General features: G+C 63.0%; 54 protein-coding genes (1 of these 54 only partly in view). 18 read left to right on the top strand and 36 right to left on the bottom strand.

Going from position 1 to position 56,007, the window contains the following annotated elements:
- The 5 genes from ACTHNE_RS00270 to ACTHNE_RS00250 form a co-directional block, all read right to left on the bottom strand.
- A protein-coding gene (locus tag ACTHNE_RS00270; RefSeq protein WP_324941908.1) for a polyphosphate kinase 2 family protein crosses the window boundary here: on the bottom strand, positions 1-316 show its 5' end (the start). Its footprint begins 518 nt before the window's first position; 316 of the gene's 834 nt are visible here — the first part of the coding sequence; its start codon is at positions 314-316; its stop codon lies off the left edge, out of view.
- Between the two features lie 343 nt (positions 317-659).
- Entirely contained in the window at positions 660-1,313 is a 654-nt protein-coding gene (locus ACTHNE_RS00265; RefSeq protein ID WP_324941905.1) for a BON domain-containing protein, read from the bottom strand.
- A gap of 72 nt (positions 1,314-1,385) precedes the next feature.
- Entirely contained in the window at positions 1,386-2,516 is a 1,131-nt protein-coding gene (locus ACTHNE_RS00260) for an alkene reductase (protein WP_324941902.1), read from the bottom strand.
- 96 nt (positions 2,517-2,612) lie between these two features.
- Positions 2,613-3,908, bottom strand: coding sequence for an erythromycin esterase family protein (locus tag ACTHNE_RS00255; RefSeq protein WP_324941899.1), 1,296 nt, complete (start codon positions 3,906-3,908; stop codon positions 2,613-2,615).
- A 61-nt stretch (positions 3,909-3,969) separates the two neighbouring features.
- Positions 3,970-4,413, bottom strand: a complete 444-nt coding sequence (locus ACTHNE_RS00250) for an Hsp20/alpha crystallin family protein (RefSeq protein WP_324941896.1) — start codon at positions 4,411-4,413, stop codon at positions 3,970-3,972.
- Positions 4,414-4,620: 207 nt separating this feature from the next.
- On the opposite strand from ACTHNE_RS00250, the gene ACTHNE_RS00245 reads away from it, so the two are divergent.
- From ACTHNE_RS00245 to ACTHNE_RS00235, 3 genes are read left to right on the top strand one after another with little or no spacing between them, the layout of a single operon-like run.
- Positions 4,621-5,094: a host attachment protein gene (locus ACTHNE_RS00245; protein ID WP_324941893.1), complete on the top strand. Its 474-nt coding sequence runs from the start codon at positions 4,621-4,623 to the stop codon at positions 5,092-5,094.
- Entirely contained in the window at positions 5,091-5,570 is a 480-nt protein-coding gene (locus ACTHNE_RS00240; protein WP_324941890.1) for a DUF3775 domain-containing protein, read from the top strand. Before ACTHNE_RS00245 ends, ACTHNE_RS00240 begins: the two co-directional genes overlap by 4 nt.
- Positions 5,567-6,391, top strand: a complete 825-nt coding sequence (locus tag ACTHNE_RS00235) for a universal stress protein (protein ID WP_440268269.1) — start codon at positions 5,567-5,569, stop codon at positions 6,389-6,391. Before ACTHNE_RS00240 ends, ACTHNE_RS00235 begins: the two co-directional genes overlap by 4 nt.
- A gap of 36 nt (positions 6,392-6,427) precedes the next feature.
- Here ACTHNE_RS00235 and ACTHNE_RS00230 read toward each other — a convergent pair whose 3' ends face one another.
- Positions 6,428-7,237, bottom strand: a complete 810-nt coding sequence (locus tag ACTHNE_RS00230) for a DUF2238 domain-containing protein (RefSeq protein WP_324941884.1) — start codon at positions 7,235-7,237, stop codon at positions 6,428-6,430.
- A gap of 111 nt (positions 7,238-7,348) precedes the next feature.
- On the opposite strand from ACTHNE_RS00230, the gene ACTHNE_RS00225 reads away from it, so the two are divergent.
- The 3 genes from ACTHNE_RS00225 to ACTHNE_RS00215 are packed head-to-tail and all read left to right on the top strand — an operon-like array spanning position 7,349 to position 11,646.
- Complete coding sequence (locus tag ACTHNE_RS00225) at positions 7,349-8,056, top strand: ABC transporter ATP-binding protein (protein ID WP_324941882.1); 708 nt, start codon at positions 7,349-7,351, stop codon at positions 8,054-8,056.
- Between the two features lies 1 nt (position 8,057).
- Entirely contained in the window at positions 8,058-10,418 is a 2,361-nt protein-coding gene (locus ACTHNE_RS00220) for an ABC transporter permease (protein WP_440268268.1), read from the top strand.
- A 25-nt stretch (positions 10,419-10,443) separates the two neighbouring features.
- Entirely contained in the window at positions 10,444-11,646 is a 1,203-nt protein-coding gene (locus ACTHNE_RS00215; protein ID WP_440268267.1) for an efflux RND transporter periplasmic adaptor subunit, read from the top strand.
- 37 nt (positions 11,647-11,683) lie between these two features.
- Here the strand turns inward: ACTHNE_RS00215 and ACTHNE_RS00210 are convergent, their stop codons facing one another.
- From ACTHNE_RS00210 to ACTHNE_RS00180, 7 genes are all read right to left on the bottom strand, one after another.
- Positions 11,684-12,379, bottom strand: coding sequence for a VIT1/CCC1 transporter family protein (locus tag ACTHNE_RS00210; RefSeq protein ID WP_324941874.1), 696 nt, complete (start codon positions 12,377-12,379; stop codon positions 11,684-11,686).
- Between the two features lie 69 nt (positions 12,380-12,448).
- Entirely contained in the window at positions 12,449-13,489 is a 1,041-nt protein-coding gene (locus ACTHNE_RS00205) for a cytochrome-c peroxidase (RefSeq protein ID WP_440268266.1), read from the bottom strand.
- A 210-nt stretch (positions 13,490-13,699) separates the two neighbouring features.
- Positions 13,700-14,548 carry a cytochrome c3 family protein gene (locus ACTHNE_RS00200; RefSeq protein WP_440268265.1) on the bottom strand — a complete coding sequence of 283 codons (849 nt, stop codon included), beginning with the start codon at positions 14,546-14,548 and terminating at the stop codon, positions 13,700-13,702.
- On the bottom strand, positions 14,548-15,126 hold the full coding sequence (locus ACTHNE_RS00195; RefSeq protein WP_324941865.1) for a hypothetical protein: 579 nt from the start codon (positions 15,124-15,126) through the stop codon (positions 14,548-14,550). Before ACTHNE_RS00195 ends, ACTHNE_RS00200 begins: the two co-directional genes overlap by 1 nt.
- A gap of 4 nt (positions 15,127-15,130) precedes the next feature.
- Complete coding sequence (locus ACTHNE_RS00190; protein WP_440268264.1) at positions 15,131-16,345, bottom strand: 2Fe-2S iron-sulfur cluster-binding protein; 1,215 nt, start codon at positions 16,343-16,345, stop codon at positions 15,131-15,133.
- A gap of 146 nt (positions 16,346-16,491) precedes the next feature.
- Positions 16,492-17,808, bottom strand: a complete 1,317-nt coding sequence (locus ACTHNE_RS00185; protein WP_440268263.1) for an alpha/beta family hydrolase — start codon at positions 17,806-17,808, stop codon at positions 16,492-16,494.
- A 6-nt stretch (positions 17,809-17,814) separates the two neighbouring features.
- On the bottom strand, positions 17,815-18,414 hold the full coding sequence (locus tag ACTHNE_RS00180; RefSeq protein WP_440268262.1) for an OmpA family protein: 600 nt from the start codon (positions 18,412-18,414) through the stop codon (positions 17,815-17,817).
- Between the two features lie 194 nt (positions 18,415-18,608).
- On the opposite strand from ACTHNE_RS00180, the gene ACTHNE_RS00175 reads away from it, so the two are divergent.
- Both ACTHNE_RS00175 and ftsH read left to right on the top strand, forming a co-directional pair.
- A complete protein-coding gene (locus ACTHNE_RS00175) occupies positions 18,609-19,142 on the top strand; it encodes a flavodoxin family protein (RefSeq protein WP_324941851.1) in 534 nt (177 codons plus the stop codon).
- A 3-nt stretch (positions 19,143-19,145) separates the two neighbouring features.
- Positions 19,146-21,008: an ATP-dependent zinc metalloprotease FtsH gene (ftsH, locus tag ACTHNE_RS00170; RefSeq protein WP_324941847.1), complete on the top strand. Its 1,863-nt coding sequence runs from the start codon at positions 19,146-19,148 to the stop codon at positions 21,006-21,008.
- A gap of 45 nt (positions 21,009-21,053) precedes the next feature.
- On the opposite strand, the gene ACTHNE_RS00165 is transcribed toward ftsH, so the two are convergent.
- Genes ACTHNE_RS00165 through hyfB form a run of 6 tightly spaced genes read right to left on the bottom strand, consistent with a single transcriptional unit; the run spans position 21,054 to position 28,216 of the window.
- Positions 21,054-21,569 carry an NADH-quinone oxidoreductase subunit B family protein gene (locus ACTHNE_RS00165; protein WP_440268261.1) on the bottom strand — a complete coding sequence of 172 codons (516 nt, stop codon included), beginning with the start codon at positions 21,567-21,569 and terminating at the stop codon, positions 21,054-21,056.
- Between the two features lie 7 nt (positions 21,570-21,576).
- Positions 21,577-23,121 (bottom strand): hydrogenase large subunit, encoded by a 1,545-nt coding sequence (locus ACTHNE_RS00160; protein WP_324945199.1) that lies wholly within the window; start codon positions 23,119-23,121, stop codon positions 21,577-21,579.
- A 4-nt stretch (positions 23,122-23,125) separates the two neighbouring features.
- On the bottom strand, positions 23,126-24,580 hold the full coding sequence (locus ACTHNE_RS00155; protein ID WP_324945196.1) for a hydrogenase 4 subunit F: 1,455 nt from the start codon (positions 24,578-24,580) through the stop codon (positions 23,126-23,128).
- Between the two features lies 1 nt (position 24,581).
- Positions 24,582-25,247, bottom strand: a complete 666-nt coding sequence (locus ACTHNE_RS00150) for a formate hydrogenlyase (protein WP_324945192.1) — start codon at positions 25,245-25,247, stop codon at positions 24,582-24,584.
- A gap of 3 nt (positions 25,248-25,250) precedes the next feature.
- Positions 25,251-26,204 (bottom strand): respiratory chain complex I subunit 1 family protein, encoded by a 954-nt coding sequence (locus ACTHNE_RS00145; protein ID WP_440268260.1) that lies wholly within the window; start codon positions 26,202-26,204, stop codon positions 25,251-25,253.
- Positions 26,201-28,216 (bottom strand): hydrogenase 4 subunit B, encoded by a 2,016-nt coding sequence (gene hyfB, locus ACTHNE_RS00140; RefSeq protein WP_324945187.1) that lies wholly within the window; start codon positions 28,214-28,216, stop codon positions 26,201-26,203. Before hyfB ends, ACTHNE_RS00145 begins: the two co-directional genes overlap by 4 nt.
- Positions 28,217-28,329: 113 nt before the next feature.
- Here hyfB and ACTHNE_RS00135 point away from each other — a divergent pair, with 113 nt between their 5' ends.
- Both ACTHNE_RS00135 and ACTHNE_RS00130 read left to right on the top strand, forming a co-directional pair.
- Positions 28,330-28,545, top strand: coding sequence for a ribbon-helix-helix protein, CopG family (locus ACTHNE_RS00135; protein WP_324945184.1), 216 nt, complete (start codon positions 28,330-28,332; stop codon positions 28,543-28,545).
- Positions 28,523-29,326 carry a hypothetical protein gene (locus ACTHNE_RS00130; RefSeq protein WP_440268259.1) on the top strand — a complete coding sequence of 268 codons (804 nt, stop codon included), beginning with the start codon at positions 28,523-28,525 and terminating at the stop codon, positions 29,324-29,326. Before ACTHNE_RS00135 ends, ACTHNE_RS00130 begins: the two co-directional genes overlap by 23 nt.
- A 55-nt stretch (positions 29,327-29,381) precedes the next feature.
- Here the strand turns inward: ACTHNE_RS00130 and ACTHNE_RS00125 are convergent, their stop codons facing one another.
- From ACTHNE_RS00125 to ACTHNE_RS00110, 4 genes are read right to left on the bottom strand one after another with little or no spacing between them, the layout of a single operon-like run.
- A complete protein-coding gene (locus ACTHNE_RS00125) occupies positions 29,382-30,524 on the bottom strand; it encodes an ABC transporter permease (RefSeq protein ID WP_440268258.1) in 1,143 nt (380 codons plus the stop codon).
- On the bottom strand, positions 30,521-31,984 hold the full coding sequence (locus ACTHNE_RS00120) for an efflux transporter outer membrane subunit (protein WP_440268257.1): 1,464 nt from the start codon (positions 31,982-31,984) through the stop codon (positions 30,521-30,523). The genes ACTHNE_RS00125 and ACTHNE_RS00120 overlap by 4 nt, the downstream gene beginning before the upstream one ends.
- A 55-nt stretch (positions 31,985-32,039) precedes the next feature.
- On the bottom strand, positions 32,040-33,125 hold the full coding sequence (locus tag ACTHNE_RS00115; RefSeq protein WP_440268256.1) for an HlyD family secretion protein: 1,086 nt from the start codon (positions 33,123-33,125) through the stop codon (positions 32,040-32,042).
- Positions 33,122-33,817 carry an ABC transporter ATP-binding protein gene (locus ACTHNE_RS00110; RefSeq protein WP_440268255.1) on the bottom strand — a complete coding sequence of 232 codons (696 nt, stop codon included), beginning with the start codon at positions 33,815-33,817 and terminating at the stop codon, positions 33,122-33,124. The genes ACTHNE_RS00115 and ACTHNE_RS00110 overlap by 4 nt, the downstream gene beginning before the upstream one ends.
- Before the next feature lie 130 nt (positions 33,818-33,947).
- Between ACTHNE_RS00110 and ACTHNE_RS00105 the strand changes: the two genes are divergently transcribed.
- Positions 33,948-34,697 (top strand): response regulator, encoded by a 750-nt coding sequence (locus ACTHNE_RS00105; protein ID WP_440268254.1) that lies wholly within the window; start codon positions 33,948-33,950, stop codon positions 34,695-34,697.
- Positions 34,694-36,712 (top strand): PAS domain S-box protein, encoded by a 2,019-nt coding sequence (locus ACTHNE_RS00100; RefSeq protein WP_440268253.1) that lies wholly within the window; start codon positions 34,694-34,696, stop codon positions 36,710-36,712. Before ACTHNE_RS00105 ends, ACTHNE_RS00100 begins: the two co-directional genes overlap by 4 nt.
- Positions 36,713-36,722: 10 nt before the next feature.
- Here ACTHNE_RS00100 and ACTHNE_RS00095 read toward each other — a convergent pair whose 3' ends face one another.
- Positions 36,723-37,445 carry a Crp/Fnr family transcriptional regulator gene (locus ACTHNE_RS00095; protein ID WP_440268252.1) on the bottom strand — a complete coding sequence of 241 codons (723 nt, stop codon included), beginning with the start codon at positions 37,443-37,445 and terminating at the stop codon, positions 36,723-36,725.
- Positions 37,446-37,630: 185 nt separating this feature from the next.
- Between ACTHNE_RS00095 and ACTHNE_RS00090 the strand changes: the two genes are divergently transcribed.
- Positions 37,631-38,134 carry a CBS domain-containing protein gene (locus tag ACTHNE_RS00090; RefSeq protein WP_440268251.1) on the top strand — a complete coding sequence of 168 codons (504 nt, stop codon included), beginning with the start codon at positions 37,631-37,633 and terminating at the stop codon, positions 38,132-38,134.
- A 205-nt stretch (positions 38,135-38,339) separates the two neighbouring features.
- Here ACTHNE_RS00090 and ACTHNE_RS00085 read toward each other — a convergent pair whose 3' ends face one another.
- Positions 38,340-39,143, bottom strand: a complete 804-nt coding sequence (locus ACTHNE_RS00085) for a universal stress protein (protein ID WP_324946484.1) — start codon at positions 39,141-39,143, stop codon at positions 38,340-38,342.
- A gap of 62 nt (positions 39,144-39,205) precedes the next feature.
- Here ACTHNE_RS00085 and ACTHNE_RS00080 point away from each other — a divergent pair, with 62 nt between their 5' ends.
- The gene (locus tag ACTHNE_RS00080; RefSeq protein ID WP_324946482.1) at positions 39,206-39,895 is read left to right on the top strand and encodes a GNAT family N-acetyltransferase; all 690 of its coding nucleotides are present in this window, start codon (positions 39,206-39,208) and stop codon (positions 39,893-39,895) included.
- 19 nt (positions 39,896-39,914) lie between these two features.
- Positions 39,915-40,796 (top strand): universal stress protein, encoded by an 882-nt coding sequence (locus ACTHNE_RS00075; RefSeq protein WP_440268250.1) that lies wholly within the window; start codon positions 39,915-39,917, stop codon positions 40,794-40,796.
- A 261-nt stretch (positions 40,797-41,057) separates the two neighbouring features.
- Here the strand turns inward: ACTHNE_RS00075 and ACTHNE_RS00070 are convergent, their stop codons facing one another.
- Together ACTHNE_RS00070 and ACTHNE_RS00065 are read right to left on the bottom strand one after the other, a co-directional pair.
- Complete coding sequence (locus tag ACTHNE_RS00070) at positions 41,058-41,495, bottom strand: universal stress protein (RefSeq protein ID WP_324946477.1); 438 nt, start codon at positions 41,493-41,495, stop codon at positions 41,058-41,060.
- Positions 41,496-41,506: 11 nt separating this feature from the next.
- Positions 41,507-41,692 carry a hypothetical protein gene (locus ACTHNE_RS00065; protein ID WP_324946475.1) on the bottom strand — a complete coding sequence of 62 codons (186 nt, stop codon included), beginning with the start codon at positions 41,690-41,692 and terminating at the stop codon, positions 41,507-41,509.
- A 198-nt stretch (positions 41,693-41,890) separates the two neighbouring features.
- On the opposite strand from ACTHNE_RS00065, the gene ACTHNE_RS00060 reads away from it, so the two are divergent.
- Both ACTHNE_RS00060 and ACTHNE_RS00055 read left to right on the top strand, forming a co-directional pair.
- Positions 41,891-42,382: a universal stress protein gene (locus tag ACTHNE_RS00060; RefSeq protein ID WP_324946473.1), complete on the top strand. Its 492-nt coding sequence runs from the start codon at positions 41,891-41,893 to the stop codon at positions 42,380-42,382.
- Between the two features lie 6 nt (positions 42,383-42,388).
- Positions 42,389-43,747, top strand: a complete 1,359-nt coding sequence (locus ACTHNE_RS00055; protein ID WP_440268249.1) for an NRAMP family divalent metal transporter — start codon at positions 42,389-42,391, stop codon at positions 43,745-43,747.
- Here ACTHNE_RS00055 and ACTHNE_RS00050 read toward each other — a convergent pair.
- The 8 genes from ACTHNE_RS00050 to ACTHNE_RS00015 all read right to left on the bottom strand — a co-directional run bounded on the left by ACTHNE_RS00050 (position 43,736) and on the right by ACTHNE_RS00015 (position 53,938).
- On the bottom strand, positions 43,736-44,452 hold the full coding sequence (locus tag ACTHNE_RS00050) for a peptidylprolyl isomerase (RefSeq protein WP_440268248.1): 717 nt from the start codon (positions 44,450-44,452) through the stop codon (positions 43,736-43,738). The two genes, ACTHNE_RS00055 and ACTHNE_RS00050, sit on opposite strands and share 12 nt — an antisense overlap.
- Positions 44,449-45,156 carry a respiratory nitrate reductase subunit gamma gene (gene narI, locus ACTHNE_RS00045; RefSeq protein ID WP_440268246.1) on the bottom strand — a complete coding sequence of 236 codons (708 nt, stop codon included), beginning with the start codon at positions 45,154-45,156 and terminating at the stop codon, positions 44,449-44,451. The genes ACTHNE_RS00050 and narI overlap by 4 nt, the downstream gene beginning before the upstream one ends.
- A gap of 24 nt (positions 45,157-45,180) precedes the next feature.
- Positions 45,181-45,819: a nitrate reductase molybdenum cofactor assembly chaperone gene (gene narJ, locus ACTHNE_RS00040; protein WP_440268245.1), complete on the bottom strand. Its 639-nt coding sequence runs from the start codon at positions 45,817-45,819 to the stop codon at positions 45,181-45,183.
- Position 45,820: 1 nt separating this feature from the next.
- Positions 45,821-47,356, bottom strand: a complete 1,536-nt coding sequence (gene narH, locus ACTHNE_RS00035) for a nitrate reductase subunit beta (protein ID WP_440268244.1) — start codon at positions 47,354-47,356, stop codon at positions 45,821-45,823.
- Positions 47,353-51,099: a nitrate reductase subunit alpha gene (locus ACTHNE_RS00030; protein ID WP_440268243.1), complete on the bottom strand. Its 3,747-nt coding sequence runs from the start codon at positions 51,097-51,099 to the stop codon at positions 47,353-47,355. The genes narH and ACTHNE_RS00030 overlap by 4 nt, the downstream gene beginning before the upstream one ends.
- 17 nt (positions 51,100-51,116) lie before the next feature.
- Positions 51,117-52,355 (bottom strand): MFS transporter, encoded by a 1,239-nt coding sequence (locus ACTHNE_RS00025; RefSeq protein ID WP_324946458.1) that lies wholly within the window; start codon positions 52,353-52,355, stop codon positions 51,117-51,119.
- Between the two features lie 236 nt (positions 52,356-52,591).
- Complete coding sequence (locus ACTHNE_RS00020) at positions 52,592-52,774, bottom strand: hypothetical protein (protein ID WP_440268242.1); 183 nt, start codon at positions 52,772-52,774, stop codon at positions 52,592-52,594.
- 18 nt (positions 52,775-52,792) lie between these two features.
- Positions 52,793-53,938 (bottom strand): zinc-dependent alcohol dehydrogenase, encoded by a 1,146-nt coding sequence (locus ACTHNE_RS00015; RefSeq protein ID WP_440268241.1) that lies wholly within the window; start codon positions 53,936-53,938, stop codon positions 52,793-52,795.
- A 313-nt stretch (positions 53,939-54,251) separates the two neighbouring features.
- On the opposite strand from ACTHNE_RS00015, the gene ACTHNE_RS00010 reads away from it, so the two are divergent.
- The gene (locus tag ACTHNE_RS00010) at positions 54,252-55,055 is read left to right on the top strand and encodes a TolB family protein (RefSeq protein ID WP_440268240.1); all 804 of its coding nucleotides are present in this window, start codon (positions 54,252-54,254) and stop codon (positions 55,053-55,055) included.
- Between the two features lie 38 nt (positions 55,056-55,093).
- Here the strand turns inward: ACTHNE_RS00010 and ACTHNE_RS00005 are convergent.
- Positions 55,094-56,007: POT-type proton-dependent oligopeptide transporter (locus ACTHNE_RS00005; protein WP_440268239.1), on the bottom strand; the 914-nt coding region annotated here is incomplete at its 5' end.

Genomic DNA, 56,007 nt, shown 5'->3' with positions numbered 1-56,007 from the left:
GAAAATCGTGGGCGCGGTCTTCCGCACTCGGTTCCTTGAAGCTGAAGACGCGTGTTCCCTGCGGATTCATGCCGCTGAACAGGTGCCGGACCACACCGTCCTTGCCGGCGGCGTCGAGCCCTTGCAGCACGATCAGCAGCGAGCGGCTCGCGTTGGCATAGAGCAGGTATTGCAAGCGCGCCATGTTGGCGAGCGATTCGGCAATCAACGGCCCGGCCTTTTCATGCGACTCGTGCCGGCCCTTGTAGGCCGGATCGATATGGGAAAGGTGCAGCCTGGCGCCGGGATGCACGATGAATTCTTCGCGATAGCTCATACCCATCCGCTCCGTTCGATCAGTCTCAGCGCTGCCAGGCTATCAATGCCGACTCCCCAGGCTCCACGCTTATCCGTTCCAACCGCAGGTTGGCCATTAGATGGGCACGCTAATGCGCCAGTGCGGGTCGCCGCAAGCGTCCCGGATGCCGCCGCATGGCCCCTTCCCATCACCACCTGACCGCAAAACCGGCCGTATGGGGATTGGTCAGCAGATAGCGGCGACCGAGATGCCGGCGAACACGCAGCCCAGCATCGAATTCAAGTCAGGAGTAGCGCCATGCGCGCGACGAAAACCACGGCCACCGCGAGGACGGGGCCGTGGCAGAAAAGACCGCCGGTGTTTACGGCGAAACAACCAACTGGTCGACCACATTCTGCACACCGGGCGCGCTCCAGGCAGCCTGCTCGACGGCATCGCGCTCGGCCAGCGAATCGACTGCGCCCTTCAGCGTTACCGTGCCCTTGCTGACGTTCACCTTGATGGATTTGGTATCCAGATGGGCGCGGCGATACAGCGCCGCTTCGATCTTGGTCTTGATATCCCGCGGCTGCGCATGCGGCGTGATACTGATGCGATCGACCACGCCCTTCACCCCGAGCAGTCCGCGCACTGCGTCTTCGGCGGCGTTGCGGATGAAATCCCATTCCACGTGGCCGGAAAGCGTTACCCAGCCGTTTTCCACCACCACCTTGATCGCATCGGTCGGAATGCAGGCATGCCAGTCGATGGCATTCTTGGCGGCCATGGCGATATCCGTATCGCTACGCGCGAAATCGCCCGGCAACGCCACTTCCAGTTCGATGGCCAGCCCACGAACGCCGGGTACGCGCTTGGCGGCGCGTTCGGCGGCCCATTTCTGCGGATAGCTGTCGACCTTGCCGGACAAGGTGACCACGCCCTCGCGCACTTCCACGCCGATGCGGCTGGCGTCGACGGAAGGTTCCCAATCCAGTTCATCCAGAACGATCTGCTGCAGTTCACGATCGGTTTTCATAAGTCACTCCTCGCAGGTTCAACTGCTTTCACGACCAGGCTGACGCGCCTATCGATCCGCCATTCGATCGCCTCATGCACCGGCGAAGTGCAAGCCTTCCTGCGACAGGCAGGGGTAATCGGTGTAGCCCTTGGCATCGCCGCCGAAGAACGTGCTGCGGTCCGGCTCGCTCAGCGGCGCACCGCGCTTGAAGCGTTCCACCAGGTCGGGATTGGCGATGTAGGCGCGCCCGAAAGAAACCATGTCGGCGCGATGCCGGTTGCAGGCATCCAGCGCCATCGGAAGGTCGTAGCCGTTGTTGGCGATGTATCTGCCCTGGAAGCGCCTGCGCAGGATCTGCCAGTCGAAGCCCGCCTCGCGCGGCCCTTGCGGCGATCCTTCGATCATGTGCAGGTAGCTCACGCCAAACGCATTGAGCTTGTCCACGACGTAGCCGCATGTGCCGGGCGGATCACTGTCGAGCGCGGCGTCGTTGACCAGGCCGAACGGCGAAAGCCGGATGCCCACGCGCGCACTGCCGGCTGCGTCGATGACCGCCTCGAGCACTTCCAGCAGGAATCGCGCGCGGTTTTCCCGCGGGCCGCCGAAATGATCGGTGCGCTGGTTGACGCTGTCGCGCAGGAATTGCTCCAGCAGATAACCGTTGGCGGCATGGATTTCGACGCCGTCGAAGCCTGCCTGCAAGGCATGCCGCGCCGCTTCGCGGTATTGCTCGACGATGCCGTAGATCTCGTCGCTGGTGAGCATGTGCGGTTTTACGCACGGCTTGTAGCCGTCCTGGGTGAAGACGGATGCTTCGGGACGAACCGGCGAAGGACCGACCGGCAAGGCACCGTAGGGCTGCAAGGAAGGATGCGAGATGCGCCCCACGTGCCACAGCTGCGCGTAGATCCGCCCGCCTTGCGCATGCACCGCGTCGGTGACTTTGCGCCAGCCTGCCACCTGCGCCCGGTCGTAAAGGCCTGGCGTACGCATGTAGCCCCGCCCCTGCGGGGAAATGTTCACGCCTTCGCTGATGATGAGGCCGGCCGATGCGCGCTGTGCGTAATATTCGGCCATCAGCGCCGTCGGCACACCCTGCTCCGTGGCCCGGCTGCGCGTGAGCGGCGCCATCACGATGCGGTTGGCAAGTTGATAGGGACCGAGCTGGATGGGCTGGAACAAGGCTTCCAGCTGTACGGCATGGGTGGTCGCTTGCGACATGGCCTTCTCGTGCGAACGCTTCCTCGGACAAGATCCCAGGCTAGGCAACCTGGATATCTCCGTGTTGATGGAGATCAAGTGCGCGAGCCTGCCGCGTCACGCCGCTTGCGCAGCCACCGTATCCATCGGCTGCACCGCACTGGTTTCGTCCAGATGGAATACCGCATCGAACTGCGCCGGCAGCGAGGCGACGAAGTAATGGCTTTCGTATTCCGTCTCCGGGCGATACAGCACGCCGATAGCGCGTTCGAGCATGGGTGCGCCCAACGCGCGGGCGGCGTCGCCTTGCATCGGCAGATAGAAGCGATCCAACCGGCTGCTGTGGAACAGGTGCTCGTAGCTGTCTGCCAGTGCCATCCGCACCGGGCGGCATTCGGGTTCGCCGTCCCATTCGTAGGCGGCGGTGACCGTGCCGGTGGCGGTAGTGAAACCTACGGAAAACGCCGCATCGCTGCCTGCCTGCTGCCGCACGAGCTGGCCCACATTCCACTCGCCCCGCTGCGACATCTCGGTGGCCCGCGCATCGCCAAGATGCGAATTGTGCGCCCACACCACGATCTTGCCCGTGCCGCCCATGGCGCGCAGATGGCCCTGCAGCGCGAACAGGGTATGCACCATGTGTTCGTCGCGCACGTTCCAGCTTTCGGCGCGCGAACCGAACATGGCGCGATAGTAGGTCTCGGCGCTCGCCACCACTTGCGCGTTGCGTTCGGCGAAGAAAAACGCGTCGGCGGCATCGCGCCCGTCCTTGTCCAGGTATTCGGGTGCGCGTTTCCACAGCGCCATCAGGCGTTCGCGCACCGCTCGCCGGCAATCCGGACGAAGCCCGTGCACAGCCTCGTAACCGTAGCGTTGCGGATCGCGCACGTGGTCCATCGCCGCGTACTGGCGCTTGGCAATGGCGGCCTGTTCCTCGTCCACGCCGGCGAGATAATCCACCACCGCCTGAGCCGATCGGTACAGGCTGTACATGTCCAGCCCAAAGAAACCGGCATGTGCGGTGGGTTTTCGTGCGTCATTGAGCGCGCGCAACGTCTTGATGAAGCGCAGCACTTCTTCGTTGCACCACATCCAGCGCGGAAAACGCTGGAAATCGCCGAACGCCAGGCGGATGTCGGCATCGCCCCCTTCCCCGCGCACGTAGCGGTTGAGCCGATAGGCGTCGGGCCAATCCGCCTCCACTGCCACGGCATCGAAGCCACGCTCCTCGATGAGCCGCATGCTGATGTCGGCGCGCATGCGATAAAACTCCTGCGTGCCGTGGGTGGCCTCGCCCAGCAAAACCAGGCTTCGTTCGCCGACACTTTCAAGCAAGGCGTCGTAATCACGCATGCCATTGCCCAGCCGAAGGGCTTCGCCGCGAATCGCTTCCAGCGCCGAATGGCTTGGCATGGTTCCAGACCTCGTAATTGCCGTGCCGGCATCGAGCCGGCACGGCGAGTACCCGCAATGCTCAGCTGATCGTTACTTTGCGCGCGTTGCCGTTTCCCTTCTTCGGCAGGTCGAGCGTGAGCACGCCATTTTCGTAATGCGCGCTTGCCTTCGTATTGTCCACTTCGCCCGGAAGGCCGAAGGAACGATAGACCTGCCCGTAGTACCGCTCCGTGCAGATCTCCCGCTCATCGTCCTTTTTCTTGGTTTCGCGCTTGACCTCGGCGCTGATCGACACCTGGTTGCCGTCGATCGAGACGTCGATGTCGTCTTTGCCGACGCCCGGAATTTCCGCCTTGACGGCGTAGGACCGCTCGTTCTCCGTCACGTCGATGCGCATTTCGGGCATCTCCAGTTCCGACCAGCGCGGGCGCAGCCCGAAGCCGTTGAAAAGCTCTTCGAAAGGCGTCTGCTGTTCGAAACGCGCAAGGGTTTTGAAGGGACTCCAGCGTGTAAGGTTGGCCATGGCAAATCATCCTCCGCAATATTCCAGGGTGGCCCGGGCTCCCGTGTCCCGGGTCCTTGCTTAGCCTAGCCGTCGGCGCAGCATTGGCTGTTGATCCAGGTCAATCGTTGCGGCCCGTTTTTCCCGTCGGCTTTTGTTGACGGCCATCAAGTTGCAGCCATACCGCCCGCCTAAGCTGACAAGCGCCAACATATGGGAAGCGCCATCATGTCGAAGAAAACCTGGGTACTGGTTGCCGACGCCGCCAAGGCTCGCCTGTTCGAATTGCCGCAAAAAGAAGCGAATCTGATCGAGATTGCTTGCTACGCGCATCCCGACAGCCGGACGCCCGGGCAACATCCTGCCCATGGCCGCCTGCCGCGTGCGCAGGAAAGCAACGGTCCGGCGCGCCATGCGATCGAGCCGAGGACCACGCTGCGCGTCAAGCATCAGGACCAGTTCGCGGCCATCCTGAGCGACGTCATGCGCCGTGGCCGCCTGGAACGCCGTTACGACCAACTGGTGCTGATCGCGCCACCACGTTTTCTCGGTGTATTGCACAAACACCTGGACGAGCAAACCCTGGCGTGCGTGGTCGACGAGGTCGGCAACGACTTCCTGAAACTGTCCACGACCGACCTGCGCACCCGCATTTGGCAGGACGGCGTGGCCGCGCCCAACGCTGCGAGTGTCGCTTCATGATCTCGAGCAGATCCACCATCCCCGAGCAGCCGTTTGCCATTCCGGTAGATACCGTGCACTTCATCGTGGACAAGCTCCACGAATACGAGAATACCGACCTGCTTGTGGATGCCTCGGAGACAAATGAAACCGAGCCTACGCCGCTGGACTGCGAAAACGTCGACGTGTACGCCGAACACGAGAACGATTACCGCAACGAGCCGATCCGGCAGGAGCTTGTATCGTTCATCGACGACTTGCCCGACGATTATCAGATCGACCTGGTCGCCCTGATGTGGCTTGGCCGCGACAACAGCTCCGCCGAAGATTGGCAAGCGATCCGCGAAGCGGCCGAGCAGGCGCACAACGGGCGCACCGCGCTCTATCTGCTCGGCTCGCCCTTGGCCAGCGATTTTCTGGAAGAAGGGTTGTCGATCCTGCATGTTCCCGATGAGCGGACTTCTTCGATGTCGCCTGATGCATGGAGCAAGCCATGAAGGACATCGCCGTCTACACCGAATCGTTTCATGCCTGGCCCAGGCACATGGACTACGCCGCCGCGTTCGCCGCTGCCTTCGACGCGCAGCTGACCGGCATCTGCATCTGCCCGTCGCCCCAAATGGGCCTGCCCGCCTACGAGGTACCCGGCTTCGTGGAGGAATGGGCCGACCAGGTACGCCAGCTCGTCGAAGAAGCCTGCAAGGCCGAAGCCGGCTTTCTGGCCGAGGCGCGCCAACGCCATCTCGAAAAAGCCGCGTGGCAGGTCGCCCAGGGCTACGTGCCCGAATGCCTGGCGGTGGCCAGCAACTGGCACGATCTGCTGGTGCTTGGCAGCGACGTGGCCAGCGTATGGGGATCGCCTTCGGCGATGGGCGACATCATGCTCAGTTGCGACATCCCATGCCTCATCGTGCCGGCCGCTTACGAAAAACCCTTCGCGCTCGATTGCGTGGCCATCGCATGGAACGGTTCGATGACCTCGCTGCGCGCGATCCATGCGGCACTGCCGATCCTCACGCGCGCACGGCATATCGCCGTGCTCGAAAGTACCGATCCAGCCTCGCCCACCGCTGCATGGCAGCCCCGGTTCGACCTGACCCGCTACCTGCGGCGGCACGGACTGGCCCCGCAATCGTCCACTGTCGGAAGACATGGCAAAAGCATCGGCAACGACTTGCTGCAGGCGGCCAACCGCACCGGCGCAGACCTGCTTGTGATGGGTGGCTACGGTCACACGCGATTGCGCGAACGCGTGCTCGGCGGCGCTACCAAGGAAGTACTCGAACAGGCGAGCCTGCCAGTATGGATGCGTCACTGAAGCTGCAGCGCGCATGATGCGGCGACGGGTGTTTCCCTACCGCAGCGACGGATCTCTTGTGGCCATGCGCCTACCCTGCGCATGGCCGGCCATGATGATGATGCTCATGGACAAAATGCTACCTATGCTCGCCATCAGCATGTCCCGTTGTGCATCCCAGGGATCGCCCTGGCTCCCCAGGTATGCAGCGCCCAGGTTGCCGCCGAAACGGACGGCCGCAAACCATTCCACCAGTTCGTAGATCAGCGAATGCGACATGATGAAGGTGACCGGAAAGATCCATCGCCAGAGGCCGCGTGGCGGAGCGCGGTTGGCGAACAGCTCGTTGGCGACGGGCGTCATCAGCAGGCCATACATGGCGTGCACGAATCGGTCGTAGTCGTTGCGCGGCAGTGCGAAATAATGATTGGGCGAAAAGCCGAGATAGGCCGTCAACCACTCGTCGTAAGGCACTTCCGAATAGGTATAGTGCGCCCCGATCTCGTGGAGCACGAAGAAAAGAAACAGTGACAGATAGCTGGCATTGGTGAAGCGAAGGCTTCGATAGGTGAGCACGAACAGGGGCACCGCGACAAACACCAGCACGTTCTCCAGCAGCCAATCCTGGCGATACCTGGGAGCGATAGCCAGCATTACCCAGATGGCAATAAACGCCAGTAGCAAGGTCGACGGAAACCAGGCGCCGGATCTTCGAGTACGCGTCCGGATGTTCGTTCCACTTGGGAAGGTTTCGCTTCGCATTTCGTATCCGGCAGACCCATGACGCTCCGGCTCCGCGGAGCGGTTTGCACCAACGAGCGATGCCATGGTTTGCCGTTGGCGAAAGAGCGACTTGATCCAGGTCAAGAAACCCAGCGAAGGCTGAGATTTGCCGGGCGTTGAGCTGGATCAATGGGTCCGGCCCACCCGGCACTACCCTGGCTTGCACGCATGTATGCAGAGCGAGCATCCCCAGTTATGGCTTCCGTGGCGTTCCATGTATCCGGGCTCACCAAGGTCTACCGTTCAGGCGAGGTGGACGTACATGCCTTGCGCGGCATCGAGCTGGAGATCCTCGAATCGGAAATGCTGGTGCTGCTGGGCCCATCCGGCTCGGGCAAATCCACTTTCTTGAACATCCTGGGCGGGCTCGACCGCCCCACGCATGGATCGATCATCTTTCGCGATCATGACCTGGGCGCCATGAACGACCGGGATTTGACGCTCTACCGACGCGACCACGTCGGCTTCGTGTTTCAGTTCTATAACCTGATTCCCGGCCTTACCGCGCTCGAGAACGTGGCGCTGGTCACCGAGATCGCCGCCAGGCCGATGCGGCCGGAAGATGCGCTCGCGGTCGTGGGGCTCAAGGACCGGATGCATCATTTCCCTGCGCAACTGTCGGGCGGCGAACAACAACGCGTTGCCGTTGCACGCGCGGTGGCCAAGCGTCCGGACATTTTGCTGTGCGACGAGCCCACCGGCGCCCTGGACTCGCCCACCGGCATCACCGTGCTTGAGGCCATCGAACAGATCAACGCAGAGCTCAAAACCACCGCAGTGATCATCACGCACAACGCGTCGATCGCGAACATGGGGGATCGCGTGGTTTCATTTGCCGATGGCGGTATCGCGCAAATCGCCGGGCACGACAAGCGCCTGCCCGCCTCATCGTTGCACTGGTGACATGGCTACCTTGAACCGAAAATTGCTTCGCGATCTATGGCGGTTGAAAAGCCAGGTACTGGCCATTGCGTCGGTGATTGCCTGCGGCTTCGCCATCGTGGCGATGACGTTCGGCGCCATGGAATCGCTGCGCACGACGCGCGATGCGTACTACGAGGAGTATCGGTTTGCGCATGTCTTTTCACATCTCAAGCGTGCCCCCTTGCTGGTTGCCACGGAGGTTGGCCGCATTCCCGGAGTGGCCGCGTGGGATGCGCGCATTACCCATTACGCCGCACTGGATTTGCCAGGCAGGCCGGAACCTTCCGCAGCAGAGCTCATTTCGATTCCCGATACCGGCCAGCCGCGACTGAACCGGCTTGTGCTTCGCGCGGGACGATTACCGTTGCGGGGACGCAACGAGCTTGTCATGAGCGAAAACATGGCCAGCGCGCTTGGTTACAAACCAGGACAGAAGCTTGGCGTGATATTGGGAGGAAAGAAGCAGCCGTTCACCCTCGTCGGCACCGCGTTGTCGCCTGAATTCGTCTACGTGCTGGCGCCCGGACAACTGATGCCCGACGACAAGGCCTTCGGCGTTATGTGGATGGATCGATCTGTTTTAGAGGCCGGCTATGACCTCATGGGCGCCTTCAACGACCTGAACGTGCTGCTTGCACCAGGTGTTTCGGAGCAGGACGTGATCAGCCGGCTCGACCGCATGCTCGCGCGCTACGGCGGCAACGCGTCCTATGGAAGAGTCGACCAGACCAGTCACGCGTTTATCGACCAGGAACTTGCCCAGCTCAACACGATCGCGCTGGTGATCCCACCCATCTTCCTCGCGGTGGCGGCGTTCCTTATCCATATGGTTCTGTCCAGACTCATCGACATCGAACGACCGTACATCGGCCTGCTCAAGTCGTTTGGCTACACCAACTGGGAGGTTGGCGGCCATTACCTGAAAGCCTCATTGCTCATCACTCTGGTCGGAGTGCTCGGAGGGGCCTGCATCGGGCTGGCGCTGGGCCAGTGGATGACCACCATGTATCAGCGTTATTTCCACTTTCCGTTCCTGCATTATCAAATCGACTACGCGGTCTTTGCCCTGGCCGCCATCGGTTCGTTCGTGGCGGCCATCACGGGCGCGCAACGGCCGGTGTCGCGGGCGATGAAAACGTCCCCCGCCTCGGCCATGGCGCCTCCCACGCCACCGGTCTACCACGCAACGTTGTTCGACCGGATAGGTGTGGTCAGGCATGCCACGATGCCGACGCAAATGATTTTCCGCCACATGGTGCGGTGGCCGTGGCGAACCGGCTTTACCTCGCTGGGCGTGGCGATGGCGGCCATGCTTCTGGTTTGCCTGTTCTTTTTTTTCGATGCGGTGGATGCGTTGGTGGAAGACTTCTATTTCCAGTCCAACCGGCAAGACATCGTCATCAGCCTGTCGGAACAGGGCAGCGATCGAGCCCGTTACGAGGTGGCAAACTTGCCGGGCATGCGCCGCGTCGAACCGGTACTGACGGTGGCGGCACGGGTTTCTCGGGAGCAGTTGGAGCAGCGGCTTGGCCTGCAGGGCATCGAACCCGGCACGCAACTGCGCGTGTTCCGCGAAAAGGCAGGCAACCCGTTCACCCTCCCCGCCCAAGGCATTGTCATATCCGACCAGTTGGCCCGGCTCATTCAGGCGCATGTCGGGGATCGCCTGTACGTGGAATTCCTGGAGGGTTCGCGTCGAACCGTACCGCTGACCGTGGCAGGTATCACCGCGGAGCAAGTCGGCGTGTCGGCGTACATGGATCGAAAGGAACTGGCTGGCCTGGTTGGTGCGCCGGGAAGCGCCGCATCTTTCGATGGCCTGGTCGATCACCGTGCATTGCCGTCCCTGCTGCGGCATTTGAAGGATATCCCTGCCGTGGTGGCAGTATCGACCCGTGAGCAAGCCATTACCTCGTTGCGCGAAGTGATGGCCAAAAGCATGACGATCGTGATCGATTTCTACATCGGCCTCGGTGCGGTGATCGCGCTCGGCGTGGTGTACAACGCCGCACGCGTGGCGCTGTCGGAGCGCTCGCACGAACTGGCCACCTTGCGCGTGCTCGGTTTTACGCGAGGCGAGGTCAGTTACGTACTGCTCGGCGAAATAGCGCTGCTGGTGATCGCCGCGCTGCCGCTTGGATGTGTCATGGGAACCGGGCTGGCGTGGGGCATGAGCCAGGCGATGCAGACCAAACTGTTCAGGGTGCCCTTCGTGGTGACGCCGGCCACCTTCGGTATTGGCATGTCGGTGGTGTTGCTATCGGCCGTCGTATCGCTGCTGATCGTCGCCTGGCGCATCGGCCGGCTCGATCTGATCGCTGTACTGAAGACACGGGAGTGACGGCATGAAACCCATCTGGCGACGCATGCTTGCTTCCACCGTGGTCGGGGCATTGGTGGCGGGCGGATTGGCGTGGAGCTTCTGGCCGCGCCCGGTGCCGGTGGACGTCGCTCAGGCCACGCGAGGCCCCATGAGCGTGCAAGTGTCCGACGAAGGGCGGACGCGGGTGCGCGAGATTTACCAGATCTCCGCACCGGTCCTGGGGCAACTTCTGCGGGTCGATGTGCACGCGGGAGATGAAGTGAAAGCAGGCGTTTCGAAGGTGGCCGAACTGCTGCCCATCTCGCCCGGCTTCAATGACGTGCGCACGCGTGCCCAGGTCGAATCCACCATCGAATCCGCCACCGCCGCGCGCAGCCTGGCTGCCGCCGGTGTTGCCCGGGCCGAAGCGGGATTGGCTTATGCGACATCCGACCTGAAGCGCGCCCAGGCACTGATCAAAACCAACGTCATTTCGCGTGCCGACTTTGAGCGCACGCAGCTGGCCCATGCGACCGCCGTGGCAGAGCTGGCTACGGCGAAAGCGAACCTGCAGGCCAAGCAATCGGATCTCGATACGGCGCAGGCGCTATTGATCGATCCTGCGGCATTGTCGGCGCACCCAATTCACCGTGCCGGCATCCCGATCATGGCGCCCACGTCCGGACGAGTTCTGCGCGTGTTGCGTGAAAGCGAGTCGGTGGTAGCTGCCGGATCGCCGATCCTCGAAGTGGGCGATGCCTCCGACATCGAAATCGTGGCCGATTTCATCTCCGAGGATGCCGTGAAGATCCATCCTGGCGATGCCGCCTTCATTACCGATTGGGGCGGCCCCCGCACGCTCGACGCTCGTGTTCGGCGAGTCGAGCCTTCCGGCTTCACCAAGATTTCCGCGCTGGGCGTCGAAGAGCAGCGCGTGAACGTAGTGCTGGATTTCACGGAACGAAATGGCGACACCGCGGCGATAGCGGACGGCTTTCGGGTCATCGTGCACGTGGTTGTGTGGCAGCACGCCGATGTGCTTCGCATTCCGATCACGGCAATGTTCCGCCGCGGCGATGGATGGGCGGTGTTCGTCGTACGTAGCGGACGCGCGCGGATGACGTCCATCGATGTCGGAATGGCTAACGACGACGTCGCACAAGTAGTGAAGGGATTGAGCCCTGCGGATCTCGTTATCCTTCATCCCAGTGACCGCGTGGCCGACGGCACACCCGTCACTGCGTCGCGCAACGCTGCGGAACCTTGAAGCGTCTCGATGCCTGCAAAAACTCTCGTTTCACGCCCTAGCCAGCGCCGCCAAAAAGCATTCCCACCGCAGTCGTCAGCGCCATGGCCAGCGCGCCCCACAAGGTGATCCGGGACGCACCGACGCGAACGTTGGCGCCTCCGACCCGCGCAGCTATGCCGCCAAGCACGGCCAGGAAAACCAGCGCGGTGATGAAGATCCACCACAAGAGACCGGTTGCGGGAGCCAGCACAACGACGAGTAGCGGCAATGCGGCGCCGGCAGCGAAACTGGCTGCAGAAGCCGCCGCCGCCTGAAGCGGGCGTGCCTTGAGTGTCTCGGTAATACCTAGTTCGTCGCGCGTATGGGCATCCAGTGCGTTATGTGCCATCAACTGCTCGGCAACCTGGCGAGCCAGCAGGGGATCAAGCCCACGTCCGGCATAGATGGCAGCCAACTCCTTGCGTTCGCTTTCCACGTCGGTTTCCAGTTCTTTCCTTTCGCGCGCCAGGTCTGCCTGCTCGCTATCGGCCTGTGAATGGACCGATACGTATTCGCCCGCCGCCATCGACATCGCGCCGGCCACCAGCCCTGCCGTGCCCGCGACCAGGATGGCCGATGGCGTGGCGTGCGCCGCCGCCACGCCCATCACCAGGCTGGCCGTGGATACGATGCCGTCGTTGGCGCCGAGCACGGCCGCCCGCAGCCATCCCATGCGCTCGGTGACGTGGCGCTCTTTGTGACGATAGGCCATTCGAAGGCTCCTGATCCTGGTCGGTCAAAGCATGCATTGCGGCGCGTCGTCCCGGTGGCAAAACGGGCACTAAGGCTTTGGCTGCGGCGTCGTCGCCACGCTTGGCGGCAGCGTCGGCAACGTAACGACCGGCTGCGGGCCGGTGAGCACGTTCAAGAAAGCCTCGATCTTTCCGACCTCGTCGTCCGATAGCGTCGCGCCAAGCTGGCTGCTGCCCATCACCGCGATGGCTTGGCGCAGATCCCATACCTTGCCCGAATGAAAATAAGGTGCTGTCAGCGCAATGTTCCGCAGTGGCGGCACGCGGAACACATATTCGTCGCTGGCCGTCTTGGTCACCGCAAAACGCCCCTTGTCGCCGGGCGGCAGGATATCCGACCCGGGCCGCTCGACGACACCAAACGGCGCGTACTTGTTGCCACCCACGTTGATGCCGTTGTGGCATCCGGCGCAGCCCTTGGTGATGAAAAGGGACAACCCCTCCTTTTGCAGCGGGGCCAACGCTTTCTCATCGCCTTGCAGATAACGGTCGAAGGGGGCGCCAGGGGTGATGAGCGTGGCTTCGAATACGGCGATGGCCTTGCGTACATTGTCGAACGTGATCGGATCCTGCTGTGCGGGAAAGGCCCGGGAAAAAAAAACCCTGTAGCCGGGAATGCCCTTCAGCTGCTCGACCACATGGGCCTCGGTCGCATCCATCTCCAGCGGATTCACCAGCGGACCGCCCGCCTGCTGTTCGAGATCCTTGGCGCGGCCGTCCCAGAACTGGGCGGTGTCGAATACCGCGTTGTACACGGTAGGTGCGTTGCGCCCGCCACGCTGCCAGCGATGGCCCAGCGAGGTCTCCTGCAGATCGACACCGCCCATGCCCACCATGTGGCAGGAATTGCAACTTATGGCGTGGCTTTCGGACAGGCGAGGATCGAAATAGAGCGCCTTGCCCAGCGCCAGCCTGGCTGGCGATGAGGGATTGCCGGGCAGCGTTGGAGGCGTGGCGAGAATCGGCTTGAACAAACCCTGGGCCTGCTTCATCAATGCCGTCTGAGGCCATGCCTCGCCGGCCAGCAAAAGGCCGAGCAGTACGAGAGAAGCGGTTGGCATGAAGCGCATAGTCCTTCTCCTTCGTCAGAAGTGCATGTAGGGGCCTGCCAGCTTCTTCCTTGCCCTTCCCCATGGCTGGTCCTGCTTTTGCCCGGTCCGCGGCAGGTCCAAGAAGAACAGTGAGGCACCAATGGGCCGCTGGCATGTTGATGTAGATCAACTGCCGGAACGTTGCCGCAATGGCTGCCATGGCCTGCCGATTTCCGCACCGCTACCGGATCAATCGCGCTCTCGCTCCGCGCCGGCCTCGCCGTGTGCGCTGCGATGGCAACGTACGCAGTTCTTGGTATCCGTGATGCCTTCCTCACGATGCTCCTGAGCTACGCGTGCGGGGTCGTGCGCGTGGCATCCGTAACAGGTATAGGTGTCGTAACGATGGTTCACATGGCACGTTGCGCAGGGTGCGTCATGCACCCCCTCGAGCGCGAAGAAACGGCCATGATCGAAAGAAGCCGGCTTCCATGCCGCGGTCTGATGGCAACTGCCGCATGTATCGCCGACGCCTTTATGCAGATCGTTCGTGGGTGGCATGTGGCAGGCTGCGCAGTGCTTAAGATCAGCCTGGGCAAGCAGGCGATGATCGAACAACGAGGGCCGCCAATTGCTGGTGCCGTGACATTGGCTGCAGGCCAGCGCGGTGTTGGCGTGTACCGCCGTCTCGGGTGGTTGGTGGCATGCCTTGCACTCGGACCGCACCGAATCGTCGAGAAGCTCATGCGAGAAAGTCGGTTTTGCAACGACCTGCCCAAGCGTGGTGTTTTGATGTTCGGCGTGACAATCCATACAGCGGGCAGACGCCAGTTGTTGATGGAACGCTGGCCACTCCCTGGTGGCAAGCGGAATACCTGCCGTCGTGCGCAAACCGATGTCCTTCAACGCATGGCAAGACAGGCAGCGTTCGGCACTCGCGCCGGCAAAGGGTGAATGGCATGCGAAGCAATCCGTCGTCAGCTTCGCATGGGCCGGACGCAACGGCCCAGGACTCACCATCAACTGCGGATACACAAATACCAGCGCAATCAGAATCGACAGATTCAGAAGCACCACGGTAAGGATCCAGCGCCGCATCACTTCCATCCCCACAACAACAGGATGCTCACGATGTGCGCCAGCGCCAAAGTCATGAAGGCCAGCGTTATCGGCCGATGCACCGCGCGCCACTGGCTTACGGCATCGAAGGTGAAGCTATCCCAGTAGAGCTCGTCTTCGATCTCCTTGAGCTCCGCACCGTTGGCCTGCATCTGCATTCTTGCGGTTTCGAGTCGCACGCGTGCGCGGCGCAACAGGATCTTGCCGGTCAGCCCGCTGACGATATTCACCATCATGGCCCCGACCGCGAGCCAACCGAGCAGCGTATTGAAGTGGATACCGGCGTGCACCAGCACCAGCAAAGCGCCGGACCAGGCCAGCCGTTGATGCCAGCGCAACAGCACTGCCGGACTGCTGACGGTAATCACCTGGTGTTTCCGTAGCGAGTACACGAACGAGGCGAGAATGAGCATGAACCCAGGGATGCCGAGGTAACGGCCCACCCAGGTGATACCAAGCCAATGCAAGGCGGCATCACAGCCCAGGGCGGCCAGCACCAGGAGTGAAATCGCCCCGAGGAATGGCGCCACTTCGTGACTTAGAAGGCGCGCTTTCATGGCGTCATGCTTCCAGCGCGAGATCCGAACCGGGGCGGCCGACACACAACAGGCAGTAGCCGGGGCTAATGGGATGATCAGGCTCGTCCGAATACAGCACCGTTCCGGAAACGACTTTCGTCTCGCAGCTGCCACAGCTTCCCGACCGGCAACCGGATTCGACATAAATGTTGTGCCGCTCCGCAAAGCTCAGCAGATTGGCGTCCTCCCCTGTCCAGACCAGCGTTTGCCCCGAGCGGCTCCAGCGCACCTGGAACGGTTGCGAGGCCGCCGCAGCGCCGCCGGTCTCGGCCGACTCCTGCGCCGATGCCGGCCCGAATGCCTCGTAACGTATGTCCTTATCCGGAACGCCCCATGTGCGAAGGGCGGGAATCATGCATGCCATGAGTGCCGGCGGACCGCATACGTAGAACTGGGCGCCGCCGTAGGGAAGCTCTTTGCGAAGCAGCGCGATGTCGACGTGGCCCCGGTGATGGTAGTCCTTGCCAGGAAGCGCATCGGCATCCGGCGCGCTGTATGCGATCACCAGCCGCAACGAACGATGATGGGAGGCCAGATCCTCAAGGACGGCCTTGAAAGCATGCTCCCTGGCGTTTCGAACACCGTAGAACATATACACGCTGCGCTCGGGCTTGCCGTTGAGAACCGACTTCAGCATGCATAGGAGCGGAGTGATTCCAATGCCCCCGGCAACAAAAACGATGGGACCGGCAAACGCCTCGTCGATTGTGAAGCGTCCGTTCGGCGCCTTTACTTTGAGAATATCGCCCACCTGGATCCGGTCATGGAACCAGTTCGAACAGGCACCTGCCGGAAGTTCCGGGCGCCCCCTCGGCGCCGCTACGCGTTTGACGGTGATTCGGTATCGATCGGTCCTTGGTTCCTCGGACAACGAATAGCAACGCACGAGAGAGCGATGGCGATCGACCGGAATCGAGAACGTCAGAAATTGCCCGGGCTTGAACGGCGGCAGCGGCTTGCCGTCGACGGGAACGAGGTAGAAGGAGCAACTCGCATGCGCCGGATCTTCATAGGTGCGATTGGCAACACAAAACTCTCGCCATCCGGACCAGGCGAGCTTCGGATCGATCGGCCGCACCGGTGGATGTTCTGCGGCAGGCGGCCGCGACGTCCAGCGCCGAAACCAGATGGCCGCAAACACGCCAGCCTGCAGAAGCAATCCCCCGGCAATACAGGCGGCGAGCAAGCCTGTAGTCATGGAAACCTATGATGGTCATTCGGTCTTTTCATCGTAATCGGTGTGCCGACAACCCATTTGACCCATGTCAATTCGTTACGCCGCCATGCCTGCCGGACGGTAACCCTCTGTTCGCTGCTGGCGCGCAAGGGCCCGACAAGCTTTCTTCAGCCGTGCATGCCGGACGGCTGCGCGTTGCACCACTGATGGAACCATTTCGCAGCCAAAGTCCCCACTTGTTCTAGCGTGCCGGGTTCTTCGAACAGATGCGTGGCGTTTGGCACCAGCACCATTTCTGCGTGGCAGGTGAGCGCGCCGAGCGCCGCCCGATTGAGCGCGATGACCTCGCTATCGGCGCCGCCGACGACCAGCAGCGTCGGCGCCTTTACGCGCGCGAGTGCACTATGCCCGGCCAGATCGGGCCGGCCGCCGCGTGACACCACGGCCTTCGCCGCCATGGGATAACGCGCGGCGAGCACTAGCGCCGCCGCCGCGCCGGTGCTCGCGCCAAACAGCCCGATCGGCAACGACTTGGTGCTGGCGTGCCGCATGGCCCATTGCAAGGTCGCGTCCAGGCGCGCCGTCAACTTGGGGATATCGAAGCGCAGCGAGATCTCCCTGGATTCGTCCTCGGTCAGCAGATCGAACAGCAGCGTGGCCAACCCGTGCGAATGCAGCGCGTGGGCTACGTGGCGGTTGCGCGGACTGTTGCGGTTGCTGCCGCTGCCGTGCGCGAAAATCACCAGCCCTGTGGCGTTTTTCGGTATCTCCAGGTCGCCGCGAAGCACGACGTCGTCGGCCCCGATCTCCACGGCTTCGGCGCTGGCCTTCGCGGGACCGGGACTGCCCTGCAACAGGCGCACCACCTCTTCATCGTCGACGGCCGGAAAATCCAGGTAGAACTGGCCCACCGAGCGGAACGAAGCCGGAGCGCAGAGATACACCACGTCATCGGCCATGCCGGCGATGGCGGCGAGGCTTTGCGGAGCAGCCACCGGAATGGCGCAGATCAGGCGCGAAGGGCGATGCGCACGCACCGCCTGCAAGGCCGCATGCATGGTGGCGCCGGTTGCCAGGCCGTCGTCTACCACGATCACCAGACGTCCGGCCGGATCGATTGCGCTGTGATGCGGGCTGTAGCGTTGGCGGCGTGCGCGTATCAGCGCCAGTTGCGTGGCCGCTTCCTGCTTCAGGTAATGCTCGTCGGCGCCGGCACGTGCTGCCTCCTGCGATATCTGCATGCGCCCGTGTTCGTCGATCGCGCCGATCGCATATTCGGCATACCCCGGGGCACCGAGCTTTCGCACCAGCACCACGTCCAGTTCGCCTTGCAAGCGGTCGGCGATGATGCGCCCGATCGGCACGCCGCCGCGTGGAATGGCGAGCACCAGCGGATGCTTGCCGCGCAGGGACGACAAGACATCCGCAAGTTGTTCGCCGGCATCGATGCGATCACGGAATCGATCGGTTTGCCATGGCGCCATGGCACGTCATCCTTGCGGCGACGCCTGCGCCTGGGTGCCGGCGAAATCCACCACCAGGGTCACGCGGCGGTTCGATTCCGCGCCGTCGCCCCATTTGCCTTTCAGCACCTGGCGGTTCACCGCCTTGCCGTAGCTGGCTGTGCGCACCTTGTCGGCCGACAAGCCGCCCGTGTTCACCAGATAATCGCGCACGGCATTGGCGCGTGAATGTCCCAGGCGAAGGTTGTAGCCCGTGCCGCCCGCGGCATCGGCAAAGCCTTCCACCGTAATCACGGCTTGCGGGAAGTTGGCCGAAACGACCTTGGCGAAGTCATTGAGCAGCGGCTTGTCTTCCTCACGCAGCGTGGCATCGTTGAACGCGAAATGCGAAATCGTATCGACGCGGATGCGTCCGTTCATCTGCGCGATCTTCGCATCGTAGGCTGCGAAGCGCTGTTGCATCTGCTGGGTGAGGCTGTCGATTTCCTGCTGCTGCTTCTGGTCGTTGGCACGCAGCTCGCTGATGGCCGAATCGAAATCGGCTTTTTTCACGTAGCCGGTGCACCCGGCCAGCGCGATGGCCAGCGTACTCAGCGATACATATACAAAACGTTGATAGGCATGCATGGATGAGTCCTCCTCGGTGAACCCGACAAAAAGGGCGGATTTACTGTAGGAAGGCAACCCCTTCGCGTATTGATCCAGGTCATCGAAATGATGATTTCCTGCGAATCTCGCCGCGCTTGACGGTAATCAAGCCGCGCGATCGCGTGCGGGAAGACGATGCATGCAGACACGATCCCTAGCAAGGCGTGACCGCCATGAGCCGCAAACTGATCATCTATTTCAGCCGTTCCGGCGCCACCAGGGCGCTGGCCGGCGAGCTCGCCGAGGAATTGGACGCGGACTTGGTGGCCCTGCAAGAACAGCGATCCAGGGCAGGCATGGTGGGATATATGCGTTCGCTGCTGCAGGCCTCGCGCGGCGTGCTGCCGCCGATCGATCCGCTGGATGTCGATCTGGCGGACTATGACCTGGTCCTGCTTGGCACGCCGGTATGGGCGGCCCATGCGTCGTGCCCGATGCGGCGTTTCCTGCACGATGCCGCGCATGCTCTGCCCGCCATCGCCTATTTCTGCACGTATGGCGGCCGCGGCTATAAAACCGCTTTTGACGACATGCGCAACCTGACCGGCAAGGCACCCGTTGCCACGCTGGCCGTACGCCGCAGCGATCTCTTGCACCGGCGCCACCTGCAGAAACTCGACCGCTTTCTGGCCAAGCTCTCCTATGCCGAACGCTGGCGGGACGTCGTAACGCCGGCGCCCTATGCCGCGCCGCTGCATGGCCATTGAGCCATGGCCTTGCAGCGCCCGCCTGCCATCGTCGGCGTGTGGTATGCCTTGGCGCTGTTGGCCATCATCATCACGCTCGACAATTATTTCACCGTACGCAGCAGCACCGATGTCATCGCCTACAGTCAGTTCGAAACGGCCCTGAAGGCGGGCGAGATTGCCGACGTCACCATCTCGGACACCACCCTCGAAGGCACCTATAAAAAGCCCGGCAAGGATGGCCAGCCGCACCGCTTCATCACCGAGCGCGTGGCGCCGGATGTCGCCCGTGAACTGTCCGATGCCAAAGTCACGTTCCGCCAGCAGCCTCCACCGGGCCTGCTCGAAAAATTCTTCACCTGGATGCTGCCGCTTCTCTTGATCGTGGCGTTCTGGGTGTTCATGTCGCGGCGGGTGATCAAGACCACCGGCGCGGACGGCATGCTGGCCATCGGCAAGAGCAAGGCGAAGATCTTCATGGAGCGGTCCATTTCCACCACCTTCGCGGACGTCGCCGGCGTGGATGAAGCCAAGGACGAGCTGAAGGAAATCATCGCCTTTCTCAAGGATCCCAAAGGCTACGGCCGGCTGGGTGCGCACGTACCCAAAGGCGTATTGCTGGTGGGCCCGCCCGGCACCGGCAAGACGCTGCTTGCGCGCGCCGTCGCGGGTGAAGCGGGCGTACCGTTCTTCTCCATCAGCGGCTCGGAATTCGTGGAGCTGTTCGTCGGCGTGGGCGCGGCGCGCGTGCGCGACCTGTTCCAGCAGGCACGTGCGCATGCGCCGTGCATCATCTTCATCGACGAACTGGATGCGCTGGGACGCGCGCGCGGCATCTCGCCGGTCAGCGGCGGCCAGGACGAAAAGGAGCAAACGCTCAACCAGCTGCTCACCGAACTGGACGGTTTCGACGTAAGCAGCGGCGTGGTCTTGCTGGCCGCCACCAATCGTCCGGAAATACTCGATCCGGCGTTGCTGCGTGCCGGCCGCTTCGATCGCCAGGTGCTGGTCGACCGGCCCGACAAGTTTGGACGGCTGGCGATACTCGGCGTGCATGCACGCAAGGTGAAACTCGCCGCGTCCGTATCGTTGGAAGACGTCGCCGCGCTGACCGCCGGCTTCACTGGCGCGGATCTGGCCAACCTGGTGAACGAAGCGGCCTTGCTCGCCACGCGGCGCAGCGCCGAGGCGATCGAAAACCGTGATCTCACCGACGCCATCGAACGCGTCATTGCCGGGTTGGAAAAGAAAAGCCGGCTGCTCAATCCAAAGGAGCGGCGCACGGTGGCGTATCACGAACTGGGTCACGCGCTGGTCGCGCTCGCCCTTCCCGGCGCCGACCGCGTGCAAAAGGTATCGATCATTCCGCGAGGCATCGCGGCGTTGGGCTATACCATCCAGCGCCCCACCGAGGACCGCTTCCTGATGTCGCGCACGGAACTGGCCGACAAGATGGCCGTGCTGCTGGGCGGACGCGCCGCCGAAGTGCTGGCGCTGGGCGAGCTGTCAACCGGCGCGGCGGACGATCTGGCCAAAGCGACCTCGATTGCCCGCAGCATGGTGCTGGCCTACGGCATGGTGCCGGAACTCGGGCAGGTCAGTTACGAAAACGAGGCGCCCAGCGTGCTCGGCACGCGTACCGAGGAATGGTGGCGGCGACATTACAGCGAGCAGACCGCGGCGGCGATCGACAAGGCCGTGCGAGAACTCGTCGACGAGGCATTCGTGCGTGCCCGCGCGATGCTTGCTGCGGAGCGCGACGTGCTCGAGCAGGCGGCTGTCGCGCTGCTGAAGGAAGAGACCTTGTCGGGTGAGCAGCTGCAAGGTTTCCTGAAAGACAAGGAAGCTTCGCCGCCGGCGACGAAGGTGCCGATGCAGATTACATGAGCGCGATCGGTTTTCGTGCCGCATCGCGTTTTTAATGCAGCGATGTCACGGCTGCCTTGGATGACGCGTGATAAGCAGCAAGCCATGCAGCAGCGCCAGGGGCGCGGGGGGGCAACCCGGTATCGTTGCGTCGACTGGAACCACGTTGCTCACCCGCCCGCGTGACGCGTAACTGATGCCAAAAATCCCGCCGCAGGCGCCGCAATCCCCGACGGCGATCACCCATTTGGGATCGGGCATGACCTCATAGGCCCGTTTCAGCGCCTCTTCCATGTTGACGGAAACCGGGCCTGTCACCAGCAGCACGTCGGCATGGCGTGGACTCGCCACAAAGGCAATGCCCGTACCTTCGAGGTTGTAGTACGGATTGGCCAGTGCCTGAATTTCCAGTTCGCAACCGTTGCAGGAGCCGGCATCCACATGGCGGATGCGTAGTGCGCGCCCGAACACACGGTGAAGCCGCTGGTGAATACGCCGGACATGGACTTCGTGCCCGTCGTGAACGGGCAACGCCTCGCTGAGCATGCCGGTGCGATGAATACGCTTCAGGATATCGAGCATGATGGATTCACCCGTCGTGGCCGCTGTAGGAAAGGTTGAACGATTTATTGATAAGCGGAAAATCGGGCACGATGTTGCCGCTGATCGCATGCTCGATCAGCGGCCAGTTCTGCCAGGAAGGGTCATGTACGTGACAACGGCGGATCGCGAACGACTCCTCCGCTTGGAGCGCCACCATCACCGGTCCACGCCAGCCTTCAATGACACCGAGGCCGATCCGTTCTGCGTTGACCGCACGGATCGCCGCCGATATCGAACCCTGGGGCAGTTTTTCCAGCAGAAGTCGACTGAGCCGCAGGGATTCCACGATTTCATCGAACCGCACCTGGACGCGCGCCGCGACGTCGCCCTCGATCCGCAGCATCCCGGCAGGATGCAGATCGTCATAAGGCGCCCACGGCATGTTTACGCGCAGGTCTCGCTCGATGCCGGAGGCACGCGCCACCAGGCCGAGCGCCCCCTGTGCTTTGGCAATCGATGGAGTGAGTTGCCCGGCATCCTTGAAGCGATCCTGCAGCCCTGCGTGTTCGTCGTAGATCGTGCGCAGCGCCACTACATCGCGTTCGATAGCCGCCGCCTCATCCAACAAAAGGCGAACCGAGCGCGGCCCCACGTCCGACTTCACACCACCCGGAACGACATAGTTCATCAGGTAACGCTGATCGAAAACTTCCTGATTGAGACGCAGCAATCGTTCCTTCAGCGCCGAAAACTGCATCAGGCCGAAGGCAAGCCCGGCATCGTTGCCGAGGGCTCCCAAATCGCCCAAGTGGTTGGCAATGCGCTCCCGCTCCAGCGCCAGTGCGCGCAGATAAGCGGTACGTGGCGATATCGCGGTACCAGTGAGAGCCTCAGCAGCCGCACAGTAGGCCCATGAGAAAGCCACCGCGCTGTCGCCGCTGACGCGTGCTGCGAGCCGGTGACCTCCCTGCAGCGACAACGCTTCGAAACGCTTGGCGACACCTTTGTGGGCATAGCCCAGGCGCTCTTCCAGACGCAGCACCTTTTCCCCAACTACGGAAAACCGGAAGTGGCCCGGCTCGATGGTGCCTGCGTGAATCGGGCCAACCGGAATTTCATGCACGCCCTCGCCATTGACGGGTACAAACGGATACGGCCGGGGCGTATTGGGATAAGTCGCGGCAGCACTGACATCCCTGCGCAAGGGGAAACAATCTTCCGGCCAACCGTCATGACGCAGCCAAGGTCGTTTATCACCCTCGTCGGTTTCCAGGCCCAACAGATCGTAGATGGCGCGTTGCAAACGGACCGCCACCGGAAACCACCGCGCTAGCGAGGGATAAGCCGGATGATCGCCCGCCATCGCATGCTGGAGCAGCACGACCTGGTTCGACCAAAGAAAAGCCGCGAACACATGGAACAAGCCGCTGCGATCCCGTTCGTCGGCGCCCCACATCGTAAGCAGGCATGCATCGGCCTCATGCAACTGTCCTGCAATGGCCGCCCATTGATGGGCATCCACCATCAGCCGCCGCGCCGGCACGTTCGCGGGTAATGGCGTGCCTTGGCTCGCAATGACCTCTAGCGGCATACGGTTACTCCACGAACAAATGCGCAGCCAAGCGATACCACTCGGCGAGTGCGGAGGGAATGCTGATCCCCAGCGCCAGCACCAGCAGTAGATGGACGAACACCGGCAGCAGCGACGGCGGATGCGGTAGCGATGGTGCCTGCGTATCGCCGAACACCATCGGTTGCACGCGCCCGAAGATCGCCGCGAACGCAACCGCCAGCGCGAGGAGCAGGATCGGCGTGGCCCAAGGGTGATCACGCATCGCCGTCGTCAGCACCAGATACTCGCTGGCAAACACGCCGAAGGGTGGCATACCGAGAATCGCCAGCGTGCCGAGCATCAGTCCCCAACCCACGCCGGGATGGATGGCGAGCAGTCCGCGGATACCCTCCATGCGCTGTGTGCCGGCGGCCTGGGTGGCGTGTCCGGCCGCAAAAAAAATCGCCGATTTCGTCAACGAATGTACGGTCATGTGCAGGAGCCCCGCAAAGCTCGCGACCGGACCGCCCATGCCGAAGGCGAACGTCATGATGCCCATGTGCTCGATGGACGAGTACGCGAACAACCGCTTGATATCGCGTTGGCGCCATAGAAAGAACGTCGCCCACACCGTGGAGAGCAGGCCGAAACCCATCAGCATGCGACCGGGCAGCGCCGAATGCAGTGCGCCGTCGGTGATGATCTTGCAGCGCAGGACCGCATAGAGCGCCACGTTGAGGAGAAGCCCCGACAGCACGGCCGAAACAGGCGTGGGGCCTTCCGCATGCGCGTCGGGCAGCCAGTTGTGCAGCGGTGCCAATCCCACCTTGGTGCCGTAGCCGACCAACAGAAATACGAAGGCCAGGCCGATCACCGTCGGCTCCAGCTGGCCTTTGACGGCATTGAGATGCGTCCACAACAGCGCGGTCATGCCGTTGCCGCCGAGCTTTCCTTCGGCGGCGACGTACACCAGGATCGTGCCAAACAGGGCCAAGGCAATGCCGACGCCACAAAGAATGAAATACTTCCACGCCGCTTCGATGCTGGCGCGGGTGCGATACAGCGACACCAGCAACACGGTCGACAACGTGGCCGCTTCCATCGCCACCCAGAGAAACCCCAGGTTGTTGGTCGTCAGAGCCACCAGCATGGCGGCCATGAACAACTGATACATGCTGTGGTAAAGCCGAAGCCGCCCCGCCGTCAGGCGCCCGTGGGCCGTTTCGATACGCATGTAGGGCCGCGAAAACACCGCGGTGGTGAAACCGACCAGCGCCGTCAGCGCGACCAGGAACACGTTGAACGGGTCGATGAAGAACTGCTCGTCGAACGCGCTCATCGCGCCGCCCCGGATCACGCGCATGACCAGCGCGGCCGCTGCCAGCAAGGTCGCCAGGCTGATCGCAACGTTGACCTCGGCGGCATGGCGTTGCGCGCCGAGCAAGGCGAGCAAGGCAGCGCCGATCAGGGGAAAGCCCACGACGAGTGCAATCTCCACGTCAGTCCTCCTTGAGCGATTCGAGGTGATGGAGGTCCAGGCTGTCGAACTGTTCCCGGATGTGGAAAAAGAACACGCCGAAGATGAAGACGCCAACCAGCACGTCCAGCGCGATGCCCAGTTCCACGATCATCGGCATGCCGTAGGTGGTGCTGATGGCTCCAAAGAACAGGCCATTTTCCAAGGCCAGGAATCCAATCACCTGGGTAAACGCTTTGCGGCGCGCGAGGATCATGAGCAAGGCGAGCAGAATCACAGCCAATGCGATCCCCAAGGTTTGCCGGATGACCGTCGTGGCAAGCGCCGTGATCGGTTGCGCCAAGCCAAAGGCGAATATCACCAGCGCCAGGCCGACCAGCATCAAGGTAGGCACATTCACCAGCGGCTCGTTGTCGCGCTCGATCCCCAGTCGATGCATCAGGCGCAGCAGGATCCACGGCAGCACGCCGACCTTCAGCACCAAGGTGAGCATCGCGGAAAACAACAGGTGGGGAAGATGCGCGGTTGCCGCGACCAACAGCGTGGAGGTCACCAACACCGCGCCTTGCCAGATCAGCAGCGTGACCAGGCGACGGCTTCGCCGTTCGGCCAGCATCGCAAAGGCGATCAGCAGCAGCGCGCCGGCGAGTGTTTGCAGTACCTGGGTCGTAAGCGACGGTGCGGACATGGCTCACCCTTCCAGCAGCAGGTGCACGAGCAAGCCAAGCACGGCCAGCAAAAACGCCATCGTGAGGAACTCCGGCGCGCGAAACAGGCGCAACTTGGCCGAGGTGGTCTCGAAGAACGCCAAGGCGGCGCCCGCCACCCCCAACTTGGCGACCAGTAGCAGCATGGCGAGCGCGATGCCACCAAGGCTGACACCATGCGTGGCGATGCCCCAGGGCACGAACAACGTGAAACCGATGCAGGCATAGTTGAACAGCTTCAGCCACGAGGCCCACTCGATCAACGCCAGATGGCGTGCGGAATACTCCAGCACCATCGCCTCGTGGATCATCGTCAGTTCCAGATGGGTGGACGGGTTGTCGATCGGCAATCGTGCGTTTTCCGCCAGCAGCACCATCACGAACGCCACGGCAGCGAAAGCCAGGCTGGGATGCAGCATCACATGCGGCTGCGCCAGCGTGTTCTGCACGATCCCCGGCAACGCTGTCGTACCCGCCATCAGAAAGGCGTTGAACAACACCATCAGCAGCGCGGGCTCGGTGAGAAACCCGATCATCATTTCGCGCCGTGCGCCCAGGGTGCCGAAGGCCGTGCCGATATCCATCGCCGCCAATGCCATGAAGACACGCGCAGTTGCAAACAAACCGACCAAGGCAATCGCATCGGCGACCCGCGCTACTGGCAGTTCCGTCGTCAGCGACGGAATGATCCCGGCGGCCAGCACCATGGCGGCGAACACGACGTAAGGCGCGGCACGAAAAAGCCAGGACGCATTGATAGCCAGCGTAGCTTCCTTGTGGAACAGCTTTCGCAGCATGCGATACGGTTGCCACAGCGGCGGTGCGCAGCGATTCTGAAGCCTCGCCCGACACTGCGCGACCCAGCCGGCGAATAACGGCGCCAGGCCGATCGCCACCGCGCACACGCCCACTTGCCAGAGATAAACGGCGGCCGTCATAGGACGCATACCAGCAGGACGATCAAGGTAAGGAAGCTGTAAAGCAGATAGACCGCCAAGCGTCCCCCTTGCAGCACGGCGAGGCTTTCGGTGACGCGTTGAAGCACGCGGCCCAAGGGCTGGTAGCAGGCGAGCCAGATGCGATCCTCGATCTGGATGCGATACCGCGGCGTGGCGTCGGAAGGACGCGGCAATTCGCGCTCGATCTTGAAGATCGGGCCAAAGAGATGACGGATGGGTTGACCAAAACCTTCCGCGGAATCCTGCATGCGCGGTGTCTGCCAGGGATAGCCACAATCCCACGCGGCCGTGCGGCGGACACGGCCGCGATAAAAGCGTCGTACGAACACAAAGGTAGCGCCCGTCACGGCCAGCAATCCCACCCAGAACCACAGGCCACTGTAGGAAGCCTGGTGGGTGGCCGCCGGCGTGATCCACCACCACGACGATCCACGTTGCGCGGTGTCACCCAGCAAAAGCTGCGTGACGTGCCCAACCACATCCAACGCGACCTGGGGGAATGCGCCGATCAAAACGCAGCCCAGCGCCAACCAGGCCAAGCCGATTCGTTCGAGACCGCTGGCGTCGTGCGCCATGGCCAGTGTGCTTTCCCGATGCTGGCCAAGAAAAATCACGCCATAGAACTTGACCATCACATAGCCGGCCAGCGCCGCTGCCAACGATACGACCGCCGCACCCAGCGGAACGATCATATTGAGGAAGGCATGCGGTATATGGGGCGTTTGCAGGAAGGCCTGCAGCAGCAGCCATTCGGAGACAAAGCCGTTGAGCGGCGGCAACCCTGCAATCGCAAGCGAGCCGACCAGGGCAAACGCCGCGACCCATGGCATGCGTCGAATCAATCCACCCAACTTGCCTAGACTGCGTTCGCCGGTGGCATGCATCACCGAACCGGTCGCCAGGAACAACAGACTTTTGAAGAGCGCATGGTTGAGGGCGTGGATCAGTACGGCAGCCAACGCCAACGCCGCCAGGACACGCATATCGACGCTGCGACAGATCAGGACCAAGCCGATGCCAGCAACGATCAGACCGATGTTTTCGATGGATGAATACGCCAGCAGCCGTTTCATGTCGGTCTGCACCGCCGCAAAGACGACGCCGTAGAGCGCCGTGCCCAAGCCCAGCGCAAGCGTGAGCACACCCCACCACCAGGGGCCGGCAGGCAGCACGTCCAGGCTCACGCGTAGCAGGCCGTAGATCGCCGTCTTGAGCATCAGACCGCTCATCATCGCCGACACCGGCGATGGCGCCGCCGGGTGCGCCTCGGGCAACCAAACGTGCAGCGGCACCAGTCCCGCCTTGGCGCCAAACCCGAACAGAGCCAGCAGGAACGCGATACTCATCCAGAACGGCGCGAGGGTGGCAGTACGCATGGCATCGAACGTCATTTGCCAACTGCCACCGTGCAGCACGCCGAAGCACAGCAGAATGCCGAGCGCGCCCACATGCGCCATCAGCAAGTAGAGAAAACCGGCGCGGCGGATTTCGGGCAAGCGATGCTGCGTAGTGACGAGGAAATAGGAGCTGAGTGCCATGGTTTCCCAGGCCACCATGAACAGGTACGCATCGTCAGCCAGCATCACCATCGCCATGCTGGCCAGAAACACGTGGTACTGCAGACACAACAGACCCGGTGCCGTGCCCTCGCCCGCACGGAAGTAGCCCGCCGAGAAGATTGAAATGCCGGTGCCGGCACTACCCAGCAGCAGCAGGAAAAATCCCGATAGCGCATCCAGCCGCACATGAAAAGGCAAGTCAGGCAGGCCGAGCGGCAACACCGCTTGCTGCGCCACGAACGCAGGCAGCCACGTCGTGGCGCCGATCGCGGCAACGCCCAGTGCGATCACGGCACCCAATGGAAACAAGACGTGGGCGATCCAGCCGACCTTGTTCGGGCGCACCAAACCCAGCCCGCCCACGCATAGCCAGGCCGTCACCAGGCTGAGTACGGCGGTCACGGTCGGTGACGCGGCGGCCCACTCACTCACGTGTTCGATCCCCTGTCATGGCGTCGCCCACATCATGAACACCCTGCATGTGCGTTCAATGATAATGTAATTATCATCTAGATTGATTCATGTGTAAGTTGGAGAATACTCCTATGGCAATCGAAAATCGCACCGCCCGCCTCACGATCCTGATCGACCCGCGCAAGAAGGCGGTGTTCGAACGGCTGTGCGCGGCCGAGGACACGACACCGTCCCAGGTCGTCCGCCGACTGATCCGTGAGTACATCGAACGCACCTCCGGCCGCCCGTGGCATGCCGAGGACGAGGCCCTGCCGGAAAAACGAAATGACCGTATCCGCAACGGATAAACCCACACGCCGACCGTCGTCTTCGGCGGCGAAAAGCGCTCCCAATGTTTTGCAGACGATGGCCGGCCTACGGCCCGAACATGTGGCGTTTCTTGGCGAGTACCGTGTGGATGCGCAAGACAAGCGCATCGACGTAGAGATCCTGTGCTGGCCGACCGTGTCGGCCGCATGGTCCATGCTCACGCAGTCGCTGACGATGTTGCAGTCGCTGCGTGGCGATGACAGCAACGCGTCCCTTCGCATGCCGATCGCGCCCTGGCTTCGCGACGCGGCACCCCAGTTATGCCTTCCCGTTCGCGAGCCGAACGCAGCGGAAAGCACCTTGGCCACGCTCATCCGCCGACTGCCGCTGCGCTTCGCGGTCGCCGTGGTGGAGCATCCATCCGGACAAAGCGCAGGATCGGATGCGTTGCGCTACCGCTCCCTGTTTTCCGGTTGTTTGACGGCGTACGGCGCGTATTTGAAAAGCACCAACCAGGCGGCGTGCCGCATCATCATCGCGTCGCCTGGCAACGCCGCGGACAACGACCTGCGCCGCGCCGCCTATGGCGAGGTGCTGCCGCATCTGGATAGTGCGGCACGACTGGCTGCCCTGGAGTTGGGATTCTGGCCGCAAAGCACGGCGCCCCTCCCGCTGGAAGTCGCCCAATTGGCGGCGGCGGCGGTGGGACGTCACCTCGAACATCCATCACAAGCCAGCCCGCTGTTCGAGACCGTGCGTGCACATCTGGCGCCACCATCGCGCTTTCATGCGCTGAGCCGGCAAAAACGCCGCAAATAGTGCGCGTGGGTATTGCGGGCATCATGCCGGGTGCGTGGCATAGATCAGAGCATTCCTAGCCGCGGAAGATATCGAACGGCTCCACCTTCAGCACCTTGCGGATGCTGATATAGCTGGACACCGCCGCAATCAGCATCACCATCCCCAGCGCCAGACCCAGGTTGGGCACCGTGATCAGCGCGGCGTAATCGGGCAGGCGCAGGCGTGCCACCATGATCATCAGCGCACACAGGCCGGTGCCCAGGCCGTAGCCGGTGAGGCTGGTGAAGGTCACCTGGAACAGGATCATGTAGGTCAGCTCGTAGCCTTTGGCCCCGATCGCCTTGAGCGCGCCGAACTTGTCCAGGTTCTCCAGCACGAAGGTGTAGAACGTCTGCGCCGAAATGGTCAGGCCCACAATGAAACTGATGATGGTCATCAGCATGATGTTGGTGCCCACGCCGGTCTGGTATTTGTAGAAATCGGCGATGCGCTTGTCGAACTCGTCCTTGGTCAGCGCCAGATAACCAAGCGCCGCCACCTCGCGCTTGATCGCCGGAATGGCCTGGGCATCGGTCGGCTCGGCCAGGATGTAGGAAATGGTGAAGCGCGGATTGGGAATGTATTCGGTGGCGCGCCGATAAGTAGTGTAGAGCGTGGGAATGCCGAACAGGCCGAACGCGTTCACCTTGGCAATGCCCACCACCACGCCGCGATGGTCGTTGAGCTCGAATTCGGCGCCGATCGCCGGTTTGCCCAGCTTTGAAAACTCCGCATCGTCCACCACGATGAATGCGTTCTCGGCGTAGATATCCTGGATATGTCCCTGCTCCAGCGCCGGCCGCCCCACCAGGCTGGTATCGTCCAGGCCCATCACGGTGACCGCCTGGTACGCGCCGCCCTTGAGCTTGACCTGCGCACCGCCGGAGTACAGCGGCACGGCGTAGTGCACGCCGCGAATGCTGCGTACGGCATTGAGCAGGTAATCGGGCATGGGAATGCTGCTGGCCACGGTGTTCACGGCCGGGTCCATGATCCAGATCGTCGCGCCCACGTTGGTGACGGTGGACGCCGAGCGATTCAGGATGCCGGCGAACAGCGAAGTCATCTCCACCATCAGGAACACCGCGAAGGTGATGCCGAGCAGCAAGGCGTAAAACTTGCCGCGATCGTTCACCAGCAATTTGTAGGCAAGCTTGAAGAGGCCGGCATATTTCATGGCCGTGCCTGCTTGTGCTGCGAGGCGCTGGCGATCGGCGCATCGGGTTTCGCTTGGTGCCACCAGCCGCCGCCCAGCGCCACGTATAGCGCGACCGTGTCCTGGTAACGCTGCGCCAATGCCTGCACATAGGCGATGTCGGCCTGCCGGTACTGGGTATCGGCAACCAGCACGTCTACGTAGCCGGCCAGACCGGCCGCATAGTTGGCCTGCACCAGCTCAAGTGCCTGCGCGGCGTCGCGGCGAGCTTCGTCGTTCGCTTGCAAGGCTTCCGCGTCGTGCTGCAACGCTTTGAGCACATCAGCCACCTGCGCGAACGCGGCGAGCACGGTGCTGCGATAATTCTCGAGCGACACCTGATAGGCATCGATCGCCGCCTTGCGATTGAACCAGCGCGTACCGCCCTGGAAGATGGGCGTCTGCACAGAGGCCTGCTCGCTCCAGAACCGGTTTTTGTCCTGGCCCAGATCGCTGCTGTCCTGCGCGGCTGAACCGTAATCCCCGCCCAACGTGATGGATGGAAACAACGCTGCAGTCGCCACGCCGATGTCGGCGCTGGCGCGATGCAAACGTCCTTCCGCCGCGAGTATGTCCGGCCGCTGCCGCACCAGGTCCGATGGCAGGCTGATCGGCAGCGTGGCCGGTAGCCGCAGGTCTTCAAGATGCAGCTCCGGCACACGCGCTTCGCCGGGCGTGTTGCCGAGCAGGCGGTGCAACAGGTGATCGGCCTGGTCGCGCTTGAATTCCAGCGACGCCAGCAGTGCGAAGTTCGAAGCACGCGCACTGCGCAGGCCGAGCAGTTCGCTATAAACCCCGGTACCGGCACGGATACGCGTTTGCACCAGATCGAGCTGCTGGGTCTGCAAGGAAATGAGCTGATGCACAGCCATGATTTCGTCCGCATACGCCTGGCGGGCCAGTGCGGTGTTCACCACGTTGCCGGTCAAGGCCAGATAGGTACCCTGCATCACGTAGCGCTGGGTATCCGCCGCAGCGTGCAGGCCTTCCACGCTACGGCGTTCGCCGCCGAACAGGTCGAGCGCGTAGCTGACCGTCGCGCCCAGCGTAAACAGGTTGAAGATGCCGCCAACGCCGCGCCCGGCCTGCGCGGCGGGCGAAACGCGCTGGCGTGCCGCATCGAAGCCGGCGGTGAGTTGCGGAAAGAAGATGCCCTGCCCTGCGCGCAGATTGTCCTGCGCTTCCTGCAGGCTGGCCTGGGCAGCGCGCAGATCGGGGTTGCCGGCAACGGACTGCAACACCAGCGCGTCGATCGCCGGCGAATGCAATGCGCGCCACCAGCTTGCGCTGACGTCGGCGCCCTCGCGGAAGTGCTGCGTCTGGGCGACGGCGGTCACGTATTCGGGAAGATCGCCGCGCGGCAGATAGCTGGCATCGGCGGGCACCGCGGGCCGCTTGAAATCGGGACCGGCCGCGCACGCGGCAAGCAGCGTTACGAACATCCATGGCAGGCTTGCCTTGCCAACTTGAGGCAAGCCTTTACGGGCCGTGTGCGCGCTACTTCTCGCCCACATACACATCCACCTGCTGCCCTGGATAAATCGTCACGTTGCCCGGCGTCTTGAAACGAAAAATCACCGGCAGCACGCGCAGATCCACCCGTTCCGTGCGTTGATCGGAAAGCTGGATCTTCGGCGTGACGTACGGCTGGATGCGCACGAATTCCAGCGGAATCTTCACGTCGGTGCCGCGCAAGGACATTTGCGCACGGATGTGTTCCACCGAAGGAAGCCGGGTGAGCAGGATCTCGTCGATGAAGCAGCGCACCGAAAGGTAATCCTGCGGCCCGCCCATCACCACCACCGGACCGTAGCCCCGCGTGTACGTGTCGTACGCGCCCTGCGGCGACACGTAGCTGCCCATGGCCGCGTTCATCGCCATCACCACGCCGTCGGCCGGCGCGCGCAAGGTGAATTTCTGCAACAGCGCGCTGGACGATCGGTAAGCCTGTTGCAGCGCGTTGTATTGCGCTTCCTGATTGTGGATGTCGTACGTCCACGCGCCCGCCTTGATCAGGCTGTATTGCCGGCGCGCGTAGTCCAGGTTCGCCTGCGCGACTTGCAAGGCATCGCGTGCGCTGTCCAGCGCATCCTTGCTTACCGAACGCGGATCGATTCCAAACGCATGCTGCTGCTTTTCATAGGCATCGCCGGCGGTCTTCACACCGGCCTGCGCTTGCGCAACCTGCGCGGCGGCCACGTCCAGCGTTTCCTTGCGCGGCTCGGCTTGCAGCGCCTGCAGCTGCGCCAGCGCCGCTTCGGCCTGATGTTGCTGTTGCGCGGCCAGCGCCTGCTGCACGGAATCGTCGATCGATACCAACGGCTGGCCGGCCTTGACCCGGTCGCCCTCGCGCACATGGATCTGCGTGATGCGCCCGGATACATCGGGATAGATAGCGATGTTCTCGCCGCTGCCCTGGTAGCTCTCCACGATGCCGTTGGTATAGATGCCGCTGGCGTACGGATTGGTCGGTGGCGTGAATACTGGCGGCAGCGCCGGCTTCTGCCGGCCGTAGATGTACGCGCTGACCAGCGCGAACAGCAAGCCGCAGCCGGCCAGGCCGAAGATGATCCTGGTGTTCATGAGTTGGGGCTCGCGTGGTCGGTGATGCGCCCGTCTTCCATGTGCATCACGCGGTCGGCAAATTCGAAGATGCGCGCGTCGTGCGTGACGATCAGAATGCAGCGCCGGGCATTGAGCACGTGTTCGCGCACGAACTGCAGGATCATGCGTCCGGTATCGCCATCGAGCGAGGCGGTGGGTTCGTCCAGAATGAGCAGTTCCGGATCGCCCACCAGCGCCCGGGCGATCGCCACGCGCTGCTGCTCGCCGCCGCTGAGTTTTACCGGCGGCAGCGCGGCGCGGTTCTTCAAGCCGACAATCTCCAGCGCCTGCTCGCCCTTGGCCACCGACGCGTCCCAGTCCTGGTGGCGCAACACCAGCGGGATGGCGACGTTCTCGGCCGTACTCAGGCGCGGGAAGAGGTGAAAATCCTGGAACACGAAGCCGATGGTCTGCAGCCGGAACTCCGCCAGCTCATTGGCGCTCATCTGCCACAGGTCGGCGCCCTTCACGCTCACCGCGCCCGCGCTCGGCCGCAGGATGCCCGAGATCATGCTCAGCAGTGTCGTTTTGCCGCTGCCGGAAGGCCCGACGATGAACAGGATCTCCCCGTAGCGCGCCTGGAAGGTCGCGTCGCGCACGGCGACCGTAACCGCCGCGCCTTCGCCGAAGGATTTGGTCAGGCCCGTGGCATGAATGGCGATATCGTCCATGCCGGTACTGTAGAAAGCGCACCCGCGGGGCGGTTTGAGCGAAATCAAGTCGTTCCGGCACGGCTGCGCGGCCTTGAACGGTGGCGTATGCTTGCCGCATCCAAGGCACGTCATTCGAAACAAGGTCCGGATGGTTATCTCACCTAACCCTGCTTCGCCGATACCCCAACACGTGCTGGTGGTGGACGACGACGCCGAGATTGCGCACATCCTCAGTCGTTATTTCACCAGCAACGGGTTCCGGGTCACCACCGCCAGCGACGGCGTGCAGATGCGTCGCATCGTCGATGCCGAACCGGTCGACATCGTCATGCTAGACCTGGGGCTGCCCGGCGAAGATGGCCTTAGCCTGACGCGCCATTTGCGCGAGCATTGGCACGGCCCGGTGATCATCGTCACCGGGCGCGGAGAGTCGGTGGATCGCGTGGTCGGCCTGGAATTGGGTGCGGACGACTACGTCACCAAGCCGTTCGACCTGCGCGAGTTGCTGGCGCGCGTGCGCAGCGTATTGCGCCGGTTTTCGAACGCGCCCCCCAAGGCCGCCGCAGCGGGCGTGGCACGGACGCGCTATGCCTTCGAAGGCTACGTGCTGGACATCCAGTCGCACAGCCTGATCAGTCCGGACGGCGAACCGATCGCGCTCACCAGCGGCGAATTCACCCTGCTGCGCGTGCTGGTGGAACAGGCCAACAAGGTGCTCAGCCGCGACCAGCTGATGACGCATATCCATGGCCGCGACGCCGGCCCCTACGACCGCTCGATCGACGTGCAGATCGGCCGCCTGCGGCGCAAGATCGAGCCCGATCCGGCCAATCCGCAGCGCATCAAGTCGATCCGCGGCGCCGGCTACCTTTTCTCACCTGTCGTGCAACGCCTATGAACGACAACGCTTCTTCCCAGGTTTCCGACGCCAGCCTGTTCCGCGCGCTGTTCGAGACCGCGCCGGACGCGATGATCGTCACGGACGCACATGGTGTGATCGTGCTCGCCAACGCGCATGCCGAGCGCTTGTTCGGCTACGGCAGCGGCACGCTGGCCGGCCTCAAGGTGGAGGCGCTGCTGCCGGCAGCGGCACGACAGGCGCACGTTGCGCATCGCACGCATTACATGGCCCATCCGCGCGTGCGCCCGATGGGCGCGGGCAACGAATTGGTCGGCGTGCGGGCTGACGGCCAATCTTTTCCGGTGGAAATCGGCTTGAGCCCGGTCGCCTCGTCGCTGGGCACGCTGTTCGCCGCGTCGATCCGCGACATCTCCGAAACGCAGCGCGCGCGCCAGGCTTTGGAACGTGCACGCTTCGATGCGGTAGTGGCGCAAATCAGCCGGCGCCTGCTGGAAGCGTCGCATGACGAACAGGCGATCGGCGAAATACCCCGGCTGATCGCCTCTACGCTGGGCATTTCCACCGCGGCCATCATGCTGATCGACCCGCGTCACGTCGGCTTGCTGGTACCCGCTGCAGTCGGACTGCCGGAACAGGTGCTGGCCGACATCGCGCGCAACGCGGCGTTGCAGGCGATCGCCATCGGCGAAGCCCCAACGCAGATCACCGTCATCGACAGCCTCAGGACTATCTGCCCCGCCCTGGCCGACGGCTTCACCGATGCCGCCGTGGCGCCATTGCTGGATCGGCGCGGACCGATGGGGCTGCTGTTGGCGTTGTCGCACGAACACGGTTCGTTCGATCGCGACCGGCAGCAATTCCTGCAGTCGGTCGCCAACATCCTGGCGGCGGCGATCCAGCGCGGGCGCAGCGAAGAACAGCTCGCGCATGCGCAACGCCTGGATGCGCTGGGCCAGCTCACCGGCGGCATCGCGCACGATTTCAACAACCTGCTCACCGTGATCTCCGGCAACCTGCAGCTACTGGAAGCGGATGCGCCGGAAGATCCGGCCACGCGCGAGACGCTGGAAAGCGCTTCCCGCGCGGTGGACCGCGGCGCGGCGCTGACGCGCAAGCTGCTGGCCTTCTCCCGCCGCCAACATTTGTTGCCGCGAGCCGTGCGCACGGTGCAACTGCTGGCCGATCTCAGCGACATGCTTGGCCGCACACTGGGCGAACGCATTTCGGTGATGGCCGAGTGCGCCAGCGATGTGCCGGCCGTGTACGCCGACCCGGGCGAACTGGAAGCCGCATTGCTCAACCTGGCCTTGAACGCGCGCGACGCCATGCCGCGCGGCGGACGCCTTTCCATCACCGCGCATCCCCACCAGGTATCCAGCGCCGATGCCGACGCGCGCCTGGCGCCGGGTTCCTATGTGATGTTCGCCGTGGGGGATACCGGCGAAGGCATGCGACCGGAAATCCTCGCGCATGTGCTGGAACCCTTCTTCACCACCAAGGGCGTCGGCAAAGGCAGTGGCCTGGGCTTGAGCATGGTGTACGGCTTCGTGAAGCAATCGGGCGGGCACCTGAACATCGAAAGCCAGGTCGGTCACGGTACGCGCGTGGAGCTGTATCTGCCGGTGGCCACCACGGCATCGGCGGACGACGCACCGGTACCGCAGTCGCGCAAGGGCCACGAGACCGTGCTGGTGGTGGAAGATGAAGCCGAGGTGCGGCGCGTCGCCGTCGCCTTCCTGCGCACGCTGGGTTACATGCCGCTGGAAGCCAGCGACGCCGAAACGGCATTGCGGCTGTTGTCCACGCAACAAGGCATCGATCTGCTCTTTACGGATGTCGTACTGGGCGGCGACATGACCGGGTTCGAGCTGGCGGCCAAGGCGCGCGAGCAGAACATGCATCTGCCGGTGTTGTTCACGTCCGGCTACGAATATGCCTCGCTGGGCATCGATCCGCACACCTTCGGCACGTTCGAGTTGTTGCGCAAACCCTACCGGCGCGAGCAGCTCGGCAGTGCGGTGCGCCGGGTGCTGGATCGCGAATCGATCTGAACCTGTTGCCCTAATGCGCGGCCCCTGCCAGGGCGCGCAATCCTTCCACATCGAGCACTTGCACTTCGCGGCGCTGCACGGTGATGACGTTCAGTTCGTCCAGCCGCGACAAGGCACGGCTGACGGTTTCGTGCTTGAGCGCCAGGAAGCTGGCCATGTCGATGCGGCTCATGCGCAGGATGAAATGCTTTGCGCTGAATCCCAGGCGGGCGTAGCGCGCGGCCACATCCAGCAGGAAGGCCGCCACGCGGCGTTCGGCCGCCAACGTGCCGAGCATCAGCATCCACGAGCGGTCGTTGCGGATTTCCGCGGCCAGCGCGGCGGTGATGCGCGCATGCAATTCCGGTTCATGCAGGCAAGCGCGCAGCACGGCCGGATAGGGCAGTTCCCACGCTTCGCTATCTTCCAGCGCGATCACGTCGCAGGAATAGGTCTTGAGGCCGATCGATTCCACCCCGATCAATTCGCCGCGCATGCGAAAACCGGTCACCTGTTCGCGTCCGTCGTCGGCCAGCTCGCAGGTTTTGTAGGAACCGGCATGCACCAGGTAGATCGCCTGGAACGGCTGCCCCACGTGATAGATGCCCTGCCCGGCGGCATGCTTGCAGCGGCGCACCGGCACGTGCTGGCGCAAGGCCTCGATATCGATGCCGATCTCATCGCTGGCCAGCGCCAGCATGGCGCACGGCTTTCCCGTGGGTATGGCGCGGACGGCGGGTGCTAGTGCGGTCATGTCAGTTCCCCAAAAAGCCCTGGTTGGCTGTGTGGGGTTCACTCTAGGGTTGGCGCGTAACCACAAAAGGACGGCTCGGCAACCGTTTGTAACACTGTGTAACGAGCGCGGCCCGGCTTGACGCGCATCAAGCGCCAGGCCCCGCTCCGCTCCAGCATGGATCCTGAGCTTCGGGAGAAAACACCATGCGCGCCGCAGATATCGGAACCCGCCGCGTCATCCAGTTGAACGAAACCGCCAGCATCCGGCAGGCCGCCTGCACGATGCGGCAGCACGACGTCGGTTGCGTGGTCGCCACCAAGAACACGCTGCTTGGCGTATTGCCCAGCGGCATCCTGACCGACCGCGACCTGGCGGTGCGCATCCTGGCGGGCGAGAAGGATGAAGACCAGCCCCTTGGCGGTGTCGAATCCGCACCGCTGGCGGTATGCCGTCCCGACGCCACCATCGACGAACTGATCGACATCATGCTCGGCAGCCACGTGCGGCGCTTGCCGATCGTGGACGATGATGGCCGGCTGATCGGCATCGTCTGCCTGGACGACGTAATGGCGGCACTGGCCGAGCTGATGCTGCGGGTGTCGCGCGCTGCGATCGGCGAACGGGAATTGGACGATGCAGCGTATGCGGAGCAGGAAGAGCTATCTCCCGCGCCGGCGGCTGACGAGCAGAAGCTGCAGCAGGCTTGAGGATGTTCCTATGGCGAATGATGGCCCCCTCCCCTGCGCGCAGGGGAGGGCTGGGGTGGGGTTGTCCGAGCTTGCCGCATGGTTGAAGCGCATCGCGAGATTGCTTCACCCCACCCTAACCCTCACCCCGGGACCAGGTCCGGGGCAGGCTCTACTGCACGCAGGGGAGGGATTGCATTCCGGTAAACCGAAATTCGACGAACCCTCAATGCGCCACCAGCACCGGCAGCTTCGCATGCTGCAAAACATATCGGGTGGTGCCGCCCAAAATCAGCTCGTTGATGCGCGAATGCCCCCACGCGCCCATCACCAGCATATCCGCCTGCATCGCAGTCGCCTGCTCGAGCAACGCTTCGCCCACACGCGCCGAAGCCGGAAATTTCAGCGCCGCGTGCAAGCGAACGCCCTGCCGCTTCAACCAGGCGTCAACCGGCAACGGTGGCGGCGCTACGCCCGGCAGCTCGTTGGTCGAGCCATCCGCCAGGCTTACCGTTTGCGCTTCACGCAGGAACGGCAGCGCGGCGCGCAAGGCGCGCATCGCTTCCTGCGTGCTGTTCCACGCCACCAGGATGCGCATCGCCCGGAACGATGATGTGCAGCCAGCCGGAACCAGCAGCATCGGCGATGCCGACGAGAACAGTGCGCGCGTGATGTAATCCATGCCGCTGGGAAGCGCGCCGCCACCGTTCGGAAGGCGGCATACGGCCAGGTCCGCCATGCACGAGCGCCGCGCCAGCACCGGCACGTACACGCCACGGATCACTTCCCATGCGCCATCAACGCCATGACTGCGACATTTTTCCAGCCACCACACATCGCGGGCGCGGGCGTCTTCCTCTTCCGATTCCAGCACCGCGACGACATCCGGTATCGCCATGGTCGAAGGGATGACCTCGATGATGTTCAGGCCGGTAACGAACGCGTTGTGGCGGCTTGCCAACGCCATGCCCACTTGCACGGCCGGATCGTCGTCACGCATGTTTTCCACATTGACGAGCAGTTCGAGCATGGTCTTGTCCCTTCTGCACTGGCATGGGATCAACTTCCCTCAACTGTCTCGAACCCGCATTGATGTGCATCAAATCGGCGCATTGCGCGCGCAAGTCGCCTTCAGTTGATCGCCGTCAACTGCCGCTTGGCAAGATCCGGCTAAAACCTTATGCACGTTTCCTGACATCAGCAAGCGAGGTTCTGGCCATGTCTCCCAACGCCCACCAGCCTTCCGTCGAAGCACTCTCCCCCGCACTGGAGGGTGATCACTGGATCGAACCGCTGCGCGATGGCACGCGCGTGTTGATCCGACCGCTGCGCGAGCAGGACCGCGGCCTCGAAGAAGCGTTCATCCGCGAGTTGTCGTCCGAGGCGAAGCGCTATCGCTTCCTGGGCGACTTCAAGGAACCGGACAAACGGATGGTCGACCGGCTGATGCATGTGGACTACGAGCACGACATGGCCTTCGTGGCCCTGGCGCACGACAACGGCCGCCTGCGTGAAGTAGGTATCAGCCGCTATTCGGCCACCGGGGACGGCAGGCAATGCGAGTGCGCCATCACGGTGGCCGACGACTGGCGGCACCGCGGGCTGGCCGTGTTGCTGATGCGGCACCTGATCGAGGTGGCCCGAAAGCACCATTTCAAGCGGATGTTCTCGATCGACGACAACACCAACGAGCCCATGCGGGAACTGGCCGGTTTCCTGGGGTTTGCGTGCGAGTCGAATCCGGGCGACCCCAGGACGGTGGTCTATTCATTGCCCTTGTAACCGGCGCTGGAGTGTTCTCATGACCATTGAAGTCTCCCATCCCTCGATCGCAAGTGCGACCGCCCCGCTGCAAGCACCAGCGCGCTTCTACGACGTGCTCGCCCTGGCGACATCCGTGGCGCCTTGGAGTCCCGCGGTGGTGGCCGCCATCGAGATCGCGGCGCTATGGAACAGCAACGTGACCGGCTGCTATGTGCCGGGCAACCTGCGCGATCAACGCGCGCTGGAGGACGAACCCACCGTACTGAGCTTGCTGATCGACAAGGATGACGACTGCCTCGCCGATGCGTCGGCCTTCCAGGCTTTCGCGCGCAGCCACGGCGCAACCCACGCGTCATGGATGGTCACGCGTACGGCGATTGCGCCGACACTGCGCAAGCTCGGCGCCTGGCACGACCTGGCGGTGCTGGAACGCGACATGGTGGAGCAGACGCGCATCTTCGACATCCTCGGCGAAGCCATGCTGAGCAGCCGCGTGCCCTGCCTGGTGTTGCCACCGAACTGGAACCGCCCGCTCTCGTTCGAACGCATCGTGGTCGCCTGGAACGGCAGCATCGAATCCACTCGCGCCATGCACCACGCCCTGCCGCTGTTGCTGCTCGCCAAATCCGTCACCCTGATCGACGGCCATATCCGCACTGCGCACAGTGGCGATATGGGCGTGATCGAACCCGATCCCATGGTTTACCTGATGCATCACGGCATCACCGTAAAGATGCACTACCTGGACGTCGCCGCTGAAAAGGCCGGCGAGGCGCTGCTGCAAAAGGCGCGCGAGGCCCATGCGGACCTGCTGGTGATGGGCGGCTATGGCCACTCGCGCATTCGTCAGCGCGTGCTGGGCGGGGCGACGCGTCATGTGATGGCGCATGCTGGTATCCCGGTATTTATGCAGCACTGAGGATGGTAGTGCCACACAGTGCGTAATCGTTCATGCCACCTCATCGTCATTCCGGCGCAGGCCGGAATCCATCTATGCCCATGCGGGGTACATGTCTACGCAACGGTGAGCATGGATTTCGGTCTGCGCCCTCTGCTGTCCGGGGAAAATTTGCACACGGCTTGCGGAAATAGCTAAAACCCTCGTCATTCCAGCGAAAGCTGGTATCCAGTGACTTGCACAGAGGCAGCAAGCAGATCAACGGAGCGCGTACGAGGCCACTCAACGGCAAACCAGCACCGGAATATCGGCACAACCGAGCACCTTGTTGGTCTCGCTACCGAGCACCACACGATCCAGCCCGGTGCGTCCATGCGTTCCCATCACGATCAGATCGCAATCGTATCGGCGCGCAGCACCCAGGATGGCGGTATACGGGCGTTGATCGAACGCGTAGTCGCCTTCGAACGGCACGCCCTCCTGCTCGGCCAGCGCGCGAACCTGATCGAGCTTGCGCTGGGCGCGGCCGATCGCGTGATGGTGGTAGTCGTCCGGAGCGTGACGGATCAGATCCGAAAAATGAGCGACGGCCGCCAGCGGCGCCAGCACGTGGTACGCATGCACTCGCGCGCCGAGGCTCTTGGCCAGCGCGATGCCGAGCTGCGCCGCGCGCAGCGATTGCTCCGAGCCGTCCGTGGGCAGCAGGATGTTCTTGAACATGGCGCTCCCCTTCACTTGCGCGCATCGATAATCAGGCTGGCCACCAGCGCCAGCACGCTGATGCCACAGATCCACTCGGCAATGGACCAGATGGATTCGTAACCGCGGACGATGCTGACCAGGCCGCTGGCCACTGCAATCAGCAGGAAGCAGACGGATAAATTGGAGAACGCGGGTTCCGACGAATGGGTTTTCATACGTTGTCTCCGCAGCGCATTGACCTGATCACAGGCTAGAAAAATCGCCCGGCGGGAATGTTGATGTCGATCAACTGGAAAACGGCCTCCGTGTCATCCATTTGACGACGATCAATACGCTTGCAACTTGAAGTCCCATCATCATCCTCAACGCACTCCAGCAAATGTGCCATGCGATATACGCCAGAGGTTCCACCCATGTCCGTCGTCCCCGAAGTCTCATCGGCCCCAAGCAGCGTGCAACCTGAAGGGTTGTTTCAACGCATCCTGCTGCCGATCGACGGCTCGGAGCTGTCGCTGCGTGCACTCGCCACCGGTCTGGAGCTGGCCAAGACCTTCGGCGCGAAAGTGCTGATCCTGCATGTGGTACCGCCGTTCAACTCCGTCGCCTACATGACCGAGTTCCTGGCCGCGACCGAACTGCGCTACAGCCAGCATGCGGTGCAAAGCGCTTCGCGCTATCTCGATCAGGCCACGGAACTGGCCAGGCAGGCGCAGGTTCCGTGCGAATGCCACTACGTTTTCGGCGAACGCCCCAGCGAAGCGATCGTAGCCGCCGCCGACGAACACCACTGCGACCTGATCGTGATGGCCACGCACGGCCGCAGCGGCCTCAACCGGCTGGTGCTGGGCAGTGAAACGCAAAAGGTGCTGATGCGTAGCCGCGTGCCGGTACTGGTCTGTCGTTAGCCCGGCATGACGTCCGCCCGCGAACCACCGCCCCATCCCGAAGCCAACATACCGTCGCCGGCGACGGCAGATCCTGGCCACGGAACGCGTGAACCTTCGTGGAAAAAGCTGAAGCTCCATCCGTTGGCCCACGTCGGCCCCGGCCTTATCACGGGCGTCGCCGACGACGATCCCAGTGGCATCGCCACCTACTCGCAAGCCGGCGCGCAGTTCGGGTTGAACATGTTATGGACCATGCCGCTGAGCTTTCCGATGATGGCGGCCGTGCAATCGATGTGCGCCCTGATCGGACGCGCCACTGGCAAGGGCCTGGCGGCCAACATCAAGCTGGCGTTTCCGCCGGTCGTATTGAAGGCGGTAGTGGCACTGCTGCTGATCGCGAACGTGCTCAATATTTCGGCGGATATCGCCGCCATGGGCGAAGTGGCCGAACTGGTCACCCGGATCAACCGGCACGCCATGACGGCATTTTTCGTCGCCCTCACCCTGATGCTGCAGATTGCCGTGCCGTATCACCGTTACGTGTTCTACCTCAAATGGCTGACGCTTTCGCTGCTCGCCTATGCCGCGGTGCTGTTTACCGTGCACGTGCCGTGGAAGGACGTGGCGTGGCGCACGCTCTGGCCGCATCTTACGTTCGGCAGCGATGCGGCCACCATGGTCGTTGCGGTATTGGGCACCACCATCAGCCCTTACCTGTTCTTCTGGCAAGCTTCTGAAGAAGTCGAAGACATGCGGCTCAGTGCCACGGCGCAACCGCTGGCGCAGGATCCCGCCGCCGGGTCGGCGGAAATGATCCGCATCAAATGGGATACCTGGAACGGCATGCTCTATTCCAACATCGCCGCCTACTTCATCATCCTGGCCACGGCCGTCACGTTGCACGTGGCGGGCGTCACCGACATTACGACCGCGGCGCAGGCGGCTGGTGCGCTGCGGCCACTGGCCGGCGAGCTGGCGTATCTGCTGTTTGCGCTGGGCATCCTCGGTGTCGGATTGATCGGCGTGCCGGTGCTGGCCGGCTCCGCCAGCTACGCCTTGTGCGAAGCGATGGATTGGCAGTGGGGCCTGGAACGCAAGGCCAAGGATGCGCGCGGCTTCTACGGCGTCATCGCGGTAAGCGTGCTGGCCGCGATGATCATTCAATACTCGCCCATCCCGCCTATGAAAGCGTTGTTCTGGAGCGCCGTCATCAACGGCGTGGTGGCGGTGCCGCTGGTCGCCGTGGTCGCATTGCTGGCATCGCGGCGTTCGGTGATGGGCGCATTCACTGCGCCCAAGCCCGTGATCTGCCTGGGTTGGATTACCGCGGCCGTCATGGGTATCGCCACCCTGTGGATGGTGATCCCCGGGCTATTGCACTAGCGGCGATGCCGTTGCATCAAGCGCGACGCCTTCCAGCTCGGCCTGGCCGGCCAGCACGCGCACATATTGACTGAGCGCGTGCGCCTCGGCGTCGCGGCGCAAATCTTCGGCCACGCGCGCGTGCACCTGCTCGAATGGCCACTGCTCGCCGGCAACACGCCGATCCACCGCGACGATATGAAAGCCGAACCGCGTTTTGACGAGCGCCGGCAACAGGCCGAGCGTGCCATCCCCGAAAAGCGCCTGCTCGAACTCGGGCACGGTATCGCCGCGCTGCAGTTGTCCCAGCTCGCCGCCGGTTTTCCCGGATGGGCAATTGGAATGGCTGCGCGCGCGTTCGGCGAACAGCCCAGGTTGCGTGCGCAGCTCGGCCAGCATGGCTTCGGCGATGGCGCGCAAGGATGCCACCGGCGCGCCTGGAGTGATCTGGAAAAGGATATGCCTGGCGAAAACCAGCTCGCCGCTCCGGTAGCGCTGAAGATGCTGCAGGTAATAGCGCCGGCACGCAGCTTCGTCGGGCTCGGGTATGCGCACTTCTTCGGCCAGCACGCGTTCGATCGCCTGCTCGGCGTGTTCAGGCCCGGCACCATCGGCCAACCACCCCAGCGCTAGCGCGCGCTGGCGCAGCAGTTCATGCACGGCGGCCATTTGCGGCGAAGGCCAGTCCTGCTCGGATACGGCAACGCCATTGACGCGCACCGTCATGGATGCACCGTACGCTTGCGCGTGCGCACCAGCTGGTAAGGACGAAACAGATAGGCCAAGGCGCCGGCGCCGCTCCATATGTGCACCATGCGCGTGAACGGCGAGATCAGGAAAATGGTGAAACCCAGCAGGATATGCAGGCGATAAACCCATGGCGTCTCAACCAGCAGTGTTGCGACACCGCTCTGGAAGGTAACGATACCTTTCACGTAGCTGGTGAGCCGCTCGAATTCCGCGCCATCCATGTGCTGTGCCGACAGCGGCACGGTGAGCAAGCCGAGCAGCAACTGCAGCCACAACATGCACACCACGGCGATGTCCCACTTGCGGCTGTTGCGGCGGATGCGCGGATCGGCCAGGCGCCGATACAGCAGCATGCTCAATCCGATGATCGCCACGGCGCCGGCCACGCCGCCTCCCGCCATGGCCAGCAACTGGTGTTGCGCGGGACTCATCGCCCAGTCGATCGCCCAATGCGGCATCAGGAATCCCACGAAGTGCCCAAGCACGACTACCAGGATGCCGTAATGAAAGAGATTCGACCCGAGCTTCAACTGCCCTGCCCGCAACATCTGCGAAGAATCGCTTTTCCAGGTGTACGGCTCGCGGTCGAAACGCACCAGGCTTCCCAGCAGCAGTACCGACAGGCAGATGTACGGATAGATGCCGAACAGGAACAGGTGCAGGCTGGTGGCGTCGTTCATGTCAGTCTCGTCGTGGATGCGCCATTAGCGGCGAAAATCGCTCGGGCGGCATGGCGGCGCCCGGTCGTTGGCGAAAGCCGGACGTTCTTCCCACGTGGCGTCCAGGTTTTCCGGTGGCGGAATGGGCGCGTGCGGGTCGAGCCCTTCCACGCGCGCCAACTCCAGCAGTGCGCCGAACACGCCGGCGTAGCGGCTGCGACGGTGCAGCAGGCGATTGCCGACCGCACGCAGTATGTGCGCGCAATCGCCGAGCGTCTCGCGCATTTCCGCTACGTCGCGGCAGCTCAAGTATTCCAGCAGCACCGGAAGGTGATCGGGCAGCTCGTTACCGCTCGGTTCCAGCCCGGCGTCCAGATAGCGCTGTCGCAGGTCAAGCATCGCCGCGCCACGTTCGCGTCCGTCGCCGTGCACGTGCTCGAACAGGTTCAGCGAAGTGCTGCGTCCGCGATCGAACAAGTCCACGAAACGCGCCTCGGCGTCGAGCGGATCGCTGTGTGAAAGCTCATCGATCAGCGCAAGCAGTTCATCGCGTGTCGTGGCATTCACATCGCTCACCGTGCGCACCACGGCGCCGATGTCCGGCAATGCGGCGCGAAGATCGGCCTGCGGATAGGAAAGCAGAGCCGATAGCGCGCGCAGGACCAGGGAGTGATCGGTGCGCATATCAGGTGTCGTCCAGCATGCGGATCGGAATGATTTTGCGCCGGCCCATGCGCCCGCCGAACAGGCTGGATTTGGTTTCCACGCCATCGCAGCCATTGCCGAAGCTGAAGCCGCAGCCGCCGCGCAAGGCATACGCGTGCTCCGCCTCTTCGCGATGCGCCGTGGGTATCACGAAGCGATCTTCGTAATTGGCGATCGCCAGGTAGCGATGCATGGCATCGACGGTGGCCTCATCCAGGCCGTTTTCCTGTAGCAGCGACGGCGCCGGAATCTCACCCAGCTGCTTGGCGCGGAACCAGGCCCGCATCGCCAGCATGCGTTTCAAGGCATGGGTGACGGGCGCTTCGTTGCCGGCGGTAAGCAGGTTGGCGAGATAGCGCACCGGAATGCGCAGGGCATCGACATCGGGCACGCCTTCCCTGCTTTCGATCGCGCCCGCGTTGGCGTGCGCCTGGATCGGCGACAGCGGCGGCACGTACCACACCATCGGCAGCGTGCGATATTCGGGATGCAAGGGGAAGGCGATTTTCCATTCCACCGCCATCTTGTAGACCGGCGATTGCTTGGCCGCTTCCAGCCACGCTTCCGGCACGCCATCGGCCAGCGCCTGGCGCTGTACCTGGGGATCGTTCGGATCGAGGAACACGTCGAGCTGCGCCTGATAGAGGTCGTGCGGGTTTTCCACCGCCGCCGCGCCGTTGATGCGGTCGGCATCGTAAAGCAGTACGCCCAGATAGCGGATGCGTCCCACGCAGGTTTCCGAACAAACCGTGGGCATGCCCGCTTCGATGCGCGGATAGCAGAAGGTGCATTTCTCCGCCTTGCCCGAGGTCCAGTTGTAATAGATCTTCTTGTATGGACAGCCGGACACGCACATGCGCCAGCCGCGGCACTTGTCCTGGTCGATCAGCACGATGCCATCCTCTTCGCGCTTGTAGATCGAACCCGACGGGCACGACGCCACGCAGGCCGGATTGAGGCAGTGCTCGCACAGGCGCGGCAGGTACATCATGAAGGTGTTTTCGAACTGGCCGTAGATGTCTTTCTGGACCGCTTCGAAGTTGTAGTCGGCGCTGCGCTTGTCGAATTCGCCGCCGAGGATTTCCTCCCAGTTGGGACCCCATTCGATCTTGTCCATGGTGCGCCCGCTTACCAGCGAGATGGGCCGCGCGACGGGCGCGGTAGGCAGCTCCGGCGCGGTCTGCAGGTTTGCGTAGTCGAAGGTGAACGGCTCATAGTAATCGTCGATGTCGGGCAGTTTCGGATTGGCGAACATTTTCGCCAGTATCGCCAGGCGGCCACCTTGCTTGGGTTGCAGGCGCCCGTTCGGCTTGCGTACCCAGCCGCCATGCCAGCGCTCCTGGTTTTCCCAATCTTTCGGATAGCCGATGCCGGGCTTGGTTTCCACGTTGTTGAACCATGCGTATTCCATGCCTTTGCGCGAGGTCCAGACGTTCTTGCAGGTGACCGAACAGGTGTGGCAACCGATGCACTTGTCCAGGTTCAACACCATGGCGATTTGCGCGCGGATCTTCATGCCATGTCCTCATGTTGCGCCTCGCGCTGCACGCGGTCCATCCAGTCCACCTTGGCCATCTTGCGCACGATCACGAATTCGTCGCGATTGGAGCCGACCGTGCCGTAATAATTGAAGCCCCAGCTCAGCTGCGCGTAGCCGCCGATCATGTGCGTGGGCTTGAGCACGGTGCGCGTCACCGAGTTATGGATGCCGCCGCGCATGCCGGTGATTTCCGAGCCGGGCACGTTCACGATTTTCTCCTGCGCGTGGTACATCATCACCATGCCTTCCTGCACGCGCTGACTCACCACCGCGCGTGCGGTGATGGCGCCGTTGATATTGAACAGCTCGATCCAGTCGTTGTCTTCGATGCCGCCGCGCTTGGCATCCACTTCGGACAACCACACGATCGGTCCGCCGCGGGATAGCGTGAGCATGATCAGGTTGTCGGTATAAGTGGAATGGATGCCCCACTTCTGATGCGGCGTAATGAAGTTCAGTGCAAGCTCCGTGTGGCCATTGTCGTACTTGCCATGCATGGAGATCACCGAGCGCGTGTCGATCGGCGGGCGGTACAGCGCGAAACCTTCGCCGAAATCGCGCAGCCATGCGTGATCCTGGTAGAACTGCTGCCGGCCGCTGAGCGTGCGCCAGGGAATCAGCTCGTTCACGTTGGTCCAGCCGGCGGTGTAGCTGACGTGCTCGCTCTCGATACCGGACCAGGTCGGCGAACTGATGATCTTGCGCGGCTGCGCCTGGATGTCGCGGTAGCGGATCTTTTCGTCCTCGCGTGCTTCGGCAAGATGGCGATGATCGCGGCCGGTGATTCGTGACAACGCTTCCCACGCCTTCACCGCCACCTTGCCGTTGGTTTCCGGCGCAAGCTGCAGGATCGTCTCGGCTGCATCGATGTCGCTGACGATGCGCGGGCGGCCTTTGGCAGGACCGTTTTCAACGAGATAATTCAGCTCGCCCAACCCGCGCACTTCCTCTTCGGTACGCCAACCGATGCCCTTGCCGCCATTGCCCAGCTTGTCCATCAATGGACCGAGCGCGGTAAAGCGCGCATAGGTCGCCGGATAATCGCGCTCGACGAACGCGATATTGGGCGCGGTCACGCCCGGCACCAACGCGCACTCGCCCTTCTTCCAGTCGCGCACGTCGAACGGCTGCGCCAGCTCGCCCGCGGTGTCGTGCATGATCGGCGTCAGCACCACGTCGCGTTCCACGCCAAGATGGCCTTGCGCGAGCTCGGAAAAACGCTTGGCGATGGCCTTGAAGATTTCCCAGTCGCTTTTCGATTCCCATACCGGATCCACCGCCGCCGAGAGCGGATGGATGAAGGGGTGCATGTCGGAGGTATTGAGATCGTTCTTCTCGTACCACGATGCGGTCGGCAGCACGATGTCCGAATACAGGCAGGAAGTGGACATGCGAAAGTCCAGCGTCACCACCAGATCCAGCTTGCCTTCCGGCGCCTGCGCATGCCAGGCGACTTCGTCGGGTTTGCGTCCGCCCTCCTCGCCCAGGTCCTTGCCTTGCAAGCCATGGCGCGTGCCCAGGAAATGGCGCAGGAAATACTCGTGCCCCTTGCCGGACGAACCGAACAGGTTCGAGCGCCAGATAAACAGGTTGCGCGGGAAATTGGCGGGGTCGTCCGGGTCTTCGCAGGCCATGCGCAGGTTGCCCGATTGCAGCGCATCCACCACATAGTCGCGCGGGTTGATGCCCGATTGATCCGCTTCGCGCGCGACATCCAGCGGGTTGCGCGCCAATTGCGGCGCCGAGGGCAGCCAGCCCATGCGCTCGGCGCGCACGTTGCAATCGATCAGGCTGTGGCCGTATTTGTCGCGTTGCGCCAGCGGCGACAGCAGCTCGTCGACGTCGAGCTTTTCGTAGCGCCATTGATCCGAATGCGCATAGAAGAACGAGGTACCGTTCATCTGCCGCGGCGGCCGGATCCAGTCCAGCGCGAACGCCAGCGCGGTCCAGCCGGTCTGCGGACGCAGTTTTTCCTGGCCGACGTAATGCGCCCAGCCGCCGCCGGATACGCCGATCGTGCCGCACAGCATCAGCATGTTGATGATGCTGCGGTAATTCATGTCCTGGTGAAACCAGTGATTCATGCCTGCGCCGATGATCACCATCGAGCGGCCGCGCGTCTTTTCGGCGTTCTCGGCGAATGCGCGCGCCACGGCAATCGCATGCTCGGCCGATACGCCGGTGATCGATTGCTGCCATGCCGGCGTATAGGGCACATTGTCCTGGTAGTTCTTCGCGCAGGCTCCGCCGAGGCCGCGATCCAGGCCGTAATGGCCGCACAGCAGGTCGAACACGGTAGCCACCATGCAGTTACCGTCACGCGTCGCCACCCGCCGCGCCGGCACGCGTCGCAGCAGCACGTCGCTTTCCTGCGCATTGTTCGGAAAGTGCTCGTGCGCGACGCCGCCGAAGTAAGGAAACGCCACATCCAATGCGTGGTCGCAGTGATGGATCTGGCTGAGCGCCAGTTCGAACGGCGTACCGTCCGCGGCCTTTTGCTCCAGGTTCCATTTGCCGCGATCGGTACTCTCCTGCCCCGGCCAGCGAAAACCGATCGCGCCTTGCGGCACCACCGGCTTGCCGTCCGCGTCGAATGCAACCGTTTTCCAGTCGGCGTGCTCGGGACTGCCAAGCGCATCGTCAAAATCACTGGCGCGCAGATAGCGGTCGGGAACCCAGCGCTCGCCGTCGCGGCGCAACGTCACCAGTAACGGCAGGTCGGTGTATCGGCGGCAATAGTCCTGGAAATAATCGCTTTGACGATCAAGGAAGAACTCACGCAGCACCACGTGCCCCATCGCCATCGCCAGGGCCGCGTCGGTGCCTTGCTTGGGATGCAGCCACAGGTCCGACAGCTTCGCCACTTCCGCGTAGTCGGGCGTGATCGCCACCACGCGCGTGCCGTTGTAGCGCGCCTCGACGAAGAAATGCGCGTCAGGCGTACGTGTCTGCGGTACGTTGGAGCCCCACGCAATGATGTAGCCGGCGTTGTACCAATCCGCCGATTCGGGCACGTCGGTCTGCTCGCCCCAGGTCTGCGGGCTCGACGGCGGCAGATCGCAGTACCAGTCGTAGAACGACAGCAGCGTGCCGCCGATCAGGCTGAGGTAACGTGCGCCGGCCGCATACGACACCATCGACATGGCCGGGATCGGCGAGAAGCCCACCACGCGGTCCGGCCCGCGATGCTTCACGGTGTGCACGTTGGCGGCGGCGACGATTTCCAGCACTTCGTCCCATGCCGCGCGCACGAAACCACCCAGGCCACGCGCGGCCTTGTAATCCTTCGCGCGCGGATCGGCCATCAACGCCGCCCACGCGTCCACTGGCGCCATCGTTTTGCGCGCTTCGCGCCAACGCCGCAGCAGGCGCCCTCGCACCATCGGATATTTCAGGCGATTGGCACTGTACAGGTACCAGGAATACGACGCACCGCGCGAACATCCACGCGGCTCATGGTTCGGCATGCCTGCGCGTGTGCGCGGGTAATCGGTCTGCTGCGTTTCCCAGGTCACCACGCCGCCTTTCACGTAGATCTTCCAGCTGCACGAGCCAGTGCAGTTCACCCCGTGCGTGGAGCGCACGATCTTGTCGTGCTGCCAGCGGTTGCGGTAGCCGTCCTCCCATTGGCGATTTTCCGTGCGCACCTCGCCGAGCCCGTCCGCGAACGCTTCGCGATGCTGCGAGAAATAGCGCAGGCGGTCGAGGAAATGGCTCATGGGCTGCTCCAGGCGAATCAGGATTGCGAAGGTGTCTGACGGCCGCGGAAATCGACGCGCCGCACTTCAGTGAAATAGATCAGGATCAACGACACCCACACGATGCCGTACAACAGCATGAAGGCGCTGGAACGGATGCCAAGCAGATCGAGCAAGCCGCCCCACAGGATAGGCAGCAAAAAACCGCCCAGGCCGCCGGCCAATCCGACGATGCCGGTGACGATGCCGAGCGATCCGGAAAAATCATCGCCCAAGTACTTGAACGTGGACGCCATGCCGAATGCCAGCGCAACGCCCAGCACGAACAGCAAGGGCGTAAACATCCACAGGCCAAGCCCCATGTGGAAATTGGCCGGCCCGCGGATGGTCTGCACGACCAATTGCGTCTGCGGATACGACAGCAGGAACAATGCGATCCACGCCAGCCACAATACCCACCAGGTAAGTGCATGCGCACCGAACCGGTCGGACAATGCACCGCCCACCGCGCGCAATGCGCCGGCCGGCAGCGAGAAGCAGGCCGCCATGGCGGCAGCGGTGGCAATGCCCAGCCCGTATTCACCGGCAAAGTACTGCGGCATCCACACCGACAGCGCCGTGAAGCCACCGAACGTCAGCGAGTAATACTGGCAATATTTCCATACGCGCGGATCGCGCAATACCTGCAACTGCTGCTTCAGGCTCGGTGCCCGCTGCCCGCCCACACCCGGATCGGGCGCCGACAACAGCCAGAAGATGGCTGCGGTAACCAGCAAGGCGATCGCATAGATGCGTGGCACCGCACGCCAGCCGTGTGCATTGACGATGATCGGCGCCACGAACATGTTGAGCGCGGCGCCACTGGTGCCGGCGCCGAAGAATCCCATCGCGAAACCGCGCCGGTTGGCCGGAAAAAAGCGCGCCACATACGGCGTGCCCACGGCGAAGGAAGCGCCTACCGCGCCAAGGCAAAGACCGATCGCCAGGAACTGCCACAACGCCGCGGCATAGGTCACCAGCCACACCGGAATCGCCGCTACCACCAGCAGGATGGTCATGACGATGCGACCGCCGAAGCGATCGGTCCAGATACCCAGGGGCAGCCGCAACAGCGCGCCACTCAAGATCGGCGTGGCAGTCAGCAGACCGAATTCCGTGGCATTGAGGTTCAGTTCGTGGCGTATCGGAATACCGATCACACCGAATGCCATCCACACAGCGAAGCACACGACAAATGCAAACGTACTGGCGAACAGCACTCTGTATGCAACGCCCATGCCCCTGTTCCCTTGCAAGACAGAATCCAGCTTTAAGCGGCGACTAGTTCCGCATCCCAGGCGCGCGCCCTGCGAAAAATTTACCGGGAAGCCGTCATCGGAACTTGATCGAGATCAAATTGCCGCCGCATGGCATCGTAATGCGGCCAACCTTCGGCCTGGGCTCGTTAAGTAAAGGTGACGGACGCGTCAAGGCGTAACGAGCGAGCTTGCATACCACCGCAAGACCCAGCGTCTTAACCACTGCCCGGCGTCCGCTTTTCCGCATTCCCCGTGTCGCGTTCGTCCGCGCGGTCGCGCTTGTTGTCGGACGCTTCGTTTTTCCGGTCGCGCTGCAACTGGGGCTTGGCGTCGCGGTCGGCGTTCTCGAGATTGTTGCGATCGCCACTCTGCGCAGGGTGGGTGTGGTGCGTATTCATAAGTCCATCTCCCTGTCGTCATGCCTCTGCCGGCTCCAACTTCACCTTGATCCAGCCCGGCTCGTGTTCGTCGAAGGCCTTGTAAGCGTCGATGCCTGCCTTGAGCGGTTCCTTTTGCGAAATGATGCGCGTCGGGTCGACCTTTCCCGACGCAATGAGATCCAGCAACATCGGTACGTACTTGCGATGATTGCAGTTGCCCATGCGAAGGGTCAGGTTCTTGTTCATCGCCTTGCCGATCGGGAACGTGGTGAACTCCAGCGGATAGACGCCGATGATCGAAAGCGTGCCGGCCTTGGCGAGCATCTCCACGGCCCAGTCGAGCGCCGTCTTCGGTGCGTTGCCGGCTGCAAACGCCTTGTCTTTTTCACGATCGGTGCCGGGTTTTTCGGCATCGATACCCACTGCGTCAATGACTCGATCGGGGCCGATACCGCCAGTCAGCGCACGGATGGTTTCCACCGGATCTTCGCGATCAAAGTCGACGATTTCGGCGCCGAGTTCGCGCGCCTTTTCCAGCCGGTCGCTTTCGTGATCCACGGCGATGATGCGCCCGGCCGACATCAGATGTGCGCTCAGGATCGTCGCCAAACCAACCGGGCCGCAGCCCAGCACCACCACCACATGACCGGGACGGATATCCGCCAGTTCGGCGCCGAAGTATGCAGTGGGGAAAATGTCCGATACCAGGATGGCCTGATCGTCCGTGACCGCATCGGGGATCCGCACCATTCCTATGTGCGCGAACGGCACGCGCGCTTTTTCCGCCTGCAATCCATTGAACGGCCCGGTAGCTTCCGGACCACCGAAGAACGCCGTGCCTGCCTGCTTGCCGTTCGGATTGGCGTTGTCGCATTGCGAGTAATAACCCGCCCTGCAGTAGACACACGATCCACATGCAATGGTCGAGCAGATCACCACGCGATCGCCGGGCGCGAAGTTGCGAACGTGCTCACCCACCTGCTCGACAACGCCGACGCCTTCGTGCCCAAGGATGGTGCCCGGTTTTACGCCTTTGAAGGACTGGCGCACGAAATGCAGATCCGTGCCGCAAATGGCTGAGCCCGTCAGCCGGACAACGGCATCCGTGGGCGCTTCGAGCTTGGGCTCGGCGACATTTTCAGAACGAATGTCGCCTTCTCCGCGGTAGACGATCGCTTTCATGGGCTTTCCTGTCGCTGCAGCGCTGGATGATCAGGATCGCCTTACGGCGGTGAATGGGATGACCAATCAATATCGCCATAAGGTGATGAACCACGCGGGCGCAGCCATGGGAAAGCGCACTTGGTGACTGCCCCTCGCCTTATTACTATGGCGCCCACGTCCGCGATCAATGGCCTGTATGGAGCAACGGAAGATGCATACGACTCGCCTTACGCACCAGATGGCAACACGCATCGCGAGGAGCATTCTTGCGGCGTGCCTTTCTGTTCCATTGGCCGCGGCATCGGCGACGGACCTTCAAACGCCGGAACCCATGCGTTGGGCGCCGACCGGCATTGCCAGCCCGCTATTTGAATCCCACGCGGCCTTCGATCCCGTCACTGGCGATTTGCTGTTCGTGCGCAGCGCAAAGGATTTCACCGGATGGCATCTGTTGCAGAGCCATTGCGGCGCATCCGGATGGACAAGCCCACAGCCGCCTCCGTTCGCGGCCGCCGGCCTTGAAGCCGATCCGTTTTTCACCCCCGATGGCCGGTGGCTGTATTTCATTTCCACTCGCGCAACCGGGAGCATGCACAGCAAGGATCTCGATATCTGGCGCATGCAGCGCCGCGCCGACGGCAGCTGGGCTGCGCCTGAGCGATTGCCCGAGCCGGTCAATTCCGCCTGGGCCGAATGGTTTCCTCGTCCTGGGCCGGATGGCTGGCTGTACTTCGGTTCCAGCCGTCCCGGCGGCTACGGCAAAACGGATATCTGGCGCGCGCGGTCCGACAGCAAGGGGCGCTGGCGCGTGGAGAACCTGGGCCCGTCCATCAACAAGCCTGGAAATCAGTACGAGCCATTGCCCTCACCCGATGGCAAATGGCTGCTTGTCGAGGCGGACGACGGCTATTTCGAATCCACGCGCCAGGGCGATGGCTGGTCGCCGCGCCGGCGCCTTGGCTCGCAGATCAATGCGAACGGCAGTGAAATCGGTGCGCTTTTTTCGCCTAGCGGCCACAGCCTTTTGTTCGCGCGTGACATCAAAGGCCATGACTCGGGCGAGTTTTTCGTCTGGCGCTTGCAGGGTGACGAACCTTGGCCGTCGCAATGCCCTCGCCGACCAGCTCGCTCCTGACCCGCAAGGGCTGCAAGCGCCTCACTGTGGGGCTTGCCTTAATGCACTGATATCGAAACGGAAGGATTGCGCCGTTCCACATGCCCTACGCGCCGTGCAACCAGCGCCAGCAGCATGGCTGCGCCACTGGCGACGCCGGCGATGATCACAAAGAACGCATCGTGCGGCAGCTTGCTCCACAGGGTGCCCAGCGATCCTGCAAACAAGTTCCCGAAAAACCCAGCGAAGTACCACAGCGCAATGCAGGTGGCGCGCAAGCCTTCGGGCGCCATGCGGCCGAACAGGCCCAGGCCGGTCGGCAGTATGTACAGCTCGCCCAGGGTCATCAGCACGAACCAGCCCGCCAGCCACGCCCAATGCGCGTGCGCGGCATGTGCTTCGGTCCAACCGGTTACCGCGGCCAGCATCAGATACGAAAGACTCACTACCGCCGCGCCGAAGGCCATCTTGTAGAGCAACGGCGTCTCCACGCCGCGCCTGGCCAGGCGATCCCAGCGCGCCACCAGCAATGGTGTAAGCAAGAACACGGAGAACGGATTGAGCGCCTGGAACCACGCCATCGGAATGCTCCAACCCGGACCGATCTGGCGGTTCACATCCGCATCCACCCATAGCGCAATGGTATTGCCGACTTGCTCATACGCGCCGCGAAACACCATCACGATGGCCGCAACGCCCATAAGAAACAACAAGGATCGCCGGTGCGGCGCCCATGCTGCAGGTTGTCGTGATGAGGCCGGCTCCATGCGTGCGGGCTCGGGCGGCAGATGGGAGGAGCCCACCAGGTAAATGACGAGCGAGGTGACCATGCCGATACCCGCCATCGCAAAGCCCCAATGCCAGCCATGGCGCTCGCCCAGAAAACCGCATACCAGCGGTGCGACAAAGGCGCCGAGGTTCACGCCGGCGTAGTAGATGTTGTAGGCGATCTTGCCGCGCGGATCGTCGTCGC

The organism is Dyella sp. (assembly GCF_051954575.1).
GTDB lineage: Bacteria > Pseudomonadota > Gammaproteobacteria > Xanthomonadales > Rhodanobacteraceae > Dyella_B.
This window is presented reverse-complemented; position numbering and strand designations above follow the sequence as displayed.

Bases quoted from the DNA above. Each gene is read 5' to 3' on its own strand.
- ACTHNE_RS00180 (WP_440268262.1), bottom strand. From the start codon at position 18,414: ATGCATGCCTATCAACGTTTTGTATATGTATCGCTGAGTACGCTGGCC.
- ACTHNE_RS00200 (WP_440268265.1), bottom strand. From the start codon at position 14,548: ATGCGGCGCTGGATCCTTACCGTGGTGCTTCTGAATCTGTCGATTCTG.
- ACTHNE_RS00110 (WP_440268255.1), bottom strand. From the start codon at position 33,817: ATGGACGATATCGCCATTCATGCCACGGGCCTGACCAAATCCTTCGGC.
- ACTHNE_RS00090 (WP_440268251.1), top strand. From the start codon at position 37,631: ATGCGCGCCGCAGATATCGGAACCCGCCGCGTCATCCAGTTGAACGAA.
- ACTHNE_RS00220 (WP_440268268.1), top strand. From the start codon at position 8,058: ATGGCTACCTTGAACCGAAAATTGCTTCGCGATCTATGGCGGTTGAAA.
- ACTHNE_RS00175 (WP_324941851.1), top strand. From the start codon at position 18,609: ATGAGCCGCAAACTGATCATCTATTTCAGCCGTTCCGGCGCCACCAGG.
- ACTHNE_RS00070 (WP_324946477.1), bottom strand. From the start codon at position 41,495: ATGTTCAAGAACATCCTGCTGCCCACGGACGGCTCGGAGCAATCGCTG.
- ACTHNE_RS00030 (WP_440268243.1), bottom strand. From the start codon at position 51,099: ATGAGCCATTTCCTCGACCGCCTGCGCTATTTCTCGCAGCATCGCGAA.
- ACTHNE_RS00165 (WP_440268261.1), bottom strand. From the start codon at position 21,569: ATGCTCGATATCCTGAAGCGTATTCATCGCACCGGCATGCTCAGCGAG.
- ACTHNE_RS00215 (WP_440268267.1), top strand. From the start codon at position 10,444: ATGCTTGCTTCCACCGTGGTCGGGGCATTGGTGGCGGGCGGATTGGCG.
- ACTHNE_RS00240 (WP_324941890.1), top strand. From the start codon at position 5,091: ATGATCTCGAGCAGATCCACCATCCCCGAGCAGCCGTTTGCCATTCCG.
- ACTHNE_RS00250 (WP_324941896.1), bottom strand. From the start codon at position 4,413: ATGGCCAACCTTACACGCTGGAGTCCCTTCAAAACCCTTGCGCGTTTC.
- ACTHNE_RS00135 (WP_324945184.1), top strand. From the start codon at position 28,330: ATGGCAATCGAAAATCGCACCGCCCGCCTCACGATCCTGATCGACCCG.
- ACTHNE_RS00130 (WP_440268259.1), top strand. From the start codon at position 28,523: ATGACCGTATCCGCAACGGATAAACCCACACGCCGACCGTCGTCTTCG.
- ACTHNE_RS00095 (WP_440268252.1), bottom strand. From the start codon at position 37,445: ATGACCGCACTAGCACCCGCCGTCCGCGCCATACCCACGGGAAAGCCG.
- ACTHNE_RS00085 (WP_324946484.1), bottom strand. From the start codon at position 39,143: ATGCTCGAACTGCTCGTCAATGTGGAAAACATGCGTGACGACGATCCG.
- ACTHNE_RS00125 (WP_440268258.1), bottom strand. From the start codon at position 30,524: ATGAAATATGCCGGCCTCTTCAAGCTTGCCTACAAATTGCTGGTGAAC.
- ACTHNE_RS00225 (WP_324941882.1), top strand. From the start codon at position 7,349: ATGGCTTCCGTGGCGTTCCATGTATCCGGGCTCACCAAGGTCTACCGT.
- ACTHNE_RS00150 (WP_324945192.1), bottom strand. From the start codon at position 25,247: ATGTCCGCACCGTCGCTTACGACCCAGGTACTGCAAACACTCGCCGGC.
- ACTHNE_RS00260 (WP_324941902.1), bottom strand. From the start codon at position 2,516: ATGTCGCAAGCGACCACCCATGCCGTACAGCTGGAAGCCTTGTTCCAG.
- ACTHNE_RS00185 (WP_440268263.1), bottom strand. From the start codon at position 17,808: ATGGCGCCATGGCAAACCGATCGATTCCGTGATCGCATCGATGCCGGC.
- ACTHNE_RS00190 (WP_440268264.1), bottom strand. From the start codon at position 16,345: ATGACTACAGGCTTGCTCGCCGCCTGTATTGCCGGGGGATTGCTTCTG.
- ACTHNE_RS00100 (WP_440268253.1), top strand. From the start codon at position 34,694: ATGAACGACAACGCTTCTTCCCAGGTTTCCGACGCCAGCCTGTTCCGC.
- ACTHNE_RS00015 (WP_440268241.1), bottom strand. From the start codon at position 53,938: ATGAAAGCGATCGTCTACCGCGGAGAAGGCGACATTCGTTCTGAAAAT.
- ACTHNE_RS00055 (WP_440268249.1), top strand. From the start codon at position 42,389: ATGACGTCCGCCCGCGAACCACCGCCCCATCCCGAAGCCAACATACCG.
- narH (WP_440268244.1), bottom strand. From the start codon at position 47,356: ATGAAGATCCGCGCGCAAATCGCCATGGTGTTGAACCTGGACAAGTGC.
- ACTHNE_RS00160 (WP_324945199.1), bottom strand. From the start codon at position 23,121: ATGCCGCTAGAGGTCATTGCGAGCCAAGGCACGCCATTACCCGCGAAC.
- ACTHNE_RS00020 (WP_440268242.1), bottom strand. From the start codon at position 52,774: ATGAATACGCACCACACCCACCCTGCGCAGAGTGGCGATCGCAACAAT.
- ftsH (WP_324941847.1), top strand. From the start codon at position 19,146: ATGGCCTTGCAGCGCCCGCCTGCCATCGTCGGCGTGTGGTATGCCTTG.
- ACTHNE_RS00080 (WP_324946482.1), top strand. From the start codon at position 39,206: ATGTGCATCAAATCGGCGCATTGCGCGCGCAAGTCGCCTTCAGTTGAT.
- ACTHNE_RS00210 (WP_324941874.1), bottom strand. From the start codon at position 12,379: ATGGCCTATCGTCACAAAGAGCGCCACGTCACCGAGCGCATGGGATGG.
- ACTHNE_RS00145 (WP_440268260.1), bottom strand. From the start codon at position 26,204: ATGACGGCCGCCGTTTATCTCTGGCAAGTGGGCGTGTGCGCGGTGGCG.
- ACTHNE_RS00195 (WP_324941865.1), bottom strand. From the start codon at position 15,126: ATGAAAGCGCGCCTTCTAAGTCACGAAGTGGCGCCATTCCTCGGGGCG.
- narI (WP_440268246.1), bottom strand. From the start codon at position 45,156: ATGAACGACGCCACCAGCCTGCACCTGTTCCTGTTCGGCATCTATCCG.
- ACTHNE_RS00060 (WP_324946473.1), top strand. From the start codon at position 41,891: ATGTCCGTCGTCCCCGAAGTCTCATCGGCCCCAAGCAGCGTGCAACCT.
- ACTHNE_RS00255 (WP_324941899.1), bottom strand. From the start codon at position 3,908: ATGCCAAGCCATTCGGCGCTGGAAGCGATTCGCGGCGAAGCCCTTCGG.
- ACTHNE_RS00115 (WP_440268256.1), bottom strand. From the start codon at position 33,125: ATGAACACCAGGATCATCTTCGGCCTGGCCGGCTGCGGCTTGCTGTTC.
- ACTHNE_RS00205 (WP_440268266.1), bottom strand. From the start codon at position 13,489: ATGCGCTTCATGCCAACCGCTTCTCTCGTACTGCTCGGCCTTTTGCTG.
- ACTHNE_RS00025 (WP_324946458.1), bottom strand. From the start codon at position 52,355: ATGGGCGTTGCATACAGAGTGCTGTTCGCCAGTACGTTTGCATTTGTC.
- ACTHNE_RS00120 (WP_440268257.1), bottom strand. From the start codon at position 31,984: ATGTTCGTAACGCTGCTTGCCGCGTGCGCGGCCGGTCCCGATTTCAAG.
- ACTHNE_RS00050 (WP_440268248.1), bottom strand. From the start codon at position 44,452: ATGACGGTGCGCGTCAATGGCGTTGCCGTATCCGAGCAGGACTGGCCT.
- ACTHNE_RS00235 (WP_440268269.1), top strand. From the start codon at position 5,567: ATGAAGGACATCGCCGTCTACACCGAATCGTTTCATGCCTGGCCCAGG.
- ACTHNE_RS00245 (WP_324941893.1), top strand. From the start codon at position 4,621: ATGTCGAAGAAAACCTGGGTACTGGTTGCCGACGCCGCCAAGGCTCGC.
- ACTHNE_RS00065 (WP_324946475.1), bottom strand. From the start codon at position 41,692: ATGAAAACCCATTCGTCGGAACCCGCGTTCTCCAATTTATCCGTCTGC.
- narJ (WP_440268245.1), bottom strand. From the start codon at position 45,819: ATGCGCACCGATCACTCCCTGGTCCTGCGCGCGCTATCGGCTCTGCTT.
- ACTHNE_RS00105 (WP_440268254.1), top strand. From the start codon at position 33,948: ATGGTTATCTCACCTAACCCTGCTTCGCCGATACCCCAACACGTGCTG.
- ACTHNE_RS00075 (WP_440268250.1), top strand. From the start codon at position 39,915: ATGACCATTGAAGTCTCCCATCCCTCGATCGCAAGTGCGACCGCCCCG.
- ACTHNE_RS00010 (WP_440268240.1), top strand. From the start codon at position 54,252: ATGCGTTGGGCGCCGACCGGCATTGCCAGCCCGCTATTTGAATCCCAC.
- ACTHNE_RS00265 (WP_324941905.1), bottom strand. From the start codon at position 1,313: ATGAAAACCGATCGTGAACTGCAGCAGATCGTTCTGGATGAACTGGAT.